This window comes from Duganella sp. Root198D2 (assembly GCF_001428585.1).
GTDB lineage: Bacteria > Pseudomonadota > Gammaproteobacteria > Burkholderiales > Burkholderiaceae_D > Rugamonas.
Map to the genome: position 1 here is coordinate 113,275 of NZ_LMIC01000034.1, position 55,663 is coordinate 168,937.

Sequence of the window (55,663 nt, forward strand, 5' to 3'; positions counted from 1 at the left end):
CCAAGCATGTCTCATGACAGCGAAAATTTGAGGGCGGAGGAAAACTTGAGCGTTAATCAAGCTAAGCAAATTAAATTTTCATCGAACTGCCGTTCCGAGATACTGAAATTGTCGGCTTGCGGGGAAAGTGGCCATTGGATCACCGTAGTAAAAAACGACGATAAAATCGGAGTATTGCACGGCTGGCACGGAAAATTTTCGTTGTTTCCTAAGCTAAATGGGCTCAGCGAACGTCACAGTTTCGTCTTTGAAGGTAGTGATGCGGCGAACGAGTTGCATCGGTTTATTACGACCGGGCACTTTATGAGGACGAGCTCATTGGAATGCCTGATGCCGAAAGGAAATATAAATAACATTTCCAATAAAACTGTGGGGGCCCTATACCCGGGGGCTCCGTGCTCATCCGAATCAGCTTCCTCATCGTCATCGTCATCCTCATCGTCATCCTCATCGTCATCCTCATCGTCATCCTCGTCGTCATCCTCACCGTCCTCGTCTCCCGCTTCAGTATCCTCTTCCAGTTCCTCATTCACTGCGGCGGTGGCAACTGCCACCGCGTCAATGCGGCCGGCACTCAATGTTGCGCTGAACTTGTCGATTGAATTTCCGAAAGGTACGGTCCAAATGCCGACCCGCTGGACAATATTCGCACGCTACAGCAAGGGCGTTTCTGAACCTTGAGATTGTGCAGATCGCTCGAGGACATTTACGCGCTGTTTGGAGAGGTATAGAAAATGGCGACGATTCAGATTCGGAACCAATGTGCTGCGGGTCAATGAATTTAAATTCGTCGCTGAACTGAGTGAATCCCCGCGACTCGGCTCGCAGTAACGCGAGGAGGGCAGTTGCGCTCCTCGAGACAAATAGCCGAGCACTAGTGCGCTGAAACGCTGGAGGCCAAAGCTTTGGTGCGTAAACGGCCCGCATGGCTGTTTCGCCCGCTCGCCGTTCTACTCGAGCATCATCACATCCATCAGCGTACGAACCCAGCTTGGTGCAGACTCCAATAGTTCGCGCCCGAATACTATTTCTGATCGACCTACTTTGACCGCGCTAGATGACGCGCTATTGGAGATCACCGACGATCACGCCGCCGCGTGCCGCGCCAACATAGACACGGCCAAACACGCGCATATCGCCGGTGACGTAATTGACGCCGCCCCACTGGTGCTTGTCGTCATTGATCCTGGTCCAGGTGGCGCCCGCATCGAGCGACTGGTAAACGCCGAATACATCGTTGATCTTGGCCGAAACATAGACGGCTGGGTAGGTCTTGCCGACGCCAGCCATGCCGAAGCCTACACCGTATGCCGACTGTACATTGGCGATTTTCACCGGCGCCGCACCGGCGCCGTTGATGTGCCACAGGCCGTTTGGTGTCGCCAGCCACAGGTCGCGGCGTACCGAACCGGGGACGGACGCCAACTGGTGTTGCGACGACCAGGCAGGCAAGACATCGAGTCCGGAGTGGATCGGCGCGAAGCTTTGGCCGTTGTTCGCGCTTTCCAGGATCTTCCCGGCCGAGAAGTCGTAGGTATAAAAGTAACCGTTCGCGACTTTGTCAGCGACGGGATTGAAGAACCTGCCGGAGTGCACAGCGCCCGTTACCGGATAGCCTGTCGACGCAGCCCAGCTGGCGCCACCATTGGTTGAGTAGAGGGCAGGCATCCCGCCCGGTACCCAAAGCAGGGCTGTGCCGGCTGCGGATACCGCGACGCGGCCTGCATCGAAACCAGTAATGGCGGCTGCCTGGCGCCAGGTGATGCCATTGTCGGAGGAGAGCATCAGCGCATTGGTGGCCGTGGTGCGCGCCACCACATTGGTGTTGAGCTCCGCCACATCGACGCTGTAATGGGTGCTATCCGGATTGCTGTAATAGCCGCTGATACTATTAAAGTTGGTGTCGTAACGCGCCCCGGCCACGTCGCCCAGCGCGGTAAACAAGTGCGCGCCTGTGCTGGGTGAAACCAGCGGCGCATCAAAAACGGTTTCTTCGATGCCGTTGACATTGAAGAGCCATGCCACCGTTGCGCTGCCAAGGGTGTTGCTCTCCCATAGGCCGTAACCGGTGTTGTACATGATGTTATTGGAGTTGAACGGGTCAATGTCGATGTCGCTGATCCAGTGGCCCATCTTTCCCGCGAGCGAGCCGCCGGAATACGCGCCCACCCAGGGATTGGCCGGTGCTGCGTGCGTGCTGATGGCGTTCAGCCCAGTCCAGGTTGCGCCGCCGTCGGTCGATTTGTACAGGTCGTCGCCGGTCGACCAGCGGTCGATAGTCGATACGACGATAGTGTTCGGATTGTGGGCGTCGACTGCCAGGCCGCTATAGCCGAACGGCAAGCTTCCGCTCGGTGCGACCGGCGTAATATTGTTCCAGGTAGTAGTTGCCGTTACCAACTTGTAGACTGCGCCAGCCGTGATGTTATTGGGCCCCAGGCTATTGGCATAGGTCATTACCAGGCGTCCGGTGCCGTCCAGCGCCCCTTGCACTGGCATCAGGCCGGCCGGACCGCCTGGCACTGGCGCCCAGGTAGTGCCGCCGTCGGTTGAACGGTACAGCGTTTCGCCGCTTGTCGCTGCGATGCCGACGTATAGCGTTCTGGTGGCCGTGCCCGCGCTGCTGCTTGACTTGTCAAACATGACAAACGTGGCGCCGGCGGAAGTTGGAAAGCCCGGTACCTGCGACCAGCTGACGCCGCCATCCGTCGATTTGTACAGGCCATTCTCATTAGTGCCCAGGAAGAGGATCGAGCCCTTGTTCGGGTCTACCTGCAGGCGTTCGCCTGTGCCCCGGCCGTCCGAGTTGCCGCCCAAGCGGATTGGCAATTCGGTGCGCGACCAGGTAGCACCACGATCGCTGGAACGCAGGATGGCGGCGTTGCGGCCCCATGAAGGAAGGTACATGCCGGCAGCCACATAAAGTTTCTGCGAGTCGTTCGGGTCGATCGCCAGCGACGCTGCGCCCTCCAATTGGTTATCGTCGCGGTTCAAGTCGTCATTGAGCGGTACCCATGTCGAGCTGCCGGGATTGCGGCGGTAGACGCCGCCGACGTCGGTCCGGATATACACCAGTCCTTGTACCGAAGGGTGATAAGTGATGCCGGTGATATAGCCGCCAGCGCCGAACAGTGCCGTCGACCATGAATAAGTCTTTGGCGCGCCTGGATTAGCCGTACTTCCTGCGGGGGGTGTGCCGTTTGCGCCGGGAGTTGGTGCGCCGCTACCGGTGGAAGGGGGCGTGCCCGTTTCTGCGGCCGGCGGGGGCGCCGTGTTGCCGGATGGTGGCGTCGCAACGGCCCCATCGGTTGGCTGTGTCGCGTTGCCGACGGAAGGCAGCGCCGGGCTTCCGCCAGCAGGGTCGGGCACAATTTGCTTGGATGGTGTTGGCGTTTTATCGGCCAAGCCGCTTGCTGATCCGCGCCAGCATGCTGTCAGTGCGAGGGGCAGCACGATGGCGCTCAGGAACGCTAGATTTGATGCCTTATTCATTATTCCATTGCATTTCAATGTTAAATTGCGCGACATCTTAGGCGAAATGTTGCTTTATGGAAATTATGAAAATTACCAAAGAGCTTTATGATTTTCACGAACAGCCCTGGGGCGCGGGCCCAGCAGCTGCGAGGGCGCAACGTTTTCGCGGTCTTGAAATTCTGTGACTTGGACCAGAAATAATTTGCCTTGTTAGTGTTCTTAAGGAGAGACCATGGAACATAAAGAGGCTTTGTTAGACTGCCTGGCGGAGTTGCGGACTGCGCATGACAAGGCCAGCCAGGCAATGGCGGAAATTACCACCACGGGGGCGTGCGCACTAAAGGGCTACGGCAACTTGCCGTCGCTCAACCAGTTGCGCAGTTACGGGCAAGCGCTGACGCAGGCGCTTCGGCAACTTGAGCGATGCCAGGAGCTGATGCAGGCCGCGGCCGCCGCGGGAATGCGTCCGGAGCGCGCAACCGAGCATGCCTACGTTCATTGAGCTGTCGGCAGAAGGACTTTGCCATGCATATTTTCGATACTGTAACTGCGCAAATTTCCGCTATGGGCTTACCGCTGTTTGCCGTCAGCGCCACGCGCGCCAGCTGGCCCGATACACCCCTGCTGCTGTTTCTCCACTGGCATGGCTTTCGCCGAGCCACACCCCTGCAACTGCAGGGAGTGTCCTTTCCGACGCGCGCGGTAGCGAGTTCCGCCCTGCAGTTCAATGGCCCCTGGACCAGTGGCGTAGCCGCTGAGGAAGCATTGCTGGATGTGGCCTGGCGACTGGGGGCCTGGCAACTGGAGCGCTTGGAACAGCGACCCTGCAACATGGCGGGGGCCGCCGCCAGCGAGGCCTTCGCTTGCCGTCAGGCATTCGGCGACAACGCTGCCGGCTATCAGGACCAGCCAGTGCTGGGAGGTGACCCGGATACGCGTACCGAGCAGATGGAGCTTGCGGCACGCAAAGGTTACCGCCGATGGCTTTTCCAGCCCGTCAAGGGCGGTTTATGGGAGGGCATCGGTCCAGCTGATGACAGCCTGGCTCCGGACGGTGGGCGTCTTTCGGATTGCCCGGTAAAGCCAGCTCCGACCACGTCAGGCCAGCGGGTGGTGTACCAGCTGGGCCGCCACGATCGCTTTTTCCTGCCATGAAACATTTTGTTACACACTCGGCGGCGGCGGATATCTTGAAAATGCGAACGCGAAAACATATTTCCGACCTCGCTGAAGCTTGGTGCCAGCTTTGTCTGGGCCAATTCAGCTGTTAAATGATCTGACACCATTTGGAGATTGAAGAAATGAAAATTCGTCCCCTCTATGACCGGGTTATTGTTAAGCGAATTGAAAAGCAGCGCCAAACCGCATCCGGCATCGTGATCCCTGATTCCGCCACCGAGAAGCCAGAGCAAGGCGAGGTGCTGGCAGTCGGCCATGGCCGTGCGCTGCCCGACGGCGGTACGCGTCCACTGGCGGTGAGCGCCGGGGATGCGATTTTGTTCGGCAAATACGCCGGGCAGACCGTCAAGCTCGACGGCGAAGAGTTGCTGGTCATGCGCGAGGAAGACATTCTTGGCGTGATCGAACATGCCGGCAGCAACGCCAAAGCCGCCTGAATCCAGAACGTGTTAGGGAGATAAGACCATGACTGCTAAAGACGTCCAATTCAATGAAGATGCCCGCGCCCGTATCGTCAAGGGCGTGAATGTGCTGGCCAACGCCGTGAAGGTCACGCTGGGGCCGAAAGGGCGCAACGTGCTGATCGATCGAAGCTTCGGCGCACCGACCATCACCAAGGACGGTGTTTCGGTAGCGAAGGAGATCGAACTCAAGGACCGCCTGGAAAACATGGGTGCGCAGGTTGTCAAGCAAGTGGCCTCGAAGACCGCTGATGTGGCGGGTGACGGCACCACCACGGCCACTGTACTTGCCCAGGCCATCGTCCAGGAAGGCATGAAGTATGTGGCCGCCGGCATGAATCCCATGGACTTGAAGCGCGGTATCGACCAGGCAGTGGCGGCTGCCATTACGGAACTGAAAGCCGTTTCGCGGCCCATCGCCACCAGTAAGGAAATTGCCCAGGTGGGCGCCATTTCGGCGAATTCCGATAGTGCCATCGGCGACATCATTGCGCAGGCGATGGAGAAAGTAGGCAAAGAGGGCGTGATTACCGTCGAGGATGGAAAGTCGCTGGAAAATGAGCTGGATGTGGTGGAAGGCATGCAGTTCGACCGTGGCTACCTGAGTCCTTACTTCATCAACGATCCCGAAAAACAAGTCGCGCGCCTGGATGATCCTTTGGTGCTGTTATACGACAAGAAAATCAGTAATATCCGCGAACTGCTACCTGTCCTGGAGCAATCGGCCAAGGCAGGCAAGCCGCTCTTCATTGTGGCCGAAGATGTGGAAGGCGAAGCGCTGGCGACGCTGGTGGTGAATTCGGTGCGTGGCATCCTGAAGGTGGCCGCCGTCAAGGCGCCAGGATTTGGCGACCGCCGCAAAGCCATGCTGGAAGACATTGCCGTGCTGACCGGCGCCACAGTCGTTACGGAAGAGACCGGCCTGACGCTGGAAAAAGTCACCCTGGAGCAACTGGGCAGCGCCAAGCGTATCGAGGTGCAGAAAGAGGCCACGACCATCATTGATGGCGCCGGCGAGCAACAGCGCATCGCGGCACGTGTAGCGACTATCCAGGCCCAGATTGCGCAGGCGACCAGCGACTACGACAAGGAAAAGCTGCTGGAACGCGTCGCCAAGCTGGCCGGCGGCGTTGCTGTCATCAGGGTTGGCGCAGCCACTGAAGTGGAAATGAAGGAGAAGCGCGACCGCGTGGACGATGCGCTGCACGCCACTCGCGCTGCCGTTGAAGAAGGCATCGTGCCCGGTGGCGGCGTGGCGCTGTTGCGTGCGCGTGCGGCCATAGCCCAACTGAAGGGGGGGAATCCCGACCAGCATGCAGGCATGCAGATCGTACTGAGAGCATTGGAGGCGCCTCTGCGTGCGATCGTTGCCAATGCCGGCGAAGAGCCTTCGGTAGTGGTGGCCAAGGTGGCCGAGGGCAAGGGCAACTTCGGTTACAATGCCGCCACCGGCGAGTATGTCGACATGGTGGAAAACGGCGTGATCGACCCAACCAAAGTGACCCGTACCGCACTGCAGAATGCGGCCTCCATCGCCAGCCTGCTGCTGACCACCGAGGCGACTGTTTCAGATGCTGCGCCTGAGGAGAAGGAGACGCTGCCTGCTTGATGGCGCGGCAGCGCGAATAATGACGGGCGGCCGTGACTGTGGGGCGGCCGCCCTTTACTGAATCAGTTCTCTTCCCGCCAGCGGCGCATCCAGATCGCAACTGCAATCATCGCCACGCCTGCCGCAACACCAATCCACAGCGTCGGGCTGGCCAGCGAACCATAGGTCTGGCCGAAGAACTGGCCAATCTGCTGCGCCGGATTGTTTTCCATGCCTGGCGAGTGCTCCATGGCTTGGCGCGCACCTTTGTCAAAGATGAACCACGCGCCCGGCAGCACACTGCCCAGCAAGCGCAGTACCACCTGCTGGAAGAACCACTCAATATTGATTCCCAGCTTGAACGCAAAGTTGGCCCAGGCCAGCAGAGCGCCGGTCATCAGCGGAGTACCGACTGCCCACAGGAACACCTTGCCGCGCGCCCAGCTCGATACCATCAGCAGCCAGCCCACGGTCGGCAGTGCCCACAGCAGGTAGACCGGAATCAGCGACAGCATGCGGAACGGGGCGAGCCACAGGTTGGTGGAAGAGAACAGGTCGCCGAACACGTTCAGGCCGTGGAAGCTGAAGGCGAGAGACGTCATCAGGACGATGGCGAGCGATGCCACGAAGCCGATCACTGCCACGATCAGCGGCGCCGCTACCGTTGCCACAGCTACTTTGGACAGCACGGTTGTTACATCCGACACCGGCAGCGATTTCCAGAACAGGATGCTGCGGTCGCGGCGGTCGTCGTACAGGGCGCCCAGGCAATAGAAGAAGATCACGAAGGCCATCAGGATATACAGCGGCGTGGCCATCATCGGGAAGGCTGCGCCGACGGCGTTGGCCATTTCATGCCGCTGCACCGTAGTCATTTCATGGAAGCGTGCCAGGCTGTCGCCGTTAAAGCGCATTTCCATATTGTTGCCGATGATGAGCATCACGGCGGTGAAGGCCACCATCAGGCCGGCGACAATGGCAGGGGCCCAGACCAGCATGCCCTTGTTCTCCCAGTACTCGCGCTGCATCAGCCATTTCATCGTTTTCATTGATATTCTCCTTGCATGCTGGCCACGAACAGGTCGGCCACGCTAGGGGTACGGGTTTCGCCAAACGTTTCAAGCTGCTTGCGCGAGACGCCGTCGAACAGCATCACTGCCTTGCCGAACACCGTGCGCTGGTGCAGCGGCTGCAGGGCGCTGGCGGCGGTCATGTACTCCGGCTGTACCATCACTTCGGTGTAGCGGTCGCCGATTTCGTCCATCGAGGCGGCGAGGGTGACCTTGCCATCGCGGATGAACATCAGGTCGGTCAGGATGTTTTCGACTTCCTCGATCTGGTGCGTGGTGATCAGGATGGTCTTGTTTTCGTCGAAGTAGTCTTCCAGCAGCTGGTGGTAGAACTGCTTGCGGTACAGGATGTCCAGGCCCAGGGTCGGTTCGTCCAGCACCAGCAGCTTGGCGTCGATTGCCATTACCAATGCCAGGTGAAGCTGCACGATCATGCCCTTGGACATGGCCTTGACCTTCATGTTCGGCGACAGCTTGGTGTTGGCGATGTACTTCTCGGCGCGTTCGCGGTTGAAGCGCGGGTGGATGCCTTCGCAGAAGCTGATGGCGTCTTTCACTTTCAGCCAGCGCGGCAGGATGGCGACGTCGGCGATGAAGCAGACGTCCTTCATCAGCTCATCGCGCTGCTGGCGCGGGTCCAGGCCCAGCACATTCAGCTCGCCTTCAAAGCGGGACAGGCCGAGGATGGCTTTCAGGGTGGTGGTTTTGCCGGAGCCGTTTGGGCCGATCAGGCCGACAATGCGGCCGGCATTGATCTGGAAACTGGCATCGTCCAGCGCCTTGATGGCGCCGAAGCTTTTGCTCAGGTGTTTAGCGGTGATGATCGCTGTCATGCCGGGGCTCCTTGTGGCGGCACAGTTGTGGCGCGCAGCAGTTGTTCAATGTCCAGGCCCAGGCGGCGGATGCGTTCGACCATTGCGGGCCATTCTTCGCGGATGAAACGGTCGCGTTCAGTGGACAGCAGTTTATCAACAGCGCCTTCGGTTACGTACATTCCTAATCCCCTTCTTTTTTCCACCAAGGTTTCGTCGACCAGCTCCTGATAGGCGCGGGACACGGTTATCGGGTTCAATTGATAATCGGCTGCGACCTGGCGCACCGAGGGTAGGGCATCGCCGGGTTTGAGCAAGCCATCCAGCATCATGCCGACGACCCGCTCCTTCAACTGCAGGTAGATCGGGCGGTTTTCATTCCACATACATCATTTCCTCCAGTATTGGTGAGTTATTGAACTGGTGTTGTAGTGAACTATAACACTGAAACTGTGCCCGGCAAGTGGTATTTTTGCAATTGCGGACTATGATCAAGCGTGGAGTACCCCTTTTGAGGAGATTGCCATGTCCAGAATTACGCCTCGCGCCCTGGCTGCTGTCTTTGCCGCTGCTGCTTTTGGGTGCCTGATTCCTGTTTCTGCAATGCATCTTGGCGATGAGATGAAATGGGGCGATGGGCCGCCTACGCTGCCCAAGGGCGCCAAAGCCGCTGTGCTGCAGGGGGACCCGGGCAAGGCCGGTCCGTTTGTCATGCGATTGCACGCCCAGTCAGGCTATAAGGTGCCGCCGCATATGCATTCGATGATGGAGAACGTCACCGTGATCAAGGGCACGCTGATGCTGGGCATGGGGGACAAGATCGACGAGAAGGCGGCCAAGGCCCATCATGCGGGGGATTTTGTGGCGATTCCTGCCAAGACCAATCACTACGCGATCATGAAGGGCGAGACGATCGTGCAGATTCACGGCGAGGGGCCGTTCGACATCACGTATGTGAACCCGGATGATGATCCGATGAAGAAAAAATAAGCATCTGGCGCAGTTGCGCCGCCTGGCGGAGCTGGGTGCCGGACATTGTGTTGTCGAAGATGACCAGTGAACTGCCATCCTGGCCCCTGCGTTCGCACAGCCAGGAGGCAACTTGCGCCAGACGTTCCGGCTCGTAGACTGAGCGATAGATCTGCGGACTGCCGTGCAGGCGCACGTAGGTGGCGTTGATGTGCGTCGCCAGGAATGGCCCGGGTTCGCCTGCGGGCGGGTCGGCAATCACCCGGATCACTTCCGTTTCGCGCAGCAGCGCGGTGGCCTGGTCGCCAAACCATGAGCCGTGGCGCGCTTCGCAGGCTACAAGAACGTGTCCACGCTGATATGTGCGGCCTAAGCGTTCGCCGATGCCGGAGAAGAGGGCGCCGGCCGCCCTTGCGTCGAAACGCAGGCTTGGCGGCGTCTGCACGAGAACCCAGCCCAGCTTTTCGCCTAGCGCTCCGGCTTCCTCCACAAATCGGTCCAGGTCCGGGCCGATATCCTGCAAGCGCTTTTCGTGGGTGATGGACTTCGGCAGCTTGACGGCAAAGCGAAAGCCGGCAGGCACGCTGTCCGCCCATCGCGCGTAGGTTTCCGGCCGGTGCGGGCGATAGAAGGATGAGTTGATCTCGACAGCGCTAAAGACCGCTGCGTAGCGCGCCAGGTTGCTGCCAAAGCTCGCCGGTGGGAACAAGTCCGCGTCAGCGCTTGGCAAACCCCATCCAGCGATACCAATGGTTACAGGTTGCATAGGCGATCCCCGATATCATGGCTGCGACTATGACACAGGAGCCCCAAATGACCCCACACAGACGACTCGCCGTCCGCGCCATTGTTATCGCAGCTTTGGCCGCCGGCAGCGGCGCTACCTTGCTGCTATCCGGCTGCGCAAGTTTTGCGGGACCCCGTGACTACGAAGTGCCGCTGGCGCGCCTGCAACGGAATATCGACCAGCGCTTCCCGCTTGAACATCGTGCGCTGGCTGTATTCGAGTTGCGCCTGGAGCAGCCGCGGCTGTCCACATTGCCGAACGACCGTATTGCGCTGGGCGCGACGCTGTCGGTCTCGTCGCCGCTGATGCGCCAGCAGTACACCGGCAGCGTGTCGCTGTCGGGCCGCCTGAGTATTGACCAGGCGCGCAGCGCGGTGATGCTGGCCGACGCGCGCCTGGAAGACTTCACGCTCGATGGCGTGGATGAGCGCACCCAGCGGCAGGTGGCCGGGGCCGCCCGCCTGCTGGCCGATAACCTGGCGCGCGACACGCCAATCTATACCTGGCGTCCCGATGAGCTGCGTTATGCCGGCGTGCAGTTCGTGCCGACCGCGATCCGTACCTCAGCAAGCGGCCTGAGCATTCACCTGGAACCCTTGCGCGATGGTCGTCTATAATCGAAACTTCAACTATCAGGAGTAAGTGAAATGCCGATTTTCGGGCTGGGTCTGCACATTTTGGTCGCCATATTTTTCGCCGTGCACGCAGTGCGTCGCGGGCGGGAGCTGTATTGGCTGCTGATCCTGTTCTCTTTCCCACTGCTGGGCAGCCTGGTGTACTTCTTCGCGGTCTATATGCCGAGCTCGCGCCTAGAGCACGGTGCGCGCAAAGTCGTCTTCGCCGCCGGCAAGATGCTTGATCCCGGCCGTGAGTTGCGTGAAGCGCGCGATGCTTTCAATTTCACCCCCACTGCGCAGAACCAGATGCGCCTTGCCTCGGCGCTGCTGGAGGCCGGCGAGGCGGCGGAAGCGGCTACCACCTATGAGGCCTGCCTGCAGGGCGCCTTTGGCTCGGACCTGGAGATCCGCCTTGGCGCAGCGCGCGCCAACCTGGCCGTGGGTGCGCATGGCAAGGCGATCGAGCACCTGGAATTCATCCGCCGCACGGATGCGAATTACCGCGCCGAGCAGTGCAGCCTGCTGCTGGCGAAGGCCTTTGCTGCGGCTGGCCGTAACGACGAAGCCCGCGCGGAGTTTGAAAACACAGTGAATCGTTTCGGCAGTTTTGATGCGCGCGCGGAGTTTGCGATCTGGGCGGCGGGCGTGCGCGAGTACCAGCTTGCCCAGCGCCTGCAGAGCGAGCTGCAACATACGATGGACCGCTGGAACCGGCATACGGCCTCGCTGAACGAGGCCACGGTGCGGCGTTTGAAAACAGCTTTCGCGCAAGTGCCGCGTAGCTGAGTAGTGAAGGGAGCATCGGAATGCATAGCCCGGTCCTGATGTTCCAGTCGTCCCGCTTCGAGATCGTAGCGGATGAAGACAAGCTGACCAATCCCGGTATTTTTGGCTTGCGCCTGGCAGAGTGGATGGCGAATGAGCTGCCCACACATGGCTATCACGCATCGGGCGGGGTGATTCCCGAGGATTTCGCCTGGTGCGTGCCGGTGGAAGCTGATGATTGCGAGTTGTACGTGGCGTGCACCAGCGCGGAACAAGGCTGGCAGGCGTACGTCTTCGCCGATTGCGGCTTGATGGAACGTCTTGCCGGACGCGACCCCCGCGCGGCCGCGGTGGCCGAACTGTACACCGCGGTGCGCTCGATTCTTGAAGATGCTCCGGGCATCGCCTGCTTGCACATCCAATGACACAAGAAGTAACAGCAGAGGCCGTGTCACACCATGGGGTCACACCCCAAAGGGGACACGAGCTGGGCAGTAACCGGCTGTCGCGGCATTTCCTGACGGAGGCTTATAACAATGGCTGGGCTAACCACCGGCTGTTGAGGGCTTGTGCGCAGTTGTCGCACGCCGACTTCGTGGCACCGCGCACGGGCTTTTTTCCCTCGATCAAGGCTACGCTTAATCACATCCTTACTGTCGACTGGTTTTATATCGATGCGCTGGAGCGGGAGGCTCGCGGGGCTCCGCCGCATCCCGATTATCGCGGCGCATTCTTTGCGGTGGAGGAACCGTTCGATACCTGTGCGGCGCTGTGGGCGGCGCAGCGCGCATCTGACGACCGCCTGATCGCGTATTGCAAGGCTTTGCGGGACGACGACCTGGGCCGGGTCGTGGTCATCGATCGCGGCGAGGGCGAATTCCAGCGCGATGCGCGCCAGCGCCTGCTGGCCCATATCTTCGGGCACCAGATCCATCATCGGGGGCAGGTGCATGCGATGCTGTCTGCCACGCCGGTCGCACCGCCGCAGCTGGATGAATTCTTCGCGGCAGGCGAGGCGACGCTGCGGGCGCAGGATTTCAAGGAATTGGGCTGGAAGGAAGAGGATATCTGGCCGCCAAACTTATCCTGAATCAAGGATTTTGCCCCGGCATTCGTGGATAGTCAGGCTCAGTTTTAACCTGAGCAGGACTATTCATGAATGCAAACGAAAAAATGTTCGGCAACCCTATGCCGCCCCAGGAAATCTCGCTGGACGTGCTGCGCGAAAAATACGCGAAGGGGGATGAACAGGACATCATCGACGTCCGCCGCCGCGTAGCGCGCGCCCTGGCCGCGCTGGAGGCGCCGGAGCTGCGCGAAGAGCTTGAAGAAAAATTCCTGTGGGCGCAGGAGCATGGCTTCGTGCCCGCTGGACGTATCAATTCCGCCGTCGGCCTGGGATTGAAGGCTACCTTGATGAACTGCTTCGTGCAGCCGGTGGGCGATTCGGTGACCGGTGAGGACGATGGCCTGCCCGGCATCTATACCGCTGTGGCGGAAGCGGCGGAGACCATGCGCCGTGGCGGCGGCGTGGGCTACGATTTCAGTGCCATCCGGCCGGCTGGGGCCAAGGTGAAGGGCACGCGATCGCGCGCTTCGGGGCCGGTGTCGTACATGGAAGTGTTCGATGCTTCCTGCAAGACCGTGGAATCGGCGGGCGCGCGGCGCGGAGCGCAGATGGGTGTGCTGCGTATCGACCATCCGGATATCGAGCGCTTTATCGCTGCCAAGGATGACGGCGGCTTCCGCAACTTCAACCTGTCGATCGGCGTGACGGACGGCTTTATGCGTGCGCTGGCTTCGGATTCGGAGTTTGAGCTGGTGCATAAGGTCGAACCGGGCGATGAGGACCTGGCGGCAGGCGCGCGGCAGCGGGAGGATGGGCTTTGGGTCTATCGCCGCTTGCCGGCGCGCGAGCTGTGGGACAAGGTAATGACTTCCACCTACGACCACGCCGAACCGGGCGTGCTGTTCGTAGACCGCATCAATGCCGAGAACAACCTGTATTACTGCGAGACCCTGCGCGCGACCAACCCTTGCGGCGAGCAGCCGCTGCCCGGCTATGGCTGCTGCGACCTCGGTTCGCTGAACCTGACCTGCTTCGTGCAGAATCCGTTCACTGATCGCGCGTCCTTCAACTATGAGGCGATGCGCCACGTGGCTGGCATCGCGGTGCGTATGCTGGACCTGGCGCTGGATGCGACCCAGTGGCCGCTGCCGCAGCAGGCCGACGAGGGTGCGGCCAAGCGCCGCATCGGCCTGGGCTTCCTTGGCCTTGGCAGCGCGCTGGTGATGCTGGGCCTGCGCTACGACACCGAAAGCGGCCGTTCGATGGCGGCCAGCATCGCCGAGGCTTTGCGTGATGCGGCGTATGCCGCTTCGGTGGCGCTGGCGCAGGAGAAGGGCGCGTTTCCGTTCTTCGACAAGGAGCAGTACCTGGAAGGGGCCTTTGTGCGCCGCTTGCCGGATGCCTTGCGCGAGGCGATTGCCAGGCATGGCATCCGTAACTCGCACCTGTTGTCGATCGCGCCGACCGGCACCATTACGCTGGCGTTTGCGGACAATGCCTCCAATGGCATCGAGCCGGCGTTCTCCTGGGTCTACCAGCGCCGCAAGCGCATGCCGGATGGGTCATCGCGCTCTTACGAGGTAGCGGACCATGCGTGGCGCCTGTATCGCCATATGGGCTTCGATATGGGGCAGTTGCCGCCGCAGTTCGTCACGGCGCTGGATATGGCTGCATTGGATCATGTGAGCATGATGGAGGCGGTGCAGCCTTTCGTTGATACGGCGATTTCGAAGACCGTGAATGTACCTGAAGACTATCCGTACGAGGATTTCAAGGAGCTGTATACCGAGGCCTGGGTGGCGGGGCTGAAGGGTCTGGCGACCTTCCGTCCGAATACGGTGACGGGCAGCGTGCTGAGTGTGGCGCCGGAGCCGGCGGCGGTTTCGGCGGCAGCTGCTGCTGCCGCCGCTGCGCCGGCGTTGCGGGATGATGATCCCCTGCGCAAGCGCTTTGATGGACGTCCGCTGGGCGAGCTGGAGTCGGTGACCTCCAAGGTTGAATACTGGACGCAGGAGGGCAAGAAGTCGGCTTACCTGACGGTGAGCTTCATTACGGTGGATGGCACGCTGGATGGGGCGCCGGTGCGGATTGAGCGGCCGTTTGAGTTCTTCATGCCGGCAAACCAGCGCAGTGACGGGCAGCAGTGGATTACTTCGTCCATGCGGCTGCTGTCGATGGCGGCGCGGGCGGGGAGTTCGATTGCCAAGGCGCTGGCTGATATGCGGGAGGTGGCTTGGGAGAAGGGACCGGTGCGCTGCGGGCTGCTGACGCGCGAGGATGGGGTGCAGGTGCCGGTTTACCACGATTCGGAGGTGGCCGCGATTGCGTTTACCTTGCAGCGGATTCTGATACGGCGCGGGTTCCTAGATGCGTATGGAAACCAGGTACCGGTGCCGCAGCTGGCGGTGCTGTGTGCGTCGACAGCGCATGCGGCGCCGGAGGCGATGACGGCGGGAGGGGCGGCTCCTGCCCAGTCGGCGGGCAAGTGCCCGGAGTGCGGGGCCAGGGCGCTGCATAAGGTCGATGGCTGCACGCGGTGCGTCGAATGCCACTACATGGGGGGCTGCGGATAACTAAATCGGGGCGGCATTGGCTTCCCTTGACTTGCGTTAAGGACGCCAATTTTGCCCCTCCATAAACTTCCTCCCATACCAACCCCGAGGAGGACTTACAAATGCATCATTCTTTCCAACTTGCTTCCATCCTGGACGCCGCCAACGTGACCCGCGTACTTGACCTGCTGCGCACCGCGCCCGGCATCCGCGGCGTACACGCCCCAGCCGGTGCTGCGCACGTTGAAGTCGCCTTCGATGACTCCCTGACCAGCGTCCACCAACTGGGCAAACTGCTGGAAGAACACGGCTACCCACCTGTGGCGCCGCAACAGCGCAGCCAAACTTGCTGCGGCGGTTGCGGCGGTCATTAAACAAGACTTGACCTGGATCATGTGAGCTGCCCCAGTGGCGGCTGTATTCTGGCCAAAAACATACATTTGAAACACCACAAAAGGAGCTATCATGCACGCCACTAAGAAGTTATGGACGTGGCTCGCCATTATCTGCCTGCTATCGTTCTCGGTACTGGGCTGGGTGGGCCGCGAAATTTACCTGAAAGCGCCTCCAATAGCGCAAGTCGTCGACGACACCGGGGCGGTGCTGTACACCGCTGACCAGGTCAAATACGGCCAGAGCGCCTGGCTGTCCGCTGGCGGCCAGCAACTGGGCACCGTATGGGGCCACGGCTCCTACCTGGCGCCTGACTGGTCGGCCGACTGGCTGCACCGCGAAGCAGTCGCACTGCAAGACCTGTTCGCACGCAAGAACTTCAGCAAGGACTACGCCCAGCTCGAAGCCGGCGCAAAAGCCCACGTTGATGCACTGGTGAAGGGCGAGCTGCGCACCAACACCTACAACGCTGAAGCCAATGAAGTGAAGCTGTCGGCTATCCGCGCTGAAGCAGTGCGCACCGTAGCAAACCACTATACTGGCCTGTTCGGCAACGCCGAGCAGTACGACAAGCTGCGCGAACAGTATGCAATGGCGCCTAACACGCTGCCGGAAGCCACCGACCGCACTGCGCTGACCGGTTTCTTCTTCTGGTCTTCGTGGGCTGCGGCCGCCGACCGTCCAGGCGAAGTTGGCCTGAGCTACACCAGCAACTGGCCGCATGAACCGCTGATCGACAACACCCCGACCGCCGGCGCCGGCATCTGGTCGATCGCTTCGATCATCCTGATGATCGGCGCTATCGCCGGCATGCTGTTCTACCACGGCATGCACAAGGAAGAAGACGATCCTGTGCCGCCGAAGAACGATCCGCTGTTCAGCATGAAGGCTACGCCTTCGATGAAGGCCACCAAGAAGTACTTCCTGGTCGTGATCGGCCTGATCCTGGCGCAAGTCGGCATGGGCGTGATCACCGCGCACTTTGCGGTCGAAGGTTCAAGCTTCTTCGGTATCCCGCTGGCGAATGTGCTGCCGTTCACCGTCAGCCGCACCATCCACACCCAGTTCGCCGTGCTGTGGATCGCGACTGCCTGGCTGGCTACCGGCCTGTATATCGCTCCTGCGATCTCGGGCGCGGAACCGAAGTTCCAGAAGCTGGGCACCGACGTACTGTTCTACGCGCTGCTGTTCATCGTGGTGGGTTCGACTGCAACCGGCTGGCTGGGCACCCTGCAACACAGGGGCGTTGACTTCTCGTTCTGGCTGGGCAACCAGGGCCTCGAGTTCACCTCGATGGGCCGTGTATGGCAAATCCTGCTGTTCGTCGGCTTGCTGTTCTGGGCCTTCCTGCTCGGCCGCGGCCTGTGGCCGGCACTGAAGAAACCATCGGAAAGCCGCGGCATCATTGCCATGGTGTTCCTGGCTGCACTGTGCATCGGCGGCTTCTACGCTACTTCCCTGACCTGGGGCAAGGGCACCCACTACTCGATGATCGAGTACTGGCGCTGGTGGCTGGTCCACCTGTGGGTGGAAGGCTTCTTCGAAGTGTTCGCAACCGCTGTCATCGCACTGCTGTTCACCCGCCTGGGCCTGATCCGCGCTGCTTCGGCAAATAGCGCCATCATCCTGGAAACCATCGTGTTCCTGTTCGGCGGCATCCTGGGCACCTTGCACCACCTGTACTTCACCGGTACGCCTACTTCGGTGATCGCTATCGGCGCCATGTTCTCGGCCCTGGAAGTGGTTCCGCTGTCGCTGATCGGCATTGAGGCCTACCGCAACTACAAGCGTTCGCAGTCGGCGCCATGGCTGGCCTCTTACAAATGGGCCATCCTGTGCTTCATCGCCGTGGGCTTCTGGAATACCGTGGGCGCTGGCCTGCTGGGCTTCTCGATCAACACCCCGATCGCGCTGTACTACATGCAAGGCCTGAACATGACCGCTGCACACGGCCACGCTGCGCTGTTTGGTGTGTACGGCATGCTGGGTATCGGCCTGATGCTGTTCTGCCTGCGCGGCCTGGTTGACCGCTTCGCATGGTCGGACAAGCTGCTGGCATCGATGTTCTGGTTCCTGAATATCGGCTTGGCCATGATGGTGTTCATCTCGCTGGTTCCTGCCGGTATCTACCAGGCTGCCGCTGCCATCACCAAGGGCATGTGGTATGCCCGTTCGCCTGAGGTGGTGCACTCCACCTTCATGGAAACCGCGGTCTGGCTGCGTGTTCCTGGCGATATCGTGTTCGCGATTGGCTGCCTGTTCCTCGCCCTGTTCGCCCTGCGCCTGATCGGCAAGGCGAAGAAGGAAGAGACCGTGGCAGAAGGCGTGGCGCTGGAGAACTAAGCAATGCGCCTCACGGGCCACACCGACTATGCCTTGCGCCTGCTGATGTACCTGGGCCGGCAGCAGGGCAGGCTGGTGACCGTGCAGGAGATCGCCAAGGCACACGGCATCTCCGAACATCACCTGCGCAAGGTGGCGCACCGGCTCGGCCAGGCCGGGCTGGTGGCCACCTGGCGCGGACGGGCCGGTGGCCTGCGCCTGGCGCAGCCGCCGGCTTCGATTTCGGTGGGCGCCGTAGTGCGCCTGGCCGAAGCCGACTTCACGATCGTTGAATGTTTTAATGCCACGCGCAATACCTGCCAGCTGGCCGGCGCCTGCCGCCTGCAGGCGGGATTGCACAGGGCGACCGAGGCTTACCTCGGTCATCTCGACCGCCAGACCCTGGCGGACCTCATCTGAAGGAACCATCATGAGTGCGCCTGAAATTTTGCTGGAGCTGTGCGGCATGGTGCCGCCTGAACCGATGGAGCGCGTATTGGAAGCGCTCGACCTGCTGCAACCTGGCCAGCATATCCGCATGGTCATCGACCGCGAGCCGGTTCCCCTCTACCGCATCCTCGAGAAGAACGGCTACCGCCACGCTACGTCGATGCGCGAAGACTATATCTACGAAATCCTGATTACCCACGCCGACTGATGCAACGCAAGCTGGCTTTCGAGCATACGCCCGGGCTGGCGCTGCCGCTGCGATTCCTGCTGGCGGCGCCGTGGTTCGGGGCATTGGCCGGACTGCTGCTGGTGTGGCAGGGCGCCGAAGCGATGAGCACGCGCTGGGCGCCGGCCACCTTGGCTGTGACCCATTTGCTGACCCTCGGTTTCCTTGGCATGGCCATGGCAGGTTCGCTGCTGCAGATGGTGCCGGTGGTTGCCGGCGTCGAGCTGCACTGGGCGCGCCGGCTCAGCCCCGTGATCTGGGGCGCCCTGGCCGGCGGCGCACTGCTGCTGGCGGCGGGCTTCCTGCATGGCTTGCCGTGGTGCCTGCGCGCGGCCGGCATCCTGCTGGCTGGCGCGTTTATCCTTCTTGTTGCCGTGCTGGCGCGGGCGCTGTCGCAGCGCTCCGCGCCGAACGCGCTTCCCGTCGTCGCCGGCATGCGCCAGGCCGTGCTGGCGCTGGCCTGCGCCGTGACGATCGGCGTGGCGCTGGCGGCTTTCCTGGTTGGCGCGGTGCGCCTGCGCGTGATGGAGTGGACCAATGTGCATGCCGCCTGGGCCCTGGTGGGCTGGGTCGGCGTGCTGGTGGTGTCGGTGGTGTTCCAGGTGGTGCCGATGTTCCAGTCCACCCAATTATTCCCGCGCCAACTGGCCTTCACGCTGCCGCCGCTATGCCTTGGCGGGCTGGTGCTGTGGACCGTCGGCTACCTGCTTAACCAGCCGTGGCAATGGATCGGGGCGGGCCTGGTGAGCGTTTGCCTGGGCCTGTTCGCGGTCTATACGCTGGTGCTGCTGTTCCGCCGCAAGCGCGCGGCCGATGTGTCGACCTGGTACTGGTGGCTGTCGCTTGGCTCGCTGCTGGCCAGCGTTGCCGTGTTCCTTTGCCCGCGCGGCATAGACAAAGCGCTGGTGCTTGGCGTGCTGTTTATTGTCGGCTTTGCCATGTCGGCGGTGAACGGCATGCTGTACAAGATCGTGCCGTTCCTGTTGTGGTATCACGGGCAGCACGCCGGCTGCGATGTGCCGGGCGTGCGCCAGCTGATGCCGGAGAGCGAACCGCGCGTGCAATTCGCCTGGCATGCCGCCAGCGTGGTGCTGCTGCTTGCCGCTGCCATCGCACCCGGCTGGCTTGCCCAGGCGGCAGGTGGGGTATTGGCAGTTGCCTGCATGCGCCTGGGCTTCGACCTGGCGCTGGCTGCGATCAGCCTTCGTAAGCTCGCAAACGAGCAGAATCAAGAATCTTGATCTGGCGGCCGTTCACGGCAATCATGCCCTGGTCGGCCAGCTCGTGCAGCACGCGCGAGAAGTATTCCGGCGTCAGGTTCAGGCGCGAGGCCAGCAGCTTCTTGCTGACGGCCAGCGTGATCTCGGAACCATCCCCCGCATCGTCATCCTTCAACAGATAGCCAATAATGCGCTGGCTGCCTGAGCGCAGCGAGTAGGCTTCCACGTCCGAAATCAGGCCATGCAAGCGGCGGCTCATGCCGGCCAGCATGCGGCGGGCGAACTGCGCATTGCGCGCCAGTTCGGCGAATACGGTGTGTTTGGAGATGTGCAGCAGCATGCAGTCGCTGACAGCGTGGGCGGTGACGATGTAGGGCTTTTCCATGAACATCAGCGCTTCGCCGAAGCTGTGCCCCGGGCCGATGATCTCGACGATCTTCTCGTTGCCCTGGACGGAAAGGAAGCTGAGTTTGACCTGGCCGAATATGACCATGTGGAAGCCGATGCATGGATCGCCGCGCTGGAAGACTGCGCTGCCGCGCGGGATGTGGTGTTCGGTGGTGCCGGCAGCCACCAGCGTCAGCTCCTCCGGCGACAGGTCTGCGAACAGGGGCAGTCGCTTGAGGAACTCGCGGTGGTCGATTTTGGGGCTTGGCATGTGGTTCTCCTGAAATGGCAAAAGGACCCGCTGGGCGGGTCCTGTCCTGGTTAAGGTAATGTCGGTTCTAATCCTGAAGATCAGTGGCCCGAGTCACCGTCAGGCTTGCTGCTGGTCCGGAAGACTTCCGGATTCTCCTTGCCGGTCACGTAGAGGAAGCCGACCAGGCCTTTCTCCATCCGCGACAGGGCGTGGTCGACCAGGATGAAGCGTCCTGGCACCTCGGTCTTGAACTCGACCATCGTTGCGCCGCCGGGAGCCACGGTCGTGGTCTGCACGTTTTGCAGCGGAGGCGAAGTCAGGTCGCCCAGGTTGTAGACGCGGTCGAACACTTCACCGATCACGTGGAAGCTGGAGGTTGCGTTAGGACCGCCGACACCGAAGAAGATGCGGACGGTTTCGCCGACCTTGGCTTCCATGCGGTGGGTTTTGGTCAACGCATCGTGGGTGCCGTTGAACATCAGGTGTTCCGGTTGTTCGGCCAGCAGTTTGTCCAGCGAGAATTCGGCTTCACCTGGAGTGCCGTGTTTCTGCGCGGTGTACAGCTCGCCCTGCATCACGTAGAACTCCTTGTCGACCTTCGGCAGGCCGCCTTCCGGTTCCACCAGGATCATGCCGTACATGCCGTTGGAGATGTGCTGGGCCACCATCGGGGTAGCGCAGTGGTACACGTACAGGCCCGGGTTGAGGGCCTTGAAGGTGAAGCTCTTGGTGCTGCCTGGAGCCGCCTGTGTCACCGCAGCGCCGCCGCCTGGTCCGGTCACGGCATGGAAGTCGACCGAGTGGATCATATGGCTGTCCTTGGCGTTGGACATGTCGACATTCACGGTATCGCCCACACGGACGCGGATGAACGGGCCTGGAACCTTGCTGTTGAAGGTCCAGTATTTGTAGGTGGTGCCATCCATCATCTGGCCGAGCACCTCGGTGGTGTCCAGCTTCACGTTGACAGTTTGCGGGCCGCGTTTGCCGACAGGCGTGCCCACTTCCGCTGGGCTGCGCGAAACGTCGGCACCTTTTGGTGCTGCTTTGAGTTCGCCTTCGCCAACGATGATCTTGCCGATCATGCCTGCAGCCACGTGGCCTGGCAGGGAGCAGATGTAAGTGAATTCGCCTTTCTTGTCAGCCTTGAACACGATGGCGGTCGATGCGCCTTTGTCTTTCAGCTGGTTCGACTTGACTTTGAAGTCAGGCACCGAGATGTCGTGGGTTGCGCCATCGCCGTTGACCAGGTTGATCTGCACCACAGCACCTTCCGGCACGCGCAAGGTCGGATTGGCCTTGCCCTTGGATTCGCCGGCGTCGCTGACGAAAACCAGCTTACCGTCTGCGATATCGGTGTGCAGGGTAAAGGTCACGTCGGGACGATATTGGACTGCAGTGCTGCCGCCGTGCTGGCCATGTTGTGCATAAGCTGGCGCCAAGGTTGCTGCGCCGATCACCAGTGCAGCGATGGCTTTGGACATCAGGGTCGGTTTCATTTTCTTCTCACAGGTTTGTCCGGCACGGGATTGCGCCGTTTGACAAGCAAATCTTATGTTTTACATGCATGTTATTGAATTGACGCAGGTCAAAAATTTGGAAAGAACTGCGTATTCTCAATGCAAGTCAGTTATTTTTGATCTAGATCAAGCCGTGAGAAGACCCCGCGCCACACCCTATGGCGCCAATTGCTGGAGAATCGTGTAGGCCGCCTTGATGCGGTCCTCGTTCGGATAGGTGGAATTTGCCAACATGACAATGCCGATCTTCTTTTTCGGCACGAAAACCGCATAGGCGCCGAAGCCTCCCGTGGAGCCGGTTTTGTGGAACAGGGTGGCGCCGCCTGCCGCGCCGCGCGCGTCGAGCCGTTTGGCCGCAACCAGTTCGCGAGTCATCGACGGGGCGCTGCCGCTTTGCAGGCGCTCCAGTGAGACAGGATAGGGGTACTGTTCCCAGCCAAGGCCTTGTACCAGTGGGCCGGCTTCAAAATAAGGCACGTGGGTTGCCGCGACGGCGCGTCGCATGGACGGCTCCAGGCGGCCCGGATCGATATTCGCCTGCACGAAGCGCAGCAGGTCTGCGCTGCTGGTTTTGACGCCGTAAGCCTCTGCGTCAAAGGGGCCGGGATTCACACGGACTTGCAGGTCGCCCTTGTAGCCCCAGGCGTAGTTCGCCATCGCGTGCTCCGGCACATCTTCGTAGGTGTTGTTCATGCCGAAGCGGGGGAAGATCTCGGACACCATCGCAGTCGCGAAATCCTTTCGTAGCGCAGCTGCGGCGGCGTGTCCAAGCAAGCCAATGCTGGGGTTCGAGTAACGGCGTTTGGCACCCGGCGCTGCGTCCGCCTTCCATGCGCGGAAGAAGGCCATTTCCCGGCCCTCGCGTACATCGTCAGGGAATTGCAGCTTAAGCCCGCCGGCAGTGTAGGTACCGAGATGGAGCAGGGTGGCTTTGTCGATTTCGCTGCCTTTGAGTTGCGGCAGGTAGCGCGAAGGATGTGCGTCCAGCGACAGCTTGCCTTGCGCCTGCGCCCAGGTGGCCAGGGTGGCGGTCATGGCCTTGCTGACCGAGCCGATTTCGAACAGTGTGTTCTCGCTGACAGGCGCATTGGTTTCGCGCGAGGCGATGCCGTAGTTGAAGTAGTAGGGCTTGCCGTCCAGCGTGACGGCGACCGCCATACCGGGCATCCCATGCTCTGCCATCAACGGACGAATCGCGCCATCAACAGCGGAGCGCACTTTCAGCCCGCGCAGGAAGCTCTCGCGCACCTCCATGCCATTACCATCGCCGACCTGGGCGAAGACGACGCGCTGGCCGCCGCGTTCAAGCCAGCCTACATACCAGCCCAGCTCTCGGCCGCCATCGCTGCCGCTGCCGGTCTTGCCGAAGACCTGCCAGCCGCCGACTTGCTCGGGCCATTTGACCAGCGTTCGAGCCATGTCGTAAGCATTCGGTTTGACGTCCAGGCCGCGGTTGACGACTCGACGCAGGAAAGCGATTTGCTCGTCCGGCGAAATGCGCAGCGAAGAGCCGAGCCAGGATTCCGACAGGCCGTTGTTCTTGCCTGGATCTCCGCTGACATCCGCATTGCCATAGTCGAAACGCTTGACGTAGCTTGCGAAGCGCTCCTCGCCCAGTTGCAGCGTGACTTGCTGGGAATACCAGACGACCGACTCCTTCATCCACGAACTCGGATCGTGCGATTGCCGCCATACGGGACGCCAATCCACGTAGCCTTGCTTGAAGGGGAGCACGGGGGCATGCTCGTCCCACAGCACGCCCGCATCGTAGCCCATCAGCGCGAGCGGCAGCTTGAAGGTCGACATCGGCGGCAGGCGTTTATCGCACACGCCATCGTGCGCCAGCCACTTGCCGCTGGCCGCATCGGCCATAGCCAGGCAATGCTCTGCAGAATACGCGAGCAAAGGGAGGCCCAGCCCTGCAAGCAGGGCGAAGATTTTGCGTTTCATTTTTTTTCTCGGTTTAGAGTTTTGCGAGTTGCGCGGGGAGTTCGCGCAGGAAGGCTTCTTTGGTGCGCGGGCCCGCAGCACCTTCGATCAAAGTCTCGTCCTGGGCCAGGCGCGCGAACACGATGGTGCGCTGGCCATTGGTCGCCCAGCCTACGAACCAGCCGTAGGACCGGGAGTAGTCGTCCTTGCCGTCCGGGCCGACGGGGGCACCGGTACCGGTTTTGCCGAAGACTTGCCATCCGTTCGGCAGGTCTTTCACTTTCAGCAGTTGCGCGGTCTGCTCGTGCGCATACAGCGAAACCGGGAGCTCTTTGCGCACCAGCCGGCGCAGGAAGGTTGTCTGCTCGTCGGGCGAAATCTGCATCGAAGAACCGACCCACGACCAGGTCAGGCCGTTGTCTTTGCTCTTGTCTCCGCCGATGTCGCGGTTACCGTAGCCGAAGCCCTGCACATAACGCTCGAATCGCTCGCGGCCAATATGCTGCGTCACCTGCTGGGCGTACCAGACGGCCGAATAGCTGATCCACTGGCTCGGATCCATATCGCGGCGCCACTGCTTGTTCCAGGCCTGATAGCTCTCCCGATAAGGCAGCAGCGGCGCATGCTGGTCTTTCAGGAAGCCGCTGTCAAAGCCCATCAGGCTGACGGCAATGTTGAAGGTCGATACCGGTGTAATGCGCGCAGTGCAATCGCCTTCGCGCAGCAGCGGCTTGCCGCTGGCGGCATCGACAAAGGTCGTGCAATTCAGTGCTGCGACCGATTGCGCAGAAGGCGAAACGCTCCATGCCAATGCCGGTTGCAGCGCGAAATTGCCGCCGACGATAGCGAGCAGCGCCGCAGCTGTCGCAGCACGCGCCCACATTGCGCGGCGCGAATTGGCAGGCGTTCGGATCAGCGACACGCGCTCCGTCAGCGTGTTCGCATCGATGCTGCCAAATGCCAGCGCGCCTTGCGGTGTAAGATGCTGCAGCTTGAGCTGAGCCAACAGCGCGGCTGCATAGGCTTTGCGCTGCGATGCCGGGCGCCCACGCAGCACGTCGCGATCGCAGCCAAGTTCCTGCGCCCAGGTCAGGTTGGCGCGCAGCAGGCGCATGAAGGGATTGAACCACAACAGCGTTTGCAGCAGCATGCCGGCGGCCATCCAATGCAGGTCATGGCGGCGCAGGTGGGTCATCTCATGTTCGACAATCATTTCGCGCTGCAGCTTATCGAAACCGACCAAATGGCGCGGCAGCAGCAGGCGAGGGCGGAAAAGGCCATGCAGCATCGGAGAAATCGGCGCATCCACTTCAATGATGTCGGCATCGCCAGCGCTCGCAACATCGCCGGTTTGCGCCAGGCGATTCAGCATGCGCTGCGCGCGCCAAACGGTGGCTGTCGACCAGGCCAGCCCGAGCAGGTACACGCACAGCCACAATTGCGCGCCATGCAGCATCCAGACACGCGAACCGGCAGAATCACCTGCATCGCGCGCCTCTTCGGCAGTTGTAATAGGCAGGGCCGGGGCCTTTGGCGCCGCAATATAGTGGGTGACCGTTTCAGTGGCCGCTTCAAGTGGAGGAATCAGGCGCACACGTTCGCTGTGCGGCAGCAGCATCAATGTAAAAGTCGCCAGCACGGCCAACTGGCCAAGCAGCCATAGGGATCGTTGCGCTGCCAGAGCGGGCAAAAAGCGCCGGAGCAGGGCGCTTAGAGCCCACACGCTGAAGCCCGCGGCAAAGCAGCCAAGGCTCGCCAACAGGAAGCGCATCAACAGCAAGTCGAAGTCGCTCACTTTACGTCGTCCTCATCGGGCCAGTCGGACAGCATTTGCTCGAGCTGTGCCAGTTCGCTGGCATCCACCAGCTTACTGCCGGCGAACATGTTCACCGGCAGCGGGGTGTCCAGCTCCATGATGCGCGTGCCGAAATCGCGGGCGTAAGCGGCCAGGGTTTCAACTTTATCCAGCAAGGCCTCATAGACCTGCACGCCATGGCGGACGTGCTGCACAATCATTTGTTTCTCCATCATGCGCTCGACTGTCTTGCGCGTGGACGAGAACGACCATGCCAGTTCATCCTCCACCGACTCGTGGATTTCGCGTGCGCTTAGAGGCGCCTGGCGCCAGAGAGCTTTCAGGACGCAGAGTTCGGGAGTAGATGGAATCAGCATGGACTTACGAAGTTTGTGACGATGTGCGACAGTATGCGACAGTTGTCGCAATGATGTCAAGCGAGTGGCGTTGCAAATTAATCAATTGATTGTAGGTAACAGGGGATTGGGCGGTGCTAACATCGCGTGATTGACCTTGGAGTTAGCAATGATTGAACAAAGATTTTCGGCGGAAGCATTTGCGAAAGCCGGCGTTGGAACGCCGGAGGCTAGAGAGCTTTCCAAGCAATTAAGGACTGCCATTCTCGAACACCTTGAACCTGCGCTTGCTGCATCGATGCGATCTGTCATTGATCATCTTAATTCGATGGGGCATAAGCTGGCGCCGTATGGACCACAGTTAGTTGGAGACAAGCATTATCGTGAGCTGAGCCGGGATGGGCCTGATGGCTACAGATTTTTGGTCGGGCTGGATGCGGTCGTAAGCGTCGGCTACCCGCATACCACTGACGCCGGAGACCCTTTGGGTGTCGTGTCCGATGATGAAGGTTCAGTTCAATGAAAGGATGGAAATTTGATGAGGTGGTGGAAAACGCTGCTCCTTACTACTGCCACCATTTTTGTAGAGGCTTGCAGTCATCAGGATGAGATTACGCCGCGCGGCTATGTACTCATGATCGATGGGGGATTGCAGCAGCAACGTAAAGCAATTGCCAAGGCATTGTTAGGCGACAAAAAGGTAGCGATTGCCGGCCCTTTGGTATGGGCTGATGACGGGACCAAGACGAATGCAGTACCCGACTATGGATGGATCACCGCCACTGGCGCCATCATCGTTCAGAGCGAAAAGTACGGTGTGCTCTTGATTGAGGAGCCGACCATTATAGAGGGCAAGGTGGCCTGGAGTTGCGTCGTGTATCCCGCATAGGCAAAGCCGAAGTTGTGCGGTTTCGAAAAAGGTAAGCCATCAGGGGATGAATGTCGTCGCGTCACGAAGTGATGAAGCCAGGGTTGGCAATGAATTCAGTGAGATAGTGGAGGGCCAAGGATGGGCGCAAAAACGTGATTGTTGATGTATGCCGATGGTGATCCGATCGACCGGCTGCGCTCACGGCTGAAGCTGGACCGCGAGGCCAGTGCTGCGCTGGTGTCGCGCCTCGTCGAAGCGCCGTTCTGGTCGGGTGAGCGGCCAGTGGGTGATCCTGGGGATAATTCCAGCAATTACCCGCTTTCGTTCCATCCGTTGGAAATGGGAGAGGCTGCGCTTGAAAACTTGTTCGGCTACCAGTTGGAAGGTAACCTCGACTCGGAGTCATTGGACCCGGACTCGGTCCCACTCATGGCTTTCACAGCCGTGAAGAAGCCATGGTGGAAAAGACTGGCATAGAACTTCAAATGCAAGAGGGGTGGGGCGTCGTTGCCGCAATCGATTCTGGCGCCATGGATCGTTGCACTTTGCCGGTCCTTGTTACGTGATGCGATACTCCGTGTTACTTGCCCGCCTGGATATGCCCGCTAGACTGTCGTGAAGTGTCGAATGAACTCGGTGCGCCGGAATCAGGTTCCGGACATCGCAATCTCATGGACAGGAGGCATCATGCCGCGCGAAAGCATCAGCAGGTATAACGGGACTTGGGGAATATGCGGTTTCACCTCTGCCCTGAGCCACCTGTACACCACGGACGTCCGCTTGCAGAACCAGATTGACACGAAAACACCGCGCACCATCCAGCTGGGGTTGCTGGTCGAGGTGCTGACGTTCCTGAAATACGTGCGCGCGTTCCGGGCTGACTTGATCCCGGGACTCGAAGTGTTGAACAAGGAACTCAAATCGCCTCTGATGCATCTTGGCGTTGAAGGATATATCCAGATGGCTGACTTGGCCGTGCGTAGCAAGCGCTTAATTGGAGAGAGCAATGATTTCCAATGCGCGTTGACGCCGGAAGCGTTGACCCTGTATGTGCAGGAAATATGCGGTATACCAACGGCAACCCTCACCAGCGATGCCGATCCGGGCGGGCAAGGCCTCCTGGGGATCATGAGCAGCCAGAACAAATTGGTGCATTGGGTCTATCGTGACGGTGGAGGGAATGTGTATAACTGGGGGAAGGTGATGTCCTCCGTCGAATGGCCTATCGATGACGATTGTGGATTGCAGGTGGAAGGACTCCACCATGTGGGATGCCACGTCTCACTGGTCTGAGCGCGTGGGCGTCTAGATTCGGTGCCAAGATTCGGTGCCAGGTCTGTCATTTGGACACGCGCCAACGCCCTTTGATCTTTCTCAATACGCAAATCTGCCATCTTTCGCGTATTGAGAAAGATCAAATGTTTGCGCTAGCTGTCCGAATGACAGACCTGGCACCGACTTTTGGCCGCGAGTTTAGATTGCGGTGCCGTCGAGCGTGTGGCGGGTGATGGCGCCGTTGTCGGCGATGCTGATCCAGCCGCCGCGTGGGGGCGTGGATTCTGGTTCCCAGTCCGGCAGCACGTAGCGGTGGGTGCCGGCGACTTCGTGCAGGGCGGGGCGGTGGGTGTGGCCGTGGATCATGATCGTGGTGCCGGTTTGGGCGAACACGTCGGCGATCGCTTCGGGCGTTACATCCATGATTTCGTAGGACTTCTCGGCGTGACCTTGCTTGCTCTGCTCGCGCAGGCCGGCAATGATCTGCTTGCGCTGGGCGAGCGGCATGGACAGGAATTGCTGCTGCCACGCGGGCTGGCGCACTTGCGCGCGGAACGCCATGTATTTCATGTCTTGGGTACATTGGGCGTCGCCGTGCACCAGCACGATGCGCTGGCCGTAGACGTCGATCACCCAGGTTTCGGGCAGCAGGGTCAGGCCCGCTGCGGCGGCGAAGGCTTCGCCGACCAGGAAGTCGCGGTTGCCCGCGATCCAGAATAGCTGTACGCCCGCGTCGCTGACGCGGCGCAGGGCGGTCACGATCTGCTGGTGGAACGGGTCCGGCAGGTCATCGTCACCCGCCCAATATTCAAAGATATCGCCCAGCAGGTAGAGCTGCTTTGCACCCAGCGCGTGTTCGTCGAGGAAGCGCAGGAACGCTTCCGTCAGCACCGGACGCGCCGGCTGCAAATGCAGGTCTGATACGAAGAGAATCAAATTAAGCCGCTTCGATCTTTTCAATGATGATGTCTTCCGCTGGCACGTCGGAGAACATGCCGGAACGGGTGGTCTTCACGCCTTTGATGGCGTCAACCACTTCGGTGCCCTGGGTAACTTTGCCGAACACGGCATAGCCCCAGCCGTCCTGGCCTGGGTAGTCCAGGAAGGAGTTGTTCTTCACGTTAATGAAGAACTGTGCGGATGCGGAGTGCGGTGCCGAGGTACGTGCCATGGCCAGGGTGTATGGCTCGTTTTTCAGGCCGTTCTTGGCTTCGTTTTCCACGGTCTGGTCAGCTGGCTTCTGCTTCATGCCTGGCTCGAAACCGCCGCCCTGGATCATGAAACCGTCGATCACGCGGTGGAAGATGGTGTTGTTGTAGTGGCCGGCCTTCATGTAGGTCAGGAAGTTCTCGACGGTCTTCGGTGCCTTTTCAGCGTCCAGCTCGGCAACGATGGTGCCTTTGTTGGTGGTGATGGTGATGGTGGTCATCTTATTGTCCTTTGGTGTTTCTAAAAAAGCGTTATTTTACAGGCTCCTGCTGCGGAACAGGAGTGGGCTCCTGGACCGGGGCAGGTTCTTGGGCTGGTGCAGGTTCGACAACTGGCGGTGGGGCCGGTGGGGCCGGCGGGACGATGCGGTTTTTCAGGACGATGGCCGATTTGATCACGACCGGGCGAACCGGGATGTTCTGGAAACCTGGCTTGTCATCCACCAGCAGCACTTTGATCTTGTCGACGGTCTCTTTGCCCTGGATGACTTTACCGAAGACGGCATAGCCGTGGCCTTTCATGTTCGGGTAGTCCAGGCCGATATTGTCGACCACGTTGATGAACCATTGCGAATTGGCGGAATTCGGCGAATCGTGGCGCGCCATCGAGATGGTGTAGGCGAGGTTGGACAGGCCGTTCTTTTCTTCGCTCTTGATGTCGGGGCGCAGCGGTTGTTTGGACTTCAGGTCGGCCGTATAGCCGCCGCCCTGTACCATGAAGCCGTTGATCACACGGTGGAAAATGGTGTCTTTGTAGAAGCCGCTCTTTACATAGGCGAGGAAGTTGGCGCTCGAGATCGGGGCCTTTTCCTGGTCCAGTTCGACGATGATTTCGCCAAGGTTGGTCTTGATCGACACTTGCGGGTTGTCGGCAGCTGCCGCGGCGCTGCCAATCAGCAGGCCGGCCAGCAGGGCAATCCATTTCTTCTGCATTCTTGTTTCCTTTATAAGAACTGCGACTCGCGTGCGCGAATTTTTCAATGCTATACTTCGCCAGACGTTCCATTCTAACAAAGTAGAACTATAACAAAGGGACCAAACATCCCCCTGGTACACACCGAGCACCGGTGCGACGCCCCAGGCGTTCGCGCCAGTGACCCGTTTACTTCGAGTCCGATGAGCAATTTAAAGATCTTCAACACGCTGGTACGCGAAAAGCAGTCGTTCAAACCCATTGATGCGGGCAAGGTCCGGATGTATGTCTGTGGCATGACCGTTTACGACTACTGCCACGTGGGCCATGGCCGCATGCTGATGGCGTTTGATGTCATCTATCGCTGGCTGAAGGCGTCGGGCTACGACGTGCGCTATGCGCGCAATATCACGGACATCGATGACAAGATCATCAAGCGCGCGGTCGAGAATGGCGAAACCATTGGCCAGCTGACCGGGCGCTTCATCAAGTTCATGGACGAGGATTGCGAGGCGCTGGGCATCCTGGATCCGACCGATGTGCCGAAGGCAACCCAATACGTGCCGCAGATGCTGGGCATTATCGAGAAGCTGGAAGCCAAAGACCTGGCTTACAAGGCTGCTGACGGCGACGTTAACTATGCCGTGCGCCAGTTTGAAGGCTATGGCAAGCTGTCGGGCAAGTCGCTGGATGACCTGCGCGCCGGTGAGCGCGTGGACGTTAACACCGGCAAGCGCGATCCGCTGGACTTCGTGCTGTGGAAGGCTGCCAAGGAATCCGAACCGGAAGAAGTGAAGTGGGATTCCAAGTGGGGCAAGGGCCGTCCGGGTTGGCACATCGAGTGCTCGGCGATGTCGTGCTCCCTGCTGGGCGAGACTTTCGACATCCATGGTGGCGGCGCTGACCTGCAGTTCCCGCACCACGAGAACGAAATCGCGCAGTCGGAAGGTGCTTCCGGCAAGACGCTGGCCAACTACTGGGTCCATAACGGCTTCGTGCGCGTGGACGGCGAGAAGATGTCCAAATCGCTGGGCAATTTCTTCACCATCCGCGAAGTGCTGAAGATGTTTGACGCGGAAGTTGTGCGCTTCTTCATCCTGCGCGCCCACTACCGCAGCCCGCTGAACTATTCGGACGTGCACCTGGATGACGCGCGCGGTGCGCTGACCCGCTTGTACACCGCGCTGGATGGCGTGGAAGGCGACGGCCAGCCGCTGGACTGGAACGAAGACAATGCCAAGCGCTTCGCCGAAGCGATGGACGATGACTTCAACACCCCTATCGCGGTGTCGGTGTTGTTCGACCTGGCTTCGGAAGTGAACAAGACCAAGTCGCCAGCCGCCGTGCGCCAACTGAAAGGCCTGGCCGCCGTACTGGGCCTGCTGGAGCGCAGCCCTGAGGAATACCGCAAGGCCGCTCCGAAAGGCGCGCAAGGCGAGGGCATGGACGAAGCGGCAATCGAAGCCGCCATCGCCAGCCGCGCCGCTGCCAAGAAGTCGCGCGACTTCGCCACTGCCGACAAGGTGCGTGCCGACCTGCTGGCAGCCGGCATCGTCCTCGAAGACAAGCCTGACGGCACCACGAACTGGCGCCGCGCGTAATGGTTCTATCCAGGGAAAACGGGGATCAGGCCCCGGTGCCGCCGTATTGGGAGGAAGCCAAGGCAGAGCTCATGAAGCGCGATCGCATCATGAACCGCCTGATTCCCCAATTCGGTGACCTGCACCTGGTCGGCCATGACGATCCGTTTATTACCCTGGCGCGCGCCATCGTCAACCAGCAGGTCACGACCCAGGTCGCCAATGCGGCGTGGGCCAAGCTGCTGGAGACCTGTCCCAAATTCACCCCGGCAGCCGTGCAAAAAGTCGGCGCCGCAGCGCTGGCGGGCTGCGGCCTGTCCAAGCGCAAGGCCGAATACATCCTGGATCTGGCCGACCATTTCAAGAATAAGAAGGTCCACGCCGCCCAATGGGCGCAGATGGATGACGAAGCCGTCATTTCCGAACTGGTTCAGATTCGCGGTATTACACGCTGGACAGCGGAGATGTTTTTGATATTTAATTTGCTCCGACCCAACGTGCTGCCGCTTGATGACAGCCGGCTGATCAGTGGGATCAGCCAGAACTATTTTTCCGGGGAGCCCGTGTCGCGCAGCGATGCGCGCGAGGTTTCGGCGAATTGGGAACCCTTCCGTACGGTCGCCACATGGTATTTATGGCGTAGCCTTGATCCGGTTCCGGTAAAATAGCGCAAATTCTCACCGGCAACCGTTATTGGCAATGTTGTCGGGGAAGCAAAAAACCTTGGAGGTACAATGATTAAAACGACTTTCCTCAATTTTGAGCAACCGATCGCGGAACTGGATTCCAAGATTGAAGAGCTGCGTTTCGTACAAGACGATTCGGCCGTCGACATTTCCGAAGAAATCGACCGCCTGGCCAAGAAGAGCCAACAGCTGACCAAAGATATTTACGCCAAGCTGACTCCTTGGCAGGTTTCCCAGATCGCCCGCCACCCGCAACGTCCATACACCATGGACTACGTGAACGAAATCTTCACCGACTTCCACGAACTGCACGGCGACCGCACTTATGCGGATGACCAGTCCATCATTGGCGGTTTTGCCCGTTTTAATGGCCAGCCTTGCATGGTCATCGGTCACCAGAAGGGCCGCGATACCAAAGAGCGCGCCATGCGCAACTTCGGCATGCCGAAGCCGGAAGGCTACCGCAAGGCCATGCGCCTGATGAAGCTGGCGGAAAAGTTCAACCTGCCTATCTTCACCTTCGTTGATACTCCTGGCGCATTCCCTGGCATCGACGCGGAAGAGCGCGGCCAGTCGGAAGCGATCGGCCATAACCTGTATGTGATGGCGGAACTGAAAGTGCCGCTGATCGCGACCATCATCGGCGAAGGCGGCTCCGGCGGCGCGCTGGCGATTGCAGTCGGCGATACCGTGCTGATGCTGCAGTACGCGACTTATTCGGTGATTTCGCCTGAGGGTTGCGCTTCGATCCTGTGGAAGACTTCCGAGCGCGCGTCCGATGCCGCTGAAGCGCTGGGCCTGACCGCGCACCGCCTGAAGGCGATTGGCCTGGTCGACAAGATCATCACCGAGCCGCTGGGTGGCGCACACCGCGATCCGAAGGAAATGGCCAAGATGCTGAAACGCGCGCTGGCGGATTCGCTGCGCCAGTTCCAGGGCGTCAAGACCAAGGACCTGCTGACTGCTCGCCATGAGAAGTTGATGAGCTACGGTAAGTTCAAAGAGACCACTGCTTCCGAATAAAACCGGCAAAGCGGTGTCTGACCCGCAGGGTCAGGCACCGGTTTACCGGTTTCAGTATGCGCACCCAGCAAATCCTCCAGCAATCCCTCGCCGACCTCCCGCCAGGCCCCATCGCCATCGCTTACAGCGGAGGCCTGGACAGCAGCGCCCTGTTGCACCTTGCCGCCGCGAGCGACCGAAAAGTCTACGCTTTCCACATCCACCACGGCTTGAGCCCCAACGCCGACGCCTGGGAAGCCCACGCGCGTGCCGAATGTGAACGCCTGGACATCACCTTCGCCAGCCGCCGCGTCACCCTCGACGACCGCAGCGAAGCCTCAGCCCGCAAAGCCCGCTATGCAGCATTAGGCGCGTTATGCACCGAGCATGGCGTGCACCTGCTGCTCACCGCCCACCACCTGGACGACCAGGCTGAAACCATCCTGCTGCAGCTGCTGCGCGGTTCCGGTGTTGCCGGCCTGTCCGGCATGGACGCCTCCAACCGCGCCGCCGGCCTGCTCGGCACCAGCGCAGTGCTGCTGGCCCGCCCGCTATTGCAGGTCAGCCGCGCGCAGCTGGAAGACTACGTGCGCGAGCACGCCATCAGCCACATCGAAGACGAGTCGAACGCAGACCTGCGCTACGCCCGCAATGCGCTGCGCCACGAGATCATGCCCAAGCTGGCGCAAGCCTATCCGGGCTACCAGGAGCGCTTTGCCCGCAGTGCGCGCCACGCCCAGGCAGCCCAGCGCCTGCTGACCGAGCAGGCGGCCGACGACCTGCACGCTTGCCTGGCCGGTGAAGACAGCCTGGATATGGCGCGCGTACGCATGCTCAGCGCCGACCGCATCTCCAACCTGCTGCGCCACTGGTTCGCCGAGCGCGGCATCCGCCTGCCGTCTACCAACTGGCTGGCCGAGATGCAGGAGCAGGCCCTGACCGCGCGCGACGACGCCAACCTCAAGGTTGTCCATCCCGACTGCGAAGTGCGCCGTCACCGCGACCGCCTTTACCTGGTTCCGCGCCGCGCCGAGGCTGACGCCGAGCAGCGCGAAGCCTTCCGCTGGAACGGGGAGGGCAGTATCGACTTCCCTGAATTTGGCGGTACGCTGCATTTCGAGCTGGCCCCGGTCGGCCTCGACCCGGACTGGCTGCGCCAGCAGATGCTCACGATCGAGCTGCGCAAAGGCGGCGAAAAGCTCAAGCCTGCCCGCAATCGCCCCACCCGCACCCTCAAACAGCATTACCAAACCCTTGGCATCCCGGCCTGGGAGCGCGAGCACCTGCCGATGGTATCGATCCCCGGCGATATCCTGTATGCCGCCGGTATCGGCATGGATTGCCGCAAACTGAGCTCCAGTCCAGAGCATCGTTTGGTATTTCGCTGGGAAACCAAATAATTTTTGCCGACATCTGTCTAGACATATGAACTTATGCCAATTAGGTATGAGTGTATGAGCTTTTTGACTTGAGATTTTGCAACGCAGCATGTAGAGTAAAGGGCTCCCTTTATCACATCAATGCGGAAAAATCAGCATGGCTTTAATCGTTCACAAGTACGGCGGCACGTCGATGGGCTCGACGGAACGCATCAAGAACGTCGCGCGTCGCGTCGCCAAATGGCACGACGCGGGACACCAGGTGGTCGTAGTACCGTCGGCAATGTCCGGCGAAACCAACCGCCTGATTGCCCTGGCCAAGGAAATCCAGAACCCGCCCGACCCACGTGAACTGGACATGCTTGCCTCCACCGGCGAGCAAGTGTCCGTGGCCCTGCTGTCGATGGCGCTGCAAGCGATCGGCAAGGACGCCATTTCCTACACCGGCTGGCAAGTAGCGATTAAAACCGACTCCGCCTTCACCAAAGCCCGCATCCAGTCGATCGACGACGACCGCGTGCGCGAAGACCTGGAGAAGGGCCGCATTGTGATCATTACCGGTTTCCAGGGCGTTGACGAGAACGACAACATCGCCACCCTGGGCCGCGGCGGTTCCGATACTTCGGCCGTGGCGATTGCCGCCGCGCTGAAGGCGGCCGAATGCCTGATTTATACCGACGTCGATGGCGTCTACACCACCGACCCGCGCGTGGTTTCCGAAGCGCGCCGCCTGAAAGCGATCACGTTTGAAGAGATGCTGGAACTGGCTTCGCTGGGTTCCAAAGTCCTGCAAACCCGCTCGGTGGAATTCGCCGGCAACTACCGCGTACCGACCCGCGTGCTGTCCTCGCTGACCGATCCGCTGATGGATCTGGCGGAAGAAGCCAGCTCGGGCACCCTGATTTCGTTTGAGGAAGACCAAAACATGGAACAAGCAGTCATCTCCGGCATCGCCTTCAACCGCGACGAAGCCAAAATCACCGTGCTGGGCGTGCCAGACCGTCCAGGTATCGCTTACCACATCCTGGGCCCGGTGGCCGAAGCCAATGTCGAAGTCGACATGATCATCCAGAACCAGGCTGTCGACGGCAAGACCGACTTCACCTTCACCGTGTCGCGCAACGACTACCAGAAGGCGATGGATGTGCTGCACAACGAAAAAGGCGAAATCGGCCACCACACCCTGGTGGGCGACGCTAAAGTGTCCAAGATCTCCGTGGTCGGCGTGGGCATGCGTTCGCACGTTGGCGTGGCTTCCCAGATGTTCAAGACCCTGGCGGAAGAGGGCATCAACATCATGATGATCTCCACCTCCGAGATCAAGATTTCCGTCCTGATCGACGAGAAGTACATGGAGTTGGCCGTGCGTGCGCTGCACAAAGCGTTCGAGTTGGAAAAAGAGTAAATATTTCCAAAAAAACTGCAGTATTTACCTTGACCAAAGCGGTCTCGGTCTTTAATATTGCGGTCGCGTTGACGCAGTAACATATCAACGAGGAGACGTGGCCGAGTGGCCGAAGGCACCTCCCTGCTAAGGAGGCATACGGGCAAAACCTGTATCGTGGGTTCGAATCCCACCGTCTCCGCCAGATTCAAGCGAAAAGCCCCGAGGAAACTCGGGGCTTTTTGTTTTCTTACTCAACAACAAGGAATCGATATGAAGTTGATCTCCGCAGTCTTGCTTGCCGCCTCGCTTTTGACTAATGCCCAGGCAGGCAACCCGAACCCGGATGCCAAACAGGTCGCGGCAACGCACGACCTTCTGCAGGAGATGCAAGCCGAAAAGATGATGCGTATGACCGCCGGCATGAGCCACTATGCATCCGAAGCTGAGCGCAAGAAGGTGATGGATAAGGTGATCGCAACGCCGTCGGAAACCATCTACACGGGGCTGGCAACGCCTGTGGCCCGCCTCCTCAGCCCGGAGACCGTGAGCGAGATGACGCGCTTCTACCAGTCCAGCTACGGCAAGAAGGTGCTCGACAACATCTACAACAGCGGCGCGCAGCTCTATCCCACCGTGCCCAAGGCGACGCCCGCCGAGCAGGCCGAGTTGAAGAAGCCCGCCTACATCAAGGCCGATCGCGAATTCAAGGCGAACGACCAGGCGATCCACCATGAAGTCTTCGTGCTGCTGAAGCAAATCATCAACCCGAAGAAGTAGTACAGTCTTTGCGGGATTCTTTAGGGCTGCTGAACTAAGCGTTTAGCGTGCCTCGCTTGTTGCCGAATTCCTGAAATGCTCCAATGGGCACCCGTCGCTGCTTGCGGCGGGTTGTTGCCACCCATTTGCTGCTGACAGAATGAACGTAACCTTGCACCACCGGCCGGCGCGCCGGTCAAAGCGCCGTTTCCACGGCTTCACCTTGCTTGAACTGCTGATTGCACTGGTCATCATTGGCCTGCTGGTCGGCGTTATCGGTCCCAACCTGTTCAAGAACCTGGGCAAATCCGAAGTCACCACTGCGCGCGCCCAAATGGATGCCATAGCCAAGGCTGTGGAGGCGTATCGCCTTGACAACGGCCACTACCCGCGTGGCGAGCAGGGACTGGCGACGCTGAACACTGCTCCGTCGGATGAGCCGAACTGGCGCGGCCCCTATATGCGCAAGGGCGTGCCGAACGACCCCTGGGGCAATCCTTACCAATACCGCCAGCCGGGCGCCGAAGGGCGCGAGTTCGACATCATGTCGATGGGGCGCGATGGACGTCCTGGCGGCAGCGGCGACGATGCGGACCTGGTTCACTGATCCAGGCAACGCGGAATGTCCCAGCTGTATCGCTTGATCACACAGGACCCGGCCGGCCGCATGGCGAGCCTGGCGCTGGCGGCCGCCTCGGTGGAGGAGGCGCGCGCGCAGGCCGCCGCACGCGGTCTGAAAGTGCTGGGCGTGAGCGGTGCGCCTGCCAAAGCCGCGTCGTGGCAGCGCGGCCCGCGTTTCGACCTGATGCTGTTTGCACAGGAACTGGCGGCCTTGCTCGAGGCGGGACTGGCGCTGACCGAGGCGATCGAGGCGCTGGCCGAGAAGGAACTGCGGCCGCACATGAAGGCCGAGCTGGATGCCCTGCGCGATGCGCTGTACCAGGGCCATTCGCTGTCACAAGCGATGGCCGCACGCGGCGCGACCTTCCCGGACCTGCTGGTGGCCAGCGTGCGCGCCAGCGAAACCACGGGCGACCTGGATCGCGCGTTAGGGCGGTACATCAGCTACCAGGAGCAGGTGGATGCGCTGCGCAAGCGGCTGGTCAGCGCCGCCACATATCCGGCCATGCTGCTGGTGGCGGGGGGCGGCGTGTGCGCCTTCCTGCTTGGCTACCTGGTTCCCAAGTTCTCGCGCATTTACGACGGCTTGCATAGCGACCTGCCGTTTGCTTCGCGCCTGCTGCTGGATTTCGGCGGCATCATCGAACGGCACGGCAGCCTGGTGCTGGCGGCACTGGCCGGCGCGATCGTCGGCCTGGTCATGCTGCTGCGCATGCCCGCTACCCGCGCGCACCTGGGGCAGTGGGCATGGCGCAGTCCGGGCCTTGGCACCAAGCTGAAACTTTTCCAATTGGCGCGCTTCTACCGCGCGGCAGGGATGCTGCTATGCAGCGGCATTCCGCTGGTTACCTCGTGCGAACGCGTGGCGGACCTGCTGCATCCGAGCTTGCGCGCTGCTTTACTGCAGGCGGTGGGGCAGCTCAAACAGGGGCAGCCGCTGGGCGACACCATGGCTGTTGCCGGGCTTACCACGCCGGTCGCCCTGCGCCTGATCCGGGTGGGGGAGCGCAGCGGCAAGCTGGGCGAAATGCTGGAACGCGCCGCCGCCTTCCATGACGACGAACTGGCGCGCTTTGTCGATATGGCCACCAAGCTGATCGAGCCTTTGCTGATGCTGTTCATGGGTGGCTTTATCGGCCTGATCGTGGTGCTGATGTATTTGCCGATCTTTGACCTGGCGGGAGGCATGCAATGAAAGACAGAAGGCTGGTCGGACGCAATGAGCGGATGGCCCCCCAGGTGCCGGCGCGCAAACGGCGGCTCAACCTGCTCACGCCTGCGCAGATGCAGTGCGCGCGCGACAAGGCGCAGCAGGATGGACTGGGCCTGCAGGCGGCACTGGCCACGCTGGTACGCAGCTCGCCGGATATGGTCCTGGTTGCCTTGTCCGAAACGCTGGGCATCCCGCTGCTGGCGCACCAGAAACTGCCGGAATTGAATCCCGATTTTTCGCGCCTGCCGTTCACGGAAGCGCTGACGCGGCTTTGCCTGCCGATCCTGCACAAGGGCATGCTGTTCGCTATCGTTGCCGATCCGCTGCAACCAGGCTTGATGCATTGGCTGGAACAGAAGCTTGACGGCAGCTACCAGCTGGCGCTGTGCGACTACGAGGCGCTGAAGCAGCGCTTCGCGCAACTGGAGGAGGGCCAGCGCGCCATCGATGGCGTGCACTCGCAGGGCGAAAGCAAGAAGCGCGGCGAGGTGGTCGAGGTCATCACGCTGGAGCGCATCGATGCGGAGAACAGCGCCCCGGTCAAGCTGGTGAACTCCATGCTGTATGACGCCTTGAAAAGCGGCGCCAGCGACATACACATCGAGTGCGAACCGGAAGGCCTGCGCATCAAGTACCGGATCGACGGCGTGCTGCACGGCGCCAACCGGGTGGCCGGCAGCGAGCTGGCGCTGCAGGCGGTGTCGCGCCTGAAAGTGATGAGCGAGCTGGATATCGCAGAAAGGCGCGTGCCGCAGGACGGGCGTTTCAGAGCCGTTATCCTGGGGCGCGAAGTCGACTTTCGCGTCTCGGTAATTCCGTCCATCCATGGCGAAGACGCGGTGCTGCGGGTGCTGGACAAGCAGGCCGTCGCAGGCCAGATGGATGGCTTGACGCTGGAGAGCTTGGGACTGGATGCTGTCACGCGCGCGCGCATCAGCTCCCTGGCGGCAGAACCATACGGCATGCTGCTGGTGACCGGGCCGACCGGTTCCGGCAAGACCACCACACTGTATGCGGCCCTGACCGAAGTCAATACCGGCGACGACAAGATCATCACCATCGAGGACCCGGTGGAGTACGAATTGCCAGGTGTGCTGCAGATTCCGGTCAACGACAAGAAAGGCCTGACCTTTGCGCGCGGCCTGCGCTCGATCCTGCGCCACGATCCAGACAAGGTGATGGTGGGAGAGATCCGCGATCCGGAGACAGCGCAGATTGCCGTGCAGGCTTCGCTGACCGGCCACCTGGTGCTGTCGACCGTGCACGCCAACTCTGTGTTCGACGTGATCAGCCGCTTCCTGCATATGGAGGTCGATCCATACAGCCTGGTGTCGGCCTTGAACGGTATCGTCGGCCAGCGCCTGGTGCGGCGTAACTGCCCGCGGTGTTCACAGGCTTACCGTCCGTCACCGGAGCTGATCATCCATTCGCGGGTGCAGCCGGCGGCGCTCAAGTATTTCAAGTTCATGCGCGGCAGCGGCTGCCCGCACTGCCGCAACACCGGCTATGCCGGCCGTATCGCCATCGCCGAAGTGCTGGAGCTGAACGACAGCCTGCGCGAACTGATCGTCAAGCAGGCGCCCATGGCCGACATCAAGGCCGCGGCGCGCGCCAATGGCACCAGGCAGCTGCGCGAAGTGGCGCTGAAAGCGGTGGCACGCGGCCAAACCACACTGGAGGAAATCAATCGTGTCACTTTTGTCCGCTGAACGCGTGCGGCTCGCCGTCGGGGCCGAGCGTATCGACTGCGTGCGCTTGCACGGCTGGCGCGGCAAGCCCGGCGAGTCGATGTCGTGCGCCCTGGCATTGCAGGACGGTGCGCCGCAGTTCGCCGAAGTGGGGGAGTGGCTGGGAAAAGCCGGCGGCCGGCTGGAAGTGGTCGTGTCGAACACGTGGGTGCGCTATGCAATCGTGCCGTGGCAGGATGCGCTGGGCAACGAAGCGCTGGCCATTGATTTCGCACGCGCCCTGTTCCAGCAGCAGTACGGCGATGCCAGCACCGGCTGGCGCGTGACGCTGACGCCTTTTTACCCGCGCCGGCCGCGCGTTGCGGTGGCGCTCGATGAACGCTGGTTTGCAGCTATCGAGGCTTTGGCCGCGCGCTGCGGCCTGCGGCTGACGGCCGTGCGGCCGTCGCTCGCCGCGGTATTGGGCCGGATCAGCCGCCAGCTGCCGCAGGATGCCTTGCTGGCCATGGTGGAGCCGCGCCGCCTGGCTATGCTGCAGCTGGCACAGGGGCAGTGGCACAGCGTGCATAACCGCATGCTGCCGGCCAACTGGGCGCTGCACCTGCCGGGATTCATCACCCAGGCGCGCGCCGCCCTCGGAGCTTTCAATACGCCGCTGTTCATCATCGCGCCGCAGCATGACCGGCCGGACTTGGGCCTGTTGCAAGGAACCTGGCTGCGTTTGCCTCCGGGTTCCCATTTCGATCCGCGCCGCGACCAGGTGCTGTCCATGTGCCTGGGAGTTTGAGATGCCCGCAGTACATCTGGATTTTGTGCGCCGCGACGGCAGCAGGGCGCTTGGCGTGGCCGTGCTGCTGGCCGGCCTGGCAGGCGCCTTGGGCGCGAGCTATGCGTACACCAGGGCCGATGCCGAACGTGCGCAGGTTGAAGGGCAGCTGTGGCGCTTGCGCGCGCCGCCGGCGCCGGTGCCGAAAGGCCTGGCGGAGTCGTTCGCCGCGGCCGATCGCCTGGCATTGCAGTTCCGCCGTCCGTGGGAGCAGTTGTTCCTGGCGCTGGAAGCCATCAGCCTGCCGGGCGTACGCCTGACGCAGATCCTGCCCCAGCCTGCGGGTGCGCACAGCCAGTTGCAGCTGTCGGGCGAGGCGGATCGGGCGGAGGACCTGTACGAGTACCTGCGCCGTCTTGCGGCCAGCGGCGAACTGCGCGACGTGCACCTGGTGCAGCAGCGCTGGGACGAGCAGTCCCGCATCAGCCAGTTCCAGCTTGCCGCAAGCTGGGAGCAGGCGCCGCGGCCAAAGGCAGCGCCATGAAGTCCTGGCTGCAATTCGGCTGGAAGCAGCTCGGGCCTGCCGGGCGCGTCGGCGCCTGGCTGCTGCTGGCTGCGGCTTTGCTGCTGGCCGGGCGCGTATTGCCGGCATGGCGCCAGGCATCGCTGCTGGCAACAGAACTCCAGGAAGCGAGCGCGAAACAACGCTCCGCCGCCCCGCCTTCCTCCGCACGGCCTTCGCTGCAGGATTTCTACCAGCACTTCCCGAAGTTCGACGTGTTGCCGGACCAGCTGGCGCAGCTGGACGCGGCCGCCGGATCGGTCCAGCTCAGGATCGGCGCTGCGCAATACCAGCTGCAGCCGGTGCCGTCGCTGGCGTTGCAGCGCTACCAGGTGGCCTTGTCCATCGGCGGCGACTACGCCAGCCTGCGCGCCTTCCTCAACATGGCGATGAATGAGGCCAGCAACGCTACGCTGGATGAGACGCGCTTCGAGCGCGACGCCAAGGGGCAGCAGGTGACGGCTCACCTGCGCATCAGTTTTTATTACCAGGCGCCGCCGCCTGCGCCGGGGAAGGGCAGGTCATAGCACGTGGACGCAAGGACGAAAAAGATGTTGCTGGCGCTGGCCGCCGTGCTGTTGCTGTCGGTATGGAGCATATGGCAGGTGCCGGATGAAGATGAAAGCCCGACGGGCGCCCAGGCCGCCACGCAGCCGGCGGCACCGGCAAGGCCCGAGGCAGGCACAGTGCTGGTGCAGGATGAAGCGCGCGCTTCCTGGCGCGGGCACCTGCGGCCACTGGCCGGAACGCCGGTGGCGGGCGACCCGTTCCGCCTGGAGAGCGGTCCCGCCGCGGCAGAGGCGGTGCTGCCAGTGCCGCGGCAGGGAGCACGTGGCAATGCCGGCGGGGCACGCCAGGCGCGCGTGGTGGAACCGGTGCCCGAGCTGCCATTCCCGTTCGCCTATCTCGGCAAGCTGGAACGCGATGGAATGCTGGATGTCTACCTCGATAGCGGCGGCACACCCATGATCGCGCGCCCCGGTCAGGACCTGCCCGGCGGCTGGCGCTTCAACGGCATCGAAGCGGGGGCGCTGGCTTTTACCCACATTTCCTCGAACCAGAAAAAGACCTTGTCCCTGAAGGTGAACCCATGAATGCCATTCCAATCCGCCTGACACTCCTGGCATGCTGCGCCTTGCTGGCCGCCTGCAGCACTTCGTCGGAACGTACCTTCGTCCACGCGCGCCAGATGCTGGCTGATGGCCGCAGCGAAGAAGCGCTCGCCAACCTGGAGCAACTGGCGCAGTCCGACGCCGCCAATGCGGAATATCGGAAGTACTGGCTGCGCCAGCGCGAGATCGCTACCGACCGCCTGCTGCGCAATGCCGCGACCCAGGCCGCCAACCAGAAATTCGACGAGGCCCAGGCCAGCTATGAAGCAGTGCTGCGCATCCAGCGTGATCATCCACGCGCCGTGCTGGGGCTGAAGACGCTGGAGCGCAGCAGGCTGCATGCAGCGCAACTGGACGATGCGGCGGCTGCGTTCCAGAAAGGCGATGCGGAACACGCCCGTTTCCTGACCAGGCAGGTGCTGCTGGAAGCGCCGCGCGATGCGCGCGCGCGCAAGCAGCTGGCGGAACTTGATGCCGCGCGCAACCGGCAGGACCTGGCGCCGGTCGCCATGTCGTCGGCCATGAACAAGCTGGTAAACCTGGAGTTCCGCAGCGCGCCGCTGCTGTCGATCTTCGACATGCTGGGACAGAGCACCGGCATCAATTTCGTGTTCGACAGCGACGTCAAGCTCGATGCCCGCGCCACCATCCTGGCCCACGACACGCCGCTGATCGATGCGCTGGGCGTCCTGCTGTCCGGCAACGGCCTGGCGCGCCGCGTCCTGAACGACAATTCGATCCTGATTTACCCGGCCACTCCGAACAAGATGAAGCGGCTGGAGGCGCTGAACGTCAAGACCTTCTATCTCAATAACATCGATGCCAAGGTGGCCAGCGGCTTGATCAAGACCATCGCGCGTACGCGCGACATCCATATCGATGAAAAAATGAACTCGGTGACGATCCGCGATACGCCGGCCGCCATCGCCGTGGCTGAGAAGCTGATCGCCGCCAACGATATCGCCGATGCGGAAGTGATGCTCGAAGTCGAGGTGATGGAGGTGGCGCGCGAAAAGATGAATGACCTGGGTTTGCAATTCCCGGACACCGTCGGCCTGGCTTTACCGCTGTCGTCCGACGGTACCCAGCTGTCGCTGAACGGGCTGAAAGGCGTGGGCCTGCGCGACATGCCGCTGCGGGTCGCCGATCCCGCCCTGGTGCTGCGCATGAAGAGTACGGACGGCGATACCAACACGCTGGCCAATCCGCGTATCCGCGTCAAGAACAAGGAGAAGGCCAAGATCCATATCGGCGATCGCGTGCCCGTGATTACCACCACCACCAACCCCGCCTCGGGCTCGATTGCCGAATCGGTCAATTATCTTGACGTCGGCCTGAAGCTGGATGTGGAGCCGCAGGTGTACGACGACAGCGAAGTGGGTATCAAGCTTAGCCTGGAAGTCAGCAACATCGTGAAGGAAGTGGCGAGCAAGACCGGCCTGCTGACCTACCAGATAGGCACGCGCACTACCAATACCGCGCTGCGCCTGAAGGATGGCGAAACGCAGATCCTGGCGGGCTTGATCAAGCGCGACGAAATCGAGTCTGCACAGCGCGTGCCGGGCCTGGGCCAGCTGCCGGTGCTGGGCCGGCTGTTCTCTTCGCAGCGCAGCCAGCATAGCAAGACCGAGATCGTACTGCTGATTACCCCGCGCGTGCTGCGCGGACGGGAACTGCCGGCAGCGGAGGTCAGCGAGTTTGCCAGCGGTACCGAGGAAGACGTTGGGGGCGACTTGCTGCGGTTGCCGAAGCGCGATGCACGCGTCGCTTTACCTCAGCAGGGCGCCGCACCGCTCGCCACGCCGGAAACGGCCGTCGCGCAACCGGTCCCTGGCGCGCAGCAATGATCCGGTACACCAGGGGCTTTACCCTGATCGAACTGCTGGTGACGCTGTCGCTGCTGGGGCTTATTGCCGGCGCCGCGATGCCGCTGACGCAGCGGCTGGCACTGCGCACGAAGGAAGCGGAGCTGCGCGACAACCTGCGCGAAATCCGTGCCGCGCTGGATGCCTACAAGCGCGCTACGGAGGAAGGCAGGATTGAAAAGAAGCTGGGCGGCAGCGGCTATCCGCCCAACCTGCAGGTGCTGGCGGCCGGCGTGCAGGACCGCACCGCGCCGGACGGCAAGCGTCTGCTGTTCCTGCGGCGGATCCCGCGCGATCCATTTTTCCCCGATCCTGGCGCGGCGCCGGAAAGCACCTGGGCGCAGCGCGCTTACGCATCGCCAACGGATGCACCGCAGGCGGGGGAGGATGTCTACGACGTGACATCCCTGAACGAGGGCCGCGGCTTGAACGGAGTGCCGTACCGTGAATGGTAACCGGGGGCGGGGATTCAGCCTGCTTGAGCTGCTGGTTGCCATGGCCATCATGGCCACGCTGCTGAGCATCATTGCGCCGCGCTATATGGGCCATATCGAGCGTGCCAGGGAATCCGTGCTGAAGGACGACCTGGCCACCTTCCGCCGCCTGATCGACCAGTACCACAGCGACCGCGGGGCCTATCCGGATTCGCTGGACGAGCTGGTGAGCCTGCGCTACCTGCGCGAGATTCCTGTCGATCCGGTCACGGACCGGCGCGACAGCTGGCTGGTGGTGGCGCCGGCGCAGATGGCGTCTGAACTGCCGCCGGCGGCCGGGCCGGTCAATGTTGAAGCGCCGCGCGGCAATGTGGCTGATGTGCGCAGCGGGGCGGCTGGTACCGGCAGCGACGGGAGGCCGTATGCGCAGTGGTAAGCGGCAGCAGGGCATGGCCTATCTATGGATGCTGGGTGTGCTGGCCGTAATGATCCTGCTGCTGGGACGTGCGGTGGAAGTCGATATCACGCAAGGCGAACGCCTGCGCGAACGGCTTTTGCTGCAGGTGGGCGGCGAATACCGGCGCGCCATCGAGAGCTATGTGCAGGCGCCAGGCGGCAACGGGCAGTATCCGCGCAAGCTGGAAGACCTGCTGCAGGACCCGCGCTTTCCCGTCGCGGTACGCCATTTGCGGCGCCTGCGGCCGGACCCGGAAACGGGCGGGGAGTGGGCCCTGCTGCGCGGACCGGACGGCGCCCTGGTCGGGGTGGCCAGCAATTCGGCGCGTGCGCCGCACAAGCGTACCGGCTTCGATACCGCCGATGCGGATTTCGAAGGCAAGCCGACGCTGGCCGAATGGCGGTTTATATACCAGGCTGGCGCGCCGGCGCCTGTCCAGCCGCTGCCGGCAACGGGAAGTCCAGCAAAATCCGCAGTGGCTTTTTGACCACCGTCTCGCTGTGGCAGATGCCGGCCACGTCGTCCAGCCGGCATTCCTCGCCGCCGCTGCGTTCCACCACAACCCTGTAGCGGGTCAGCACGGCTTCCGCCCGCAGTCGTCCTGGCTGCGCGGGCAGGAAGCGCAGCCTGCCATCCCCCCCGCCGTCCGCCTGCAGGTGTGCAGCGGCCATGCCCTGGCCTTCCGGCCAATACAGGTCGCCATAATGGAATGCCTTGGCCATGGCCGCGGCATTCGGCGCCGACAGCGGCAGGTCGCCGTCGAAGGAAAGGTAGACCTGGCGGCCATTCTCGTCGATGTACAGGGCGCGGTAATCGACCGTGCCGGCACAGTCCTGGCCCGGCGGACATTGCAGGACCAGGGATGTTGCAGATTGCCAGAGGTGCTGCGGTCCGCTCTCGGCGGCGCAGGCGGTCAGGTTAGCGGTCAGCAGGCAAGACAGGAGGGAGCATAGGTAGCGCATTTTGGAACATCCTTTTGCACACGATGTTAACGCAAAAAAGCCGGCACGGCGGGAGGGGGCCGCCGTGCCGGTTAAAGGGGACGATTACTTGACCGGCTTGATGCCCGGCTTGGCCGACAGCATCCAGTTGCTGCCGCTGGCTGCCTGGCTGACGGCTGCACCGTCGGCATCAGCGGCGTTCAGCGCCAGGCTGCCGGCACGGGTGGCCAGCTGGTAGCCGGTAGCCGAAGCCTTGGCGCAGAACTGCTGGCTTTGCGCGGCGGTTGCGGCAGCCAGTACGACTTGCGCACCGGCGTTGCCGCCCTGGGTATCGAGCGCCAGGCGCGACGCCTTGCTGACGATCGCGTAGAAGCCATCGGCATTGCGCTGCAGGTTCCACACTTGCGCGCCGCCATCGGGCCAGACCAAGCCTGGCGCGCCGGCCATGTCGGCCGCCGGTACCAGGGATTTCTGCTGGCCTGCAGTGGCAATCAGGTAGTCGCGCGTGGTGTCGAGTACCACATCGCACTTGGCGCCCGGTGTGGTGCCGCCGCCCGTGTTACCGGATTCCACCCAGTAGGACTTGACGCCGCCCCAGATGAATGGCTTCTGTTCGGTGCAGGTGCCCGGCACGCAGGACTTGCCGTTGATGAAGTAGTTGGTGACAGCCACGCCGTTGAAGAACACCTTGAAGGTGTAGTTCTTGCCGCCCAGGGATACCACGTCGCCGCCGCGGTATTTCACGGTCAGCTCGAACGGTTTGCCCGAAGTGCCGCCACCTGGCGTTGTGCCACCGCCGCCCGGGGTGGTGCCGCCGCCTGCGCCTTTCAGTACCGTGACCTTGACGGCCGCCGTCACGTCCTTGCCTGCGCTATTGGTCGCATGCAGCACGATATTGGCCACGCCGGAAGCGCCTGCGACCGGGGTGACGGTCACCGGGCGCTGGTTGCCAACCGCAGCGCCGACCACCAAGCCGCTGTTGGCGATCAGGGCGGTATTGTCCGACTGGGCACTGAACTTCAGGCTGGCCAGGTCGCCGGCAGGCGCCGAAACGTCCATGGTCAGCTTGCCGCTCTTGTCCTGGTCGAAGGTCAGTTCCTTTGCGCTCAGGGCGATCTTCAGTTCCACGGTGCCTACTTCGCCAGGGTAGGTGGCGCGCAGGGCGGCGATGTCCAGCGGGCTCAGTTGCGTGCGCTGGCCCATGCGCTTCGGATCGACCGCAGGATCGACCGGTTCGATGGTCGGCTTGCCGTTGGCGGAGAAGGCCCACGACGGGTAGTGCATGACCGAGTCCAGGTCGTATGGACCGTTCAGTACCACCTGGTCCTGGCGCATCTTGGTGAACTGGCTCTGCATCGAGGACGAGATATTGTCGGTGTTGACTTTGACGTAGGTGTCGCGGTCCGGGCGCATATGTTCGTGCATCCAGCCCAGGGCGTGCATCGATTCGTGCGCCGCCACGCCGGACTTCTCGCAGCCGTCGCCGATCGAAATGGTCTGCTCGCCGCCCACCATGCCGGCGTACGACCAGCAGCCGCCGGAGGAGGTGTACTTCACATAGTTAGGTTCGTTGGTGCGCTTGACGAAGCGGATCGCGGTGGAATCAGTGATCAGCTTCATGCCGGCCGCGATGGCGTCCAGCTTCTTCTGGGTCAGCAGCGGATCCAGCGTGTAGTACAGCGTGTTGTTCGGCCAGCGGGTCGCAGTCTTATAGACGTTGTCCATCGCCACCAGTGCGCTCTGGTTGGCGGACTTCCTGGTCCAGTTCTCGACGAACAGCGGTGGAATGCCGCGCGCCTGGATGTCCTTGTGCTTGCCCAGCACGATGTCGCCCAGCATGGCGCGGTCGTCCACCACTTCATAGGTCAGTACCTGGTCGGTGCCCTGCACCATGGCGCTGGCAGTGACCGGGCGGCGCGCCTGCGTCAGTTCGGGGTTGTCGACCGGATCGGCAAAAGCCTGTCCCGCCAGCAGGGCCGCCGCAACCGCGCCGGCCATCAATTTCAGTTCGAATTTCATCTGTGTCTTCCTTGGTATTTTGTGCAGCGCTTAGCGGGTCACGGCGATCACGGACAGGCCGTTGACAGCGGCGCCGGCGGTGACCAGGATCGAATAGGTGCCGGCTTTGGGAGCCTTGACCAGTACGAGTTCGGCATTGCCCGAGGTGGTGGAGCTGGCGTCGAAGCTGGCAGTGGTCGGCATGGTGCTGCCGGCCTTCAGGTAGACGTTGGCTTCGCCGCTGCCGTTACCGGTACGCACGGCCAGGAAGCTGGCGCCGGCAGGAACGGTGACGGTGTATTGCAGGTTGCCGTTGGCGGCAATAGCCTGGCCGGTCAGGGCGACGCCGCTGCTCAGCGGCTTGATGCTGCCGGTGCCGCCGCCGCCCGTGGTGCCGCCTTCGCAGCTGACGCCGACCACCGTGAATGCATTGGTCACTTCGGCGTGCGGATAGCCCTTGTCCTTGGCCGCCTGCACGACGCCGCATGCGCCTTCGTTGAAGGTGCTGCCGGCTTTCCAGTACATGGAGTTCGCCAGCAGGAAGATCTCGAATGCCTTGCGCGCGGTCCAGCCAGGCGTGCTGGCGAGGGTGGCGAAGGCCTTGTTGTACACGCCGCTGGAGTAGTGCACGTTCAGCGAGGAGGTGAATTTGCTGGCGTGGCCGATCGACTTGCCGTCCTGCTCAGGATTGAGCATGTAGCGCAGCGCCTTGCCCTGGGCCTTGACGATCTCGCCGCCGATCAGGAAGGTCGGCTTGCCGAGGAAGTATTCTTCCGCTGCCTGTGCCGCCATGTCGGAGAAGGCTTCGTTCATGCCGCCCGACATGCCGCTGTAAATCAGCTTTGAATGCTGGCCGGTGAAGCCGTGGCTTACCTCGTGCGCCAGGACGCCCAGCGATACCAGCGGGTACATGCCGCTGCCGCCGTCGCCGAAGGTCATCTGGCGGCCGTCCCAGAATGCGTTCGAGTAGCTGTTGCCGTAGTGGACACGCACCGACAGCTTCTGTTCGATCGGGCGCACGCCGTACCAGTCGCGGTACATATTGAACAGCACATTGCCGTAGCCCTGGCCATCGTTCTCCGGCGAGAAGGCGCCGTTGATCGGACGCTCGTCGTTGTTCGGCATGCCGGTCGTCGGGCAGCTGGCCAGCTTGAACGGCGTGGTCACGGCGGCCGTGCCGTTCTTCATGTCGATGGTCATGACATTGGCGCTGTCGTAGCTGCAGTCGTCCATGATCTGCAGCGGCTTGTATTCCTTGCCGTAGTGGTAGGCGCCGGTCTTCTCGTTGCCGCCGATGCCGGTGGCTTCACGGTGCTGCAGGTCGTCCCACTGCTGCAGGATGGCGCCGCTGTTGGCATCGAAAATGAAGGTCGGGCGCGATGGCAGGTCGCCATGCAGGAACACGGACGCGATGTAGATGAACTGGGCGCGGCCGTTCCTGTCCATCTGCACATACAGCTGGATGTCGTCATGCTCGGCCTTGGAAACATCGCCGCCCTGGCTGCGTACCTGGGCCAGCAACAGCCGGCGCGCGTCGGCGCTGGACAGCTTTGGCTTACCTTGCGGCAGGTCGGCATCGAGGCCTTCCAGCAGGGTGCCGCTGACGAACTGGGCGCCGGCGTCGCCGAAGGCGCCCTGGCGGTCGCGCGACTGCTCTGCCACCACCGGGGACTCGCCCCACACCGGCACATTGTGGAAGAACTGTTGGTAACGCACCTTGCGCTTGCCGTCCGCAGTCATGAAGGCGGAGCTGGTCGGGCGCACATCGGCACCGGCCACGGCGTCGCGCTGCACGCCCTTGGACAGGTCAACACGGGTAGCTGCAAACGCCGGGGAAATGCTCAATACGGCAAGGGTTAGCGCCGCCAGGCGGAATTGCCGGCGGTTGAGTCTCTGTTTCATGTCTTGTCCTTGTAAATGACTTCACCAGAAGCCGGACAGCATTCAAACATTTGTATTTCCTTGCAGCAATTGGCGCACGCTACATTGATTTCTTAGTAGCGCTACACAATGCCAAGGCGGGAAGGAAGTCAGGCGGCGTCGGGCGGCAGGCCAAGCGACTGGGCCAGCGCCGATGTTTCAGGCGAGGGTTGCTGGTTGAGGACGATCGACAGGACTTCGCGGCAGCGGCGGTAAATGGCAAAGGCGGCGGCCGGATCGCGGCGCGCCTGGGCGCAGCGCATCATGCCGCGATAGGCTACTTCCGCCAGCGGTTCGGCTTCGTTGGCGCGGGCATAGACTTCGTGCGCCAGCGGCCATTGCTGCACCGCTTCCAGGCGCTGGCCGAGGGCATCGGCCGCGTGCAGGAAGCGGCTGCGGCAACGCTCGCGCATGGGGAGCAGGCAGACCGTGTCGTCGCCTTCGCAGAACGGGCCGCGGTACAGGTCCAGCAGTTCATCGGCACAGGAACGCAGTTCCGCCAGCGGTGCTTGCGGCGGCAGGCTGTCGATGCGGTCGCACAGGGCGAACAGGGCGTCGACGTCGGACCACAGCTGGCGCCGGTCCAGGCTGGCCTTGGCGCCGGAGACCAGCAAGGCGGCGTCGTTCTCCAGCAGCTTGCGCAGGCGGTGGATGGCCGCGTTCAGCGCTGTCTTGGGCGCAGCCACATCGGCCCACAGCTGCATCAGGGCCGACAGCGGGCGTCCGGCGGTGCCGCTGCCAAGCAGTGATTTGAGCAGCAGCAGGGGACGCTGCTGCGTCTTGCCGCCGGCCGGCAGTGGTGTGCCGTGCAGCGCAACGCTGAAGCTGCCCAGTGTGCGCACCGCCACCGGCCACGGCCAGTGCCTTACCGCGTGCGCCGGCGGCGGCAGGCATTGGCGGCGGATGATCTGCCGCACGTGTTCGACTTCCATGTCCAGGCTAAGGGCCAGCGCGGCGATTTCGCTGGCCAGCTGCGGCAGGCGCACGTAAAAGCCATGGTGACGGCCCATGCGGTGCGCCTGCATGGCAGGGCCCATCAGTGCTGCAGCGCCCTCCAGGTCGCCGCGCTGTGCGCAGGCGTAGGCCTGCAGGAAGCCGCGTCCCAGCTGCGACACCGCCAGATCCAGGCCATAAGCATCCTCGATGGCGCGCTGCGACCACTGGTCGGCGGCGTTGAAATCGCCCAGCAGCGCGTAATGGCCGGCGATCAGCCGTTCGAAGCGGGCCCTTTCCAGCGCACTGGTGGCGTGGTTGTCGATGCCGCGTTCAAAACCGTCCAGCAGCATGCGCAGGCCGCAGGCGGTGTCGCCGCTCTGGCGCAGGTATTCGCCTTCCAGCATCGCCAGGCGTGAGGACTTGTAGGGCGTGAGCGGCATCAGGTGCTGCCTGGTCTGCTGCAGCCATTCGCCGGCCGGCTCCAGTTCGCGCAGCGTGAGATGGACCAGGGTGTTGAAGTAGGTGATGTTCAGGCGCCAGCGATCCAGCCCGTATTCGTCGACCAGGCGGCGGTTGAAATCGAACAGGTCGCGCGCCTCCTGCAATTCGCCGTCCAGGTTCAGCATGCGGAAGGCCGCCCACTGCACCGCGTGCAGCCGGGCATAGGGATTCAGCGCGTCGTTGTGCATGTTCTGGCGCAGCGCTGCCAGCAGCACCGCTTCCATGCCGGGCGCCAGCTCGATCCAGTGCGACGCCAGCAGGACGATGCCGATTACGTCGAGCACCCGGCCGTAGTTTTCGATCTGCCGCAGGCCGTTGACACAGGTCTCGACAATCGCGCCGAACACGCGCTGGTCGGGCGCGCGCCCGCTCGAGATCAGCGCCAGGATCAGGCGCGACTGGATGCGCACGGAGATCTCCAGATCGATCGCCCCGGCATCGACCTGCGCCAGCCCGGCCAGCATGACCTCGATCCAGTGCGTCATCGAATCGGAATCGCGCCAGCCGTACTGGAAATACGAATTGTCGACCAGGGTGGCCGCCGCCATCAGCTGCCATTGCACGTCTCCCTGGGCGGCAAATTCGGCCTCGGCCCGTATCAGCAGCGGACGCGCGCGCAGCGGCTCCACCGGGTTGAGCATCACGCCTTGCCAGAACCACAGCCTAGGATTGTTCTCGGTCACCGCTGGCGGTACCCAGCTATGCCAGTGCAGCCACGATTGCGCACGGCCGGTGCCCATCATCTCGTAGGCATGCTCCAGCAGCAGGGCCACGATCGCATCGTAGGCGCCGCTGTCGCGGTACAACTGCAGCGCCTCTTCGGTGCGGCCCTGGCGGTTGAGGATGTGGGCCGCGCGTGCCAGCAGCGCCAGGCGTTCCGGCGGCGGCAGCTGCTGCCGCGCCACGTGCTGCAGGAAGTCGCGGAACAGGGCGTGGAAGTGGTAGATCGGCTGCGGCCCGCCGCGCCGGTCGATGAACAGGCGGTTGCGGTACAGGTGGTCCAGCGTGTGGCGGATGGCGGGGTCCTGGCTCAAATGTTCGGCATCCTCGGCCGACACCGCGGGCAGGCAGGACAGCATCATCAGGTGGCGCTGCACCGCCGCCGGTGCGCGTTCGAAGATTTCGCCGGCAAGGTAGCGGAAGATGGCGTCGTGCCCCTCCAGCGCAGGCATGGCGCCGTCCCCGTCGCGCGCCGCATGGTCGCGCATGATGACGATGCCGGCCGCCCAGCCATCGGCCCGCGCCAGCCAGGCCGGATCCAGCGGCTGGCCATCGGCGCTGGCCAGGGCGCGCGCTTCGTCTTCATCGAAGCGCAGGGTTTCCCATGCCAGGGTGGCCAGGCTTGCGTCCAGTTCAAAACGCGCCAGGCGCGGCGGCGGCGCGTGGCGGCTCAAGGCCAGCAGGGTGATGCCGTCCGGGATCTCGCTGCAGGCGATTTCGAACAGTTGTCCCAAGTGCTCCCAGTCGAACTCCTGCACATTGTCGAATACCAGCACGCTGCCTGGCGCCAGCTGGCCGAAGAACGCGCGGAAAAAGATGCGCGCAAAGCGTGGAATGTCGCCGCACAGCTCCGGCCGCAGGCTGGGCAGGCCGGCGCCGCGCTCGCCCAGCATCTGCGCCAGGTAAAAAAATAGCGAGGCCGGGTCGGCGTCGCCATTGTCGATCTGGTACCACAGGGGAGGCTGGCCAAGGTGCCGCAGGTAGCTGGCCGCCAGGGTCGTCTTGCCGGCGCCGCCCGGCGCTGTCAGCCACACCAGCTTGTGGCGCTGGCGCATGGCGCCAAGCACATCGAACAGGCGCGGGCGCGGCAATGCCTCATGCATATGAGGACATGACAGTTTAACAACATTCAGGGCTGGCTCGGCAGTACGCATGGGCTGGCGAAGGTGCAATTTGGCAACATTTTATAACTTTTCGAACGATAGCCAGAATCCGTAAACGATCCGCATATTGATTTACGGCAAACTCGCGCACCAACTATTAGTCATTATTCCACACCACTTGGCGCCGGGCACCCCATGGAAAGCATGAAGAACTTCAGTGAGATCCAGTCACTGCGAATTTTTATCGAAATCGTCGATGCGCGCGGCATGGGGGCGGCCGCGCGCCAATTGGGCCAGACCGCGTCGGCATTATCACAACGCCTGCGCCAGTTCGAGGGCCGGCTGGGCACCAAGCTTTTGCACCGCAGCACGCGCCGGCTGCAGCTGACGGAAGAGGGCACCCTGGTGTATGAGCGCGGCAAGCGCATCCTGGGCGACCTGGACGCCCTGCAGCGCGAACTGCACCAGCAGCATGACTCGCTGGCCGGCCCCTTGCGCGTGTTCGGCCCGCCGGGCTTCGGGCGCCAATACCTTTCCAGCCTGGTGGCCGAGTTCCACGACCTGCACCCCGAGGTGGATATCACGCTGACGCTGGCGGACCGTTTGTCGGCCCATGCGCATGACCGCTTCGACCTGGTGGTGCATATCGGCGCCATGCCGGTGACCAGTTCCGCCATCTATAAGGTGGCGCCGAACGCACGCTACCTGTGCGCCGCGCCGGCTTATCTCGCATCGGCGCCGCCGCTGCAGCACCCGGCCGACCTGCAGCAGCACCGCTGCATCATCCTGCGCGAGAACGATGAAGATGCGACCCTGTGGCAGTTCCACCAGGACGGCCAGATGGAGCGCGTCCGTGTGGCGGGTACGTTCAGCAGCAACGACGGCGAAGTGACCAAGCAGTGGGCGGTGGCGGGCAAAGGGCTGATCATCCGTTCCGAATGGAGTGTGCGCGATAGCCTGCGCAGCGGGGAACTGGTGCGGGTGATGCCAGGATGGCACTGCCCGGATGCCGACATCCTGGCGATCGTGCCGCATCGGGACGGCATCCCGGTCCGGGTCCGCCGTTTCTTCGAGTTCCTGCGCGCCCGCTTCAATCCGGTGCAGCCATGGACGGGGGCAGGGTTGCGCTAACCCTTGATGGCCTGCCGGCATGGTGCGACAATCGCGCGGCGCGGATCTGGGCGCTGATCCGTTCGCCTGCGCAATTTGTCCAACCATATAAGAGATTTTCATGGCAGTTTCCAAAACCCGTCTCGATGCGTCCCGTTTTTTCCTGCGCCTTGCCATTGGCGGCATGGCGATCCTCATGGGCTTCCAGGCCCTCCGCCATTCCGGCTTCCCATCGACGCTTAACGGCGCCGGCTATTGGGCCCTGCACCTGACCGAGATGCTGTGCGGCGCGCTGATCATGATCGGCCTCCTGATGCCATACGCCAGCGCGGTGCTGACTTTGGTTGTCGGCTTGCCAATCGTGCTTGGCTGGATTCACGGCGCGCCTGTCCTGGGCAACCTGCACGCCCTGTTCCTGTTGCTGGTAGTGAGCGCGACTGCGCTTGGCGGGGCAGGGCAATGGGC

General features: G+C 62.1%; 56 protein-coding genes and 1 tRNA gene (2 of these 57 running past the window's edge). 40 read left to right on the top strand and 17 right to left on the bottom strand.

The window, feature by feature from the left end; translation table 11 throughout:
* Window positions 1–681, top strand: the 3' portion of a protein-coding gene (locus ASE26_RS31085) for a hypothetical protein (RefSeq protein WP_082507112.1). 249 nt of this gene lie to the left of the window's left edge; the window shows 681 of its 930 coding nt (coding positions 250–930); its start codon lies off the left edge, out of view; it ends in the stop codon at window positions 679–681.
* 384 nt (window positions 682–1,065) lie between these two features.
* On the opposite strand, the gene ASE26_RS20625 is transcribed toward ASE26_RS31085, so the two are convergent.
* Entirely contained in the window at window positions 1,066–3,492 is a 2,427-nt protein-coding gene (locus tag ASE26_RS20625) for a sialidase family protein (RefSeq protein ID WP_156409975.1), read from the bottom strand.
* A gap of 214 nt (window positions 3,493–3,706) precedes the next feature.
* Here ASE26_RS20625 and ASE26_RS20630 point away from each other — a divergent pair, with 214 nt between their 5' ends.
* The 4 genes from ASE26_RS20630 (at window position 3,707) to groL (ending at window position 6,723) form a co-directional block, all read left to right on the top strand.
* The gene (locus ASE26_RS20630; RefSeq protein WP_055925639.1) at window positions 3,707–3,976 is read left to right on the top strand and encodes a hypothetical protein; all 270 of its coding nucleotides are present in this window, start codon (window positions 3,707–3,709) and stop codon (window positions 3,974–3,976) included.
* Window positions 3,977–3,999: 23 nt separating this feature from the next.
* Window positions 4,000–4,629 (top strand): hypothetical protein, encoded by a 630-nt coding sequence (locus tag ASE26_RS20635; protein WP_055925642.1) that lies wholly within the window; start codon window positions 4,000–4,002, stop codon window positions 4,627–4,629.
* A gap of 146 nt (window positions 4,630–4,775) precedes the next feature.
* Complete coding sequence (locus tag ASE26_RS20640; RefSeq protein WP_055925645.1) at window positions 4,776–5,090, top strand: co-chaperone GroES; 315 nt, start codon at window positions 4,776–4,778, stop codon at window positions 5,088–5,090.
* A 28-nt stretch (window positions 5,091–5,118) separates the two neighbouring features.
* Entirely contained in the window at window positions 5,119–6,723 is a 1,605-nt protein-coding gene (groL, locus tag ASE26_RS20645) for a chaperonin GroEL (RefSeq protein ID WP_055925649.1), read from the top strand.
* A 62-nt stretch (window positions 6,724–6,785) separates the two neighbouring features.
* Here groL and ASE26_RS20650 read toward each other — a convergent pair whose 3' ends face one another.
* From ASE26_RS20650 to ASE26_RS20660, 3 genes are read right to left on the bottom strand one after another with little or no spacing between them, the layout of a single operon-like run.
* Window positions 6,786–7,751 (bottom strand): hypothetical protein, encoded by a 966-nt coding sequence (locus ASE26_RS20650; RefSeq protein ID WP_055925652.1) that lies wholly within the window; start codon window positions 7,749–7,751, stop codon window positions 6,786–6,788.
* Entirely contained in the window at window positions 7,748–8,605 is an 858-nt protein-coding gene (locus ASE26_RS20655; RefSeq protein WP_055925655.1) for an ABC transporter ATP-binding protein, read from the bottom strand. The genes ASE26_RS20650 and ASE26_RS20655 overlap by 4 nt, the downstream gene beginning before the upstream one ends.
* On the bottom strand, window positions 8,602–8,970 hold the full coding sequence (locus tag ASE26_RS20660; RefSeq protein ID WP_055925658.1) for a GntR family transcriptional regulator: 369 nt from the start codon (window positions 8,968–8,970) through the stop codon (window positions 8,602–8,604). The genes ASE26_RS20655 and ASE26_RS20660 overlap by 4 nt, the downstream gene beginning before the upstream one ends.
* Window positions 8,971–9,109: 139 nt before the next feature.
* Here ASE26_RS20660 and ASE26_RS20665 point away from each other — a divergent pair, with 139 nt between their 5' ends.
* A complete protein-coding gene (locus tag ASE26_RS20665) occupies window positions 9,110–9,574 on the top strand; it encodes a cupin domain-containing protein (RefSeq protein ID WP_055925661.1) in 465 nt (154 codons plus the stop codon).
* Here ASE26_RS20665 and ASE26_RS20670 read toward each other — a convergent pair.
* Window positions 9,531–10,319: a DUF72 domain-containing protein gene (locus ASE26_RS20670; protein ID WP_055925663.1), complete on the bottom strand. Its 789-nt coding sequence runs from the start codon at window positions 10,317–10,319 to the stop codon at window positions 9,531–9,533. The genes ASE26_RS20665 and ASE26_RS20670 overlap by 44 nt on opposite strands.
* A gap of 47 nt (window positions 10,320–10,366) precedes the next feature.
* Here ASE26_RS20670 and ASE26_RS20675 point away from each other — a divergent pair, with 47 nt between their 5' ends.
* The 10 genes from ASE26_RS20675 to ASE26_RS20720 all read left to right on the top strand — a co-directional run bounded on the left by ASE26_RS20675 (window position 10,367) and on the right by ASE26_RS20720 (window position 19,975).
* Window positions 10,367–10,957 carry a DUF1439 domain-containing protein gene (locus ASE26_RS20675; RefSeq protein WP_156397857.1) on the top strand — a complete coding sequence of 197 codons (591 nt, stop codon included), beginning with the start codon at window positions 10,367–10,369 and terminating at the stop codon, window positions 10,955–10,957.
* Between the two features lie 30 nt (window positions 10,958–10,987).
* A complete protein-coding gene (locus tag ASE26_RS20680) occupies window positions 10,988–11,743 on the top strand; it encodes a hypothetical protein (protein WP_055925669.1) in 756 nt (251 codons plus the stop codon).
* 20 nt (window positions 11,744–11,763) lie between these two features.
* The gene (locus ASE26_RS20685; RefSeq protein WP_055925672.1) at window positions 11,764–12,147 is read left to right on the top strand and encodes a hypothetical protein; all 384 of its coding nucleotides are present in this window, start codon (window positions 11,764–11,766) and stop codon (window positions 12,145–12,147) included.
* Window positions 12,144–12,812 (top strand): DinB family protein, encoded by a 669-nt coding sequence (locus tag ASE26_RS20690; RefSeq protein WP_082507114.1) that lies wholly within the window; start codon window positions 12,144–12,146, stop codon window positions 12,810–12,812. The genes ASE26_RS20685 and ASE26_RS20690 overlap by 4 nt, the downstream gene beginning before the upstream one ends.
* 65 nt (window positions 12,813–12,877) lie before the next feature.
* Window positions 12,878–15,364 (top strand): adenosylcobalamin-dependent ribonucleoside-diphosphate reductase, encoded by a 2,487-nt coding sequence (locus ASE26_RS20695; RefSeq protein WP_055925675.1) that lies wholly within the window; start codon window positions 12,878–12,880, stop codon window positions 15,362–15,364.
* Between the two features lie 101 nt (window positions 15,365–15,465).
* Window positions 15,466–15,717, top strand: a complete 252-nt coding sequence (locus ASE26_RS30810) for a hypothetical protein (protein ID WP_156397858.1) — start codon at window positions 15,466–15,468, stop codon at window positions 15,715–15,717.
* Between the two features lie 91 nt (window positions 15,718–15,808).
* Window positions 15,809–18,079: a nitric-oxide reductase large subunit gene (locus tag ASE26_RS20705; protein ID WP_055925681.1), complete on the top strand. Its 2,271-nt coding sequence runs from the start codon at window positions 15,809–15,811 to the stop codon at window positions 18,077–18,079.
* A 3-nt stretch (window positions 18,080–18,082) separates the two neighbouring features.
* On the top strand, window positions 18,083–18,478 hold the full coding sequence (locus tag ASE26_RS20710; RefSeq protein WP_055925684.1) for an Rrf2 family transcriptional regulator: 396 nt from the start codon (window positions 18,083–18,085) through the stop codon (window positions 18,476–18,478).
* 10 nt (window positions 18,479–18,488) lie between these two features.
* Entirely contained in the window at window positions 18,489–18,716 is a 228-nt protein-coding gene (locus ASE26_RS20715; RefSeq protein ID WP_055925687.1) for a DUF2249 domain-containing protein, read from the top strand.
* On the top strand, window positions 18,716–19,975 hold the full coding sequence (locus tag ASE26_RS20720; protein WP_057246854.1) for a hypothetical protein: 1,260 nt from the start codon (window positions 18,716–18,718) through the stop codon (window positions 19,973–19,975). The genes ASE26_RS20715 and ASE26_RS20720 overlap by 1 nt, the downstream gene beginning before the upstream one ends.
* Here the strand turns inward: ASE26_RS20720 and ASE26_RS20725 are convergent.
* The 5 genes from ASE26_RS20725 to ASE26_RS20745 form a co-directional block, all read right to left on the bottom strand.
* Window positions 19,932–20,612, bottom strand: a complete 681-nt coding sequence (locus ASE26_RS20725; protein WP_057246855.1) for a Crp/Fnr family transcriptional regulator — start codon at window positions 20,610–20,612, stop codon at window positions 19,932–19,934. The genes ASE26_RS20720 and ASE26_RS20725 overlap by 44 nt on opposite strands.
* A gap of 80 nt (window positions 20,613–20,692) precedes the next feature.
* Window positions 20,693–22,093 carry a copper-containing nitrite reductase gene (gene nirK, locus ASE26_RS20730; protein ID WP_082507115.1) on the bottom strand — a complete coding sequence of 467 codons (1,401 nt, stop codon included), beginning with the start codon at window positions 22,091–22,093 and terminating at the stop codon, window positions 20,693–20,695.
* Window positions 22,094–22,270: 177 nt separating this feature from the next.
* Window positions 22,271–24,064 carry a class C beta-lactamase gene (ampC, locus tag ASE26_RS30160; RefSeq protein WP_082591432.1) on the bottom strand — a complete coding sequence of 598 codons (1,794 nt, stop codon included), beginning with the start codon at window positions 24,062–24,064 and terminating at the stop codon, window positions 22,271–22,273.
* A gap of 13 nt (window positions 24,065–24,077) precedes the next feature.
* Window positions 24,078–25,838: a class D beta-lactamase gene (gene blaOXA / locus ASE26_RS30165; RefSeq protein WP_156409976.1), complete on the bottom strand. Its 1,761-nt coding sequence runs from the start codon at window positions 25,836–25,838 to the stop codon at window positions 24,078–24,080.
* Window positions 25,835–26,215: a BlaI/MecI/CopY family transcriptional regulator gene (locus ASE26_RS20745; RefSeq protein ID WP_055925697.1), complete on the bottom strand. Its 381-nt coding sequence runs from the start codon at window positions 26,213–26,215 to the stop codon at window positions 25,835–25,837. Before ASE26_RS20745 ends, blaOXA begins: the two co-directional genes overlap by 4 nt.
* Window positions 26,216–26,363: 148 nt before the next feature.
* Between ASE26_RS20745 and ASE26_RS30815 the strand changes: the two genes are divergently transcribed.
* The 4 genes from ASE26_RS30815 to ASE26_RS20760 all read left to right on the top strand — a co-directional run bounded on the left by ASE26_RS30815 (window position 26,364) and on the right by ASE26_RS20760 (window position 28,358).
* Window positions 26,364–26,717, top strand: a complete 354-nt coding sequence (locus ASE26_RS30815; protein ID WP_156397860.1) for a hypothetical protein — start codon at window positions 26,364–26,366, stop codon at window positions 26,715–26,717.
* A gap of 15 nt (window positions 26,718–26,732) precedes the next feature.
* Window positions 26,733–27,083: a hypothetical protein gene (locus tag ASE26_RS20750; RefSeq protein ID WP_057246856.1), complete on the top strand. Its 351-nt coding sequence runs from the start codon at window positions 26,733–26,735 to the stop codon at window positions 27,081–27,083.
* Between the two features lie 144 nt (window positions 27,084–27,227).
* Window positions 27,228–27,542, top strand: coding sequence for a hypothetical protein (locus ASE26_RS20755; protein ID WP_057246857.1), 315 nt, complete (start codon window positions 27,228–27,230; stop codon window positions 27,540–27,542).
* A gap of 210 nt (window positions 27,543–27,752) precedes the next feature.
* Entirely contained in the window at window positions 27,753–28,358 is a 606-nt protein-coding gene (locus tag ASE26_RS20760; RefSeq protein ID WP_156409977.1) for a hypothetical protein, read from the top strand.
* A 180-nt stretch (window positions 28,359–28,538) separates the two neighbouring features.
* On the opposite strand, the gene ASE26_RS20765 is transcribed toward ASE26_RS20760, so the two are convergent.
* From ASE26_RS20765 to ASE26_RS20775, 3 genes are read right to left on the bottom strand one after another with little or no spacing between them, the layout of a single operon-like run.
* On the bottom strand, window positions 28,539–29,276 hold the full coding sequence (locus tag ASE26_RS20765; RefSeq protein WP_229208192.1) for a UDP-2,3-diacylglucosamine diphosphatase: 738 nt from the start codon (window positions 29,274–29,276) through the stop codon (window positions 28,539–28,541).
* A gap of 1 nt (window position 29,277) precedes the next feature.
* Window positions 29,278–29,769 (bottom strand): peptidylprolyl isomerase, encoded by a 492-nt coding sequence (locus ASE26_RS20770; RefSeq protein WP_055925711.1) that lies wholly within the window; start codon window positions 29,767–29,769, stop codon window positions 29,278–29,280.
* Window positions 29,770–29,800: 31 nt separating this feature from the next.
* Window positions 29,801–30,481, bottom strand: a complete 681-nt coding sequence (locus ASE26_RS20775) for a peptidylprolyl isomerase (protein WP_082591433.1) — start codon at window positions 30,479–30,481, stop codon at window positions 29,801–29,803.
* Between the two features lie 183 nt (window positions 30,482–30,664).
* Between ASE26_RS20775 and cysS the strand changes: the two genes are divergently transcribed.
* The 18 genes from cysS to ASE26_RS20865 all read left to right on the top strand — a co-directional run bounded on the left by cysS (window position 30,665) and on the right by ASE26_RS20865 (window position 46,456).
* On the top strand, window positions 30,665–32,062 hold the full coding sequence (cysS, locus tag ASE26_RS20780) for a cysteine--tRNA ligase (protein WP_057246860.1): 1,398 nt from the start codon (window positions 30,665–30,667) through the stop codon (window positions 32,060–32,062).
* Window positions 32,062–32,709 carry a DNA-3-methyladenine glycosylase gene (locus tag ASE26_RS20785; RefSeq protein ID WP_055925716.1) on the top strand — a complete coding sequence of 216 codons (648 nt, stop codon included), beginning with the start codon at window positions 32,062–32,064 and terminating at the stop codon, window positions 32,707–32,709. The genes cysS and ASE26_RS20785 overlap by 1 nt, the downstream gene beginning before the upstream one ends.
* A 66-nt stretch (window positions 32,710–32,775) precedes the next feature.
* Window positions 32,776–33,750: an acetyl-CoA carboxylase carboxyltransferase subunit alpha gene (locus tag ASE26_RS20790; protein ID WP_055925719.1), complete on the top strand. Its 975-nt coding sequence runs from the start codon at window positions 32,776–32,778 to the stop codon at window positions 33,748–33,750.
* A 56-nt stretch (window positions 33,751–33,806) separates the two neighbouring features.
* Window positions 33,807–35,129: a tRNA lysidine(34) synthetase TilS gene (tilS, locus tag ASE26_RS20795; RefSeq protein ID WP_055925722.1), complete on the top strand. Its 1,323-nt coding sequence runs from the start codon at window positions 33,807–33,809 to the stop codon at window positions 35,127–35,129.
* A gap of 136 nt (window positions 35,130–35,265) precedes the next feature.
* Complete coding sequence (locus ASE26_RS20800) at window positions 35,266–36,513, top strand: aspartate kinase (RefSeq protein ID WP_055925725.1); 1,248 nt, start codon at window positions 35,266–35,268, stop codon at window positions 36,511–36,513.
* Between the two features lie 91 nt (window positions 36,514–36,604).
* Window positions 36,605–36,697, top strand: a tRNA-Ser gene (locus tag ASE26_RS20805).
* Between the two features lie 68 nt (window positions 36,698–36,765).
* Window positions 36,766–37,272, top strand: a complete 507-nt coding sequence (locus tag ASE26_RS20810; RefSeq protein WP_055925727.1) for a hypothetical protein — start codon at window positions 36,766–36,768, stop codon at window positions 37,270–37,272.
* A 139-nt stretch (window positions 37,273–37,411) separates the two neighbouring features.
* Complete coding sequence (gene gspG / locus ASE26_RS20815) at window positions 37,412–37,858, top strand: type II secretion system major pseudopilin GspG (RefSeq protein ID WP_055925730.1); 447 nt, start codon at window positions 37,412–37,414, stop codon at window positions 37,856–37,858.
* Window positions 37,859–37,873: 15 nt separating this feature from the next.
* Window positions 37,874–39,067: a type II secretion system F family protein gene (locus ASE26_RS20820; protein ID WP_057246861.1), complete on the top strand. Its 1,194-nt coding sequence runs from the start codon at window positions 37,874–37,876 to the stop codon at window positions 39,065–39,067.
* An 89-nt stretch (window positions 39,068–39,156) separates the two neighbouring features.
* Window positions 39,157–40,794, top strand: a complete 1,638-nt coding sequence (locus ASE26_RS20825) for a GspE/PulE family protein (RefSeq protein WP_200953758.1) — start codon at window positions 39,157–39,159, stop codon at window positions 40,792–40,794.
* Window positions 40,775–41,560 (top strand): hypothetical protein, encoded by a 786-nt coding sequence (locus ASE26_RS20830; RefSeq protein ID WP_156397863.1) that lies wholly within the window; start codon window positions 40,775–40,777, stop codon window positions 41,558–41,560. The genes ASE26_RS20825 and ASE26_RS20830 overlap by 20 nt, the downstream gene beginning before the upstream one ends.
* A gap of 1 nt (window position 41,561) precedes the next feature.
* The gene (locus ASE26_RS20835) at window positions 41,562–42,083 is read left to right on the top strand and encodes a PilN domain-containing protein (protein WP_057246862.1); all 522 of its coding nucleotides are present in this window, start codon (window positions 41,562–41,564) and stop codon (window positions 42,081–42,083) included.
* Window positions 42,080–42,628 carry a hypothetical protein gene (locus tag ASE26_RS20840; RefSeq protein WP_055925741.1) on the top strand — a complete coding sequence of 183 codons (549 nt, stop codon included), beginning with the start codon at window positions 42,080–42,082 and terminating at the stop codon, window positions 42,626–42,628. Before ASE26_RS20835 ends, ASE26_RS20840 begins: the two co-directional genes overlap by 4 nt.
* Window positions 42,629–42,652: 24 nt before the next feature.
* Window positions 42,653–43,195, top strand: coding sequence for a hypothetical protein (locus tag ASE26_RS20845; RefSeq protein ID WP_055925744.1), 543 nt, complete (start codon window positions 42,653–42,655; stop codon window positions 43,193–43,195).
* Entirely contained in the window at window positions 43,192–45,060 is a 1,869-nt protein-coding gene (locus ASE26_RS20850; protein ID WP_055925748.1) for a secretin N-terminal domain-containing protein, read from the top strand. The genes ASE26_RS20845 and ASE26_RS20850 overlap by 4 nt, the downstream gene beginning before the upstream one ends.
* Window positions 45,057–45,533 (top strand): type II secretion system protein, encoded by a 477-nt coding sequence (locus ASE26_RS20855; RefSeq protein ID WP_055925750.1) that lies wholly within the window; start codon window positions 45,057–45,059, stop codon window positions 45,531–45,533. The genes ASE26_RS20850 and ASE26_RS20855 overlap by 4 nt, the downstream gene beginning before the upstream one ends.
* A complete protein-coding gene (locus ASE26_RS20860) occupies window positions 45,523–45,948 on the top strand; it encodes a type II secretion system protein (protein WP_082507119.1) in 426 nt (141 codons plus the stop codon). Before ASE26_RS20855 ends, ASE26_RS20860 begins: the two co-directional genes overlap by 11 nt.
* Window positions 45,935–46,456 carry a type II secretion system protein gene (locus ASE26_RS20865; RefSeq protein ID WP_057246863.1) on the top strand — a complete coding sequence of 174 codons (522 nt, stop codon included), beginning with the start codon at window positions 45,935–45,937 and terminating at the stop codon, window positions 46,454–46,456. Before ASE26_RS20860 ends, ASE26_RS20865 begins: the two co-directional genes overlap by 14 nt.
* Here the strand turns inward: ASE26_RS20865 and ASE26_RS30820 are convergent.
* The 4 genes from ASE26_RS30820 to ASE26_RS20885 form a co-directional block, all read right to left on the bottom strand.
* On the bottom strand, window positions 46,374–46,931 hold the full coding sequence (locus tag ASE26_RS30820; RefSeq protein WP_156397864.1) for a hypothetical protein: 558 nt from the start codon (window positions 46,929–46,931) through the stop codon (window positions 46,374–46,376). The two genes, ASE26_RS20865 and ASE26_RS30820, sit on opposite strands and share 83 nt — an antisense overlap.
* 84 nt (window positions 46,932–47,015) lie before the next feature.
* Window positions 47,016–48,929: a M12 family metallopeptidase gene (locus tag ASE26_RS20875; RefSeq protein ID WP_057246864.1), complete on the bottom strand. Its 1,914-nt coding sequence runs from the start codon at window positions 48,927–48,929 to the stop codon at window positions 47,016–47,018.
* A 30-nt stretch (window positions 48,930–48,959) separates the two neighbouring features.
* On the bottom strand, window positions 48,960–50,810 hold the full coding sequence (locus ASE26_RS20880) for a M4 family metallopeptidase (RefSeq protein ID WP_055925766.1): 1,851 nt from the start codon (window positions 50,808–50,810) through the stop codon (window positions 48,960–48,962).
* Window positions 50,811–50,938: 128 nt separating this feature from the next.
* Complete coding sequence (locus ASE26_RS20885) at window positions 50,939–54,088, bottom strand: BTAD domain-containing putative transcriptional regulator (protein ID WP_057246866.1); 3,150 nt, start codon at window positions 54,086–54,088, stop codon at window positions 50,939–50,941.
* Between the two features lie 204 nt (window positions 54,089–54,292).
* Between ASE26_RS20885 and ASE26_RS20890 the strand changes: the two genes are divergently transcribed.
* Together ASE26_RS20890 and ASE26_RS20895 are read left to right on the top strand one after the other, a co-directional pair.
* A complete protein-coding gene (locus ASE26_RS20890; RefSeq protein ID WP_055926253.1) occupies window positions 54,293–55,219 on the top strand; it encodes a LysR family transcriptional regulator in 927 nt (308 codons plus the stop codon).
* Window positions 55,220–55,319: 100 nt separating this feature from the next.
* A protein-coding gene (locus ASE26_RS20895) for a hypothetical protein (RefSeq protein WP_055925772.1) crosses the window boundary here: on the top strand, window positions 55,320–55,663 show its 5' portion. It continues 16 nt past the right edge of the window; only the first 344 of its 360 coding nucleotides appear in the window; the start codon lies at window positions 55,320–55,322; its stop codon lies beyond the right edge, outside the window.

Excerpts from the sequence above, each read along its gene's own strand:
- ASE26_RS20625 (WP_156409975.1), bottom strand. The coding sequence starts at position 3,492 with ATGAATAAGGCATCAAATCTAGCGTTCCTGAGCGCCATCGTGCTGCCC.
- ASE26_RS20630 (WP_055925639.1), top strand. The coding sequence starts at position 3,707 with ATGGAACATAAAGAGGCTTTGTTAGACTGCCTGGCGGAGTTGCGGACT.
- ASE26_RS20635 (WP_055925642.1), top strand. The coding sequence starts at position 4,000 with ATGCATATTTTCGATACTGTAACTGCGCAAATTTCCGCTATGGGCTTA.
- ASE26_RS20640 (WP_055925645.1), top strand. The coding sequence starts at position 4,776 with ATGAAAATTCGTCCCCTCTATGACCGGGTTATTGTTAAGCGAATTGAA.
- groL (WP_055925649.1), top strand. The coding sequence starts at position 5,119 with ATGACTGCTAAAGACGTCCAATTCAATGAAGATGCCCGCGCCCGTATC.
- ASE26_RS20650 (WP_055925652.1), bottom strand. The coding sequence starts at position 7,751 with ATGAAAACGATGAAATGGCTGATGCAGCGCGAGTACTGGGAGAACAAG.
- ASE26_RS20655 (WP_055925655.1), bottom strand. The coding sequence starts at position 8,605 with ATGACAGCGATCATCACCGCTAAACACCTGAGCAAAAGCTTCGGCGCC.
- ASE26_RS20660 (WP_055925658.1), bottom strand. The coding sequence starts at position 8,970 with ATGTGGAATGAAAACCGCCCGATCTACCTGCAGTTGAAGGAGCGGGTC.
- ASE26_RS20665 (WP_055925661.1), top strand. The coding sequence starts at position 9,110 with ATGTCCAGAATTACGCCTCGCGCCCTGGCTGCTGTCTTTGCCGCTGCT.
- ASE26_RS20670 (WP_055925663.1), bottom strand. The coding sequence starts at position 10,319 with ATGCAACCTGTAACCATTGGTATCGCTGGATGGGGTTTGCCAAGCGCT.
- ASE26_RS20675 (WP_156397857.1), top strand. The coding sequence starts at position 10,367 with ATGACCCCACACAGACGACTCGCCGTCCGCGCCATTGTTATCGCAGCT.
- ASE26_RS20680 (WP_055925669.1), top strand. The coding sequence starts at position 10,988 with ATGCCGATTTTCGGGCTGGGTCTGCACATTTTGGTCGCCATATTTTTC.
- ASE26_RS20685 (WP_055925672.1), top strand. The coding sequence starts at position 11,764 with ATGCATAGCCCGGTCCTGATGTTCCAGTCGTCCCGCTTCGAGATCGTA.
- ASE26_RS20690 (WP_082507114.1), top strand. The coding sequence starts at position 12,144 with ATGACACAAGAAGTAACAGCAGAGGCCGTGTCACACCATGGGGTCACA.
- ASE26_RS20695 (WP_055925675.1), top strand. The coding sequence starts at position 12,878 with ATGAATGCAAACGAAAAAATGTTCGGCAACCCTATGCCGCCCCAGGAA.
- ASE26_RS30810 (WP_156397858.1), top strand. The coding sequence starts at position 15,466 with ATGCATCATTCTTTCCAACTTGCTTCCATCCTGGACGCCGCCAACGTG.
- ASE26_RS20705 (WP_055925681.1), top strand. The coding sequence starts at position 15,809 with ATGCACGCCACTAAGAAGTTATGGACGTGGCTCGCCATTATCTGCCTG.
- ASE26_RS20710 (WP_055925684.1), top strand. The coding sequence starts at position 18,083 with ATGCGCCTCACGGGCCACACCGACTATGCCTTGCGCCTGCTGATGTAC.
- ASE26_RS20715 (WP_055925687.1), top strand. The coding sequence starts at position 18,489 with ATGAGTGCGCCTGAAATTTTGCTGGAGCTGTGCGGCATGGTGCCGCCT.
- ASE26_RS20720 (WP_057246854.1), top strand. The coding sequence starts at position 18,716 with ATGCAACGCAAGCTGGCTTTCGAGCATACGCCCGGGCTGGCGCTGCCG.
- ASE26_RS20725 (WP_057246855.1), bottom strand. The coding sequence starts at position 20,612 with ATGCCAAGCCCCAAAATCGACCACCGCGAGTTCCTCAAGCGACTGCCC.
- nirK (WP_082507115.1), bottom strand. The coding sequence starts at position 22,093 with ATGAAACCGACCCTGATGTCCAAAGCCATCGCTGCACTGGTGATCGGC.
- ampC (WP_082591432.1), bottom strand. The coding sequence starts at position 24,064 with ATGAAACGCAAAATCTTCGCCCTGCTTGCAGGGCTGGGCCTCCCTTTG.
- ASE26_RS20745 (WP_055925697.1), bottom strand. The coding sequence starts at position 26,215 with ATGCTGATTCCATCTACTCCCGAACTCTGCGTCCTGAAAGCTCTCTGG.
- ASE26_RS30815 (WP_156397860.1), top strand. The coding sequence starts at position 26,364 with ATGATTGAACAAAGATTTTCGGCGGAAGCATTTGCGAAAGCCGGCGTT.
- ASE26_RS20750 (WP_057246856.1), top strand. The coding sequence starts at position 26,733 with ATGAGGTGGTGGAAAACGCTGCTCCTTACTACTGCCACCATTTTTGTA.
- ASE26_RS20755 (WP_057246857.1), top strand. The coding sequence starts at position 27,228 with ATGTATGCCGATGGTGATCCGATCGACCGGCTGCGCTCACGGCTGAAG.
- ASE26_RS20760 (WP_156409977.1), top strand. The coding sequence starts at position 27,753 with ATGCCGCGCGAAAGCATCAGCAGGTATAACGGGACTTGGGGAATATGC.
- ASE26_RS20770 (WP_055925711.1), bottom strand. The coding sequence starts at position 29,769 with ATGACCACCATCACCATCACCACCAACAAAGGCACCATCGTTGCCGAG.
- ASE26_RS20775 (WP_082591433.1), bottom strand. The coding sequence starts at position 30,481 with ATGCAGAAGAAATGGATTGCCCTGCTGGCCGGCCTGCTGATTGGCAGC.
- cysS (WP_057246860.1), top strand. The coding sequence starts at position 30,665 with ATGAGCAATTTAAAGATCTTCAACACGCTGGTACGCGAAAAGCAGTCG.
- ASE26_RS20785 (WP_055925716.1), top strand. The coding sequence starts at position 32,062 with ATGGTTCTATCCAGGGAAAACGGGGATCAGGCCCCGGTGCCGCCGTAT.
- ASE26_RS20790 (WP_055925719.1), top strand. The coding sequence starts at position 32,776 with ATGATTAAAACGACTTTCCTCAATTTTGAGCAACCGATCGCGGAACTG.
- tilS (WP_055925722.1), top strand. The coding sequence starts at position 33,807 with ATGCGCACCCAGCAAATCCTCCAGCAATCCCTCGCCGACCTCCCGCCA.
- ASE26_RS20800 (WP_055925725.1), top strand. The coding sequence starts at position 35,266 with ATGGCTTTAATCGTTCACAAGTACGGCGGCACGTCGATGGGCTCGACG.
- ASE26_RS20810 (WP_055925727.1), top strand. The coding sequence starts at position 36,766 with ATGAAGTTGATCTCCGCAGTCTTGCTTGCCGCCTCGCTTTTGACTAAT.
- gspG (WP_055925730.1), top strand. The coding sequence starts at position 37,412 with ATGAACGTAACCTTGCACCACCGGCCGGCGCGCCGGTCAAAGCGCCGT.
- ASE26_RS20820 (WP_057246861.1), top strand. The coding sequence starts at position 37,874 with ATGTCCCAGCTGTATCGCTTGATCACACAGGACCCGGCCGGCCGCATG.
- ASE26_RS20825 (WP_200953758.1), top strand. The coding sequence starts at position 39,157 with ATGCAGTGCGCGCGCGACAAGGCGCAGCAGGATGGACTGGGCCTGCAG.
- ASE26_RS20835 (WP_057246862.1), top strand. The coding sequence starts at position 41,562 with ATGCCCGCAGTACATCTGGATTTTGTGCGCCGCGACGGCAGCAGGGCG.
- ASE26_RS20840 (WP_055925741.1), top strand. The coding sequence starts at position 42,080 with ATGAAGTCCTGGCTGCAATTCGGCTGGAAGCAGCTCGGGCCTGCCGGG.
- ASE26_RS20845 (WP_055925744.1), top strand. The coding sequence starts at position 42,653 with ATGTTGCTGGCGCTGGCCGCCGTGCTGTTGCTGTCGGTATGGAGCATA.
- ASE26_RS20850 (WP_055925748.1), top strand. The coding sequence starts at position 43,192 with ATGAATGCCATTCCAATCCGCCTGACACTCCTGGCATGCTGCGCCTTG.
- ASE26_RS20855 (WP_055925750.1), top strand. The coding sequence starts at position 45,057 with ATGATCCGGTACACCAGGGGCTTTACCCTGATCGAACTGCTGGTGACG.
- ASE26_RS20865 (WP_057246863.1), top strand. The coding sequence starts at position 45,935 with ATGCGCAGTGGTAAGCGGCAGCAGGGCATGGCCTATCTATGGATGCTG.
- ASE26_RS30820 (WP_156397864.1), bottom strand. The coding sequence starts at position 46,931 with ATGCGCTACCTATGCTCCCTCCTGTCTTGCCTGCTGACCGCTAACCTG.
- ASE26_RS20875 (WP_057246864.1), bottom strand. The coding sequence starts at position 48,929 with ATGAAATTCGAACTGAAATTGATGGCCGGCGCGGTTGCGGCGGCCCTG.
- ASE26_RS20880 (WP_055925766.1), bottom strand. The coding sequence starts at position 50,810 with ATGAAACAGAGACTCAACCGCCGGCAATTCCGCCTGGCGGCGCTAACC.
- ASE26_RS20885 (WP_057246866.1), bottom strand. The coding sequence starts at position 54,088 with ATGCATGAGGCATTGCCGCGCCCGCGCCTGTTCGATGTGCTTGGCGCC.
- ASE26_RS20890 (WP_055926253.1), top strand. The coding sequence starts at position 54,293 with ATGAAGAACTTCAGTGAGATCCAGTCACTGCGAATTTTTATCGAAATC.